Annotated in this window: 47 protein-coding genes and 1 pseudogene (1 of these 48 cut by a window edge); 37 read left to right on the plus strand and 11 right to left on the minus strand. The window is 64.1% G+C overall.

What is annotated here, in order from left to right; all coding sequences use genetic code 11:
* Nucleotides 1-53 precede the first annotated feature (53 nt).
* Together ACE04A_RS13820 and glnE are read right to left on the minus strand one after the other, a co-directional pair.
* Entirely contained in the window at nt 54-728 is a 675-nt protein-coding gene (locus tag ACE04A_RS13820) for an epoxyqueuosine reductase QueH (protein WP_006218530.1), read from the minus strand.
* A gap of 84 nt (nt 729-812) precedes the next feature.
* A pseudogene (gene glnE, locus ACE04A_RS13825) lies at nt 813-3,605 on the minus strand (bifunctional [glutamate--ammonia ligase]-adenylyl-L-tyrosine phosphorylase/[glutamate--ammonia-ligase] adenylyltransferase).
* 126 nt (nt 3,606-3,731) lie between these two features.
* On the opposite strand from glnE, the gene ACE04A_RS13830 reads away from it, so the two are divergent.
* Nucleotides 3,732-7,415, plus strand: coding sequence for a YhdP family protein (locus ACE04A_RS13830; protein ID WP_448717920.1), 3,684 nt, complete (start codon nt 3,732-3,734; stop codon nt 7,413-7,415).
* 83 nt (nt 7,416-7,498) lie between these two features.
* On the opposite strand, the gene rho is transcribed toward ACE04A_RS13830, so the two are convergent.
* Entirely contained in the window at nt 7,499-8,758 is a 1,260-nt protein-coding gene (gene rho, locus ACE04A_RS13835) for a transcription termination factor Rho (protein WP_006218533.1), read from the minus strand.
* A gap of 114 nt (nt 8,759-8,872) precedes the next feature.
* Complete coding sequence (trxA, locus tag ACE04A_RS13840; protein WP_006218534.1) at nt 8,873-9,199, minus strand: thioredoxin TrxA; 327 nt, start codon at nt 9,197-9,199, stop codon at nt 8,873-8,875.
* A gap of 327 nt (nt 9,200-9,526) precedes the next feature.
* On the opposite strand from trxA, the gene ACE04A_RS13845 reads away from it, so the two are divergent.
* From ACE04A_RS13845 to ACE04A_RS13860, 4 genes are read left to right on the plus strand one after another with little or no spacing between them, the layout of a single operon-like run.
* Nucleotides 9,527-11,488 (plus strand): DNA topoisomerase IV subunit B, encoded by a 1,962-nt coding sequence (locus tag ACE04A_RS13845; protein ID WP_485820221.1) that lies wholly within the window; start codon nt 9,527-9,529, stop codon nt 11,486-11,488.
* Nucleotides 11,488-12,096, plus strand: a complete 609-nt coding sequence (locus ACE04A_RS13850) for a YcxB family protein (protein WP_259253180.1) — start codon at nt 11,488-11,490, stop codon at nt 12,094-12,096. The genes ACE04A_RS13845 and ACE04A_RS13850 overlap by 1 nt, the downstream gene beginning before the upstream one ends.
* Before the next feature lie 46 nt (nt 12,097-12,142).
* A complete protein-coding gene (parC, locus tag ACE04A_RS13855) occupies nt 12,143-14,473 on the plus strand; it encodes a DNA topoisomerase IV subunit A (protein WP_279996841.1) in 2,331 nt (776 codons plus the stop codon).
* A 56-nt stretch (nt 14,474-14,529) separates the two neighbouring features.
* Nucleotides 14,530-15,783 (plus strand): DUF418 domain-containing protein, encoded by a 1,254-nt coding sequence (locus ACE04A_RS13860; RefSeq protein ID WP_448717921.1) that lies wholly within the window; start codon nt 14,530-14,532, stop codon nt 15,781-15,783.
* On the opposite strand, the gene ACE04A_RS13865 is transcribed toward ACE04A_RS13860, so the two are convergent.
* The 4 genes from ACE04A_RS13865 to ACE04A_RS13880 form a co-directional block, all read right to left on the minus strand.
* Nucleotides 15,672-18,302, minus strand: a complete 2,631-nt coding sequence (locus ACE04A_RS13865) for a TRAP transporter permease (RefSeq protein WP_448717922.1) — start codon at nt 18,300-18,302, stop codon at nt 15,672-15,674. The genes ACE04A_RS13860 and ACE04A_RS13865 overlap by 112 nt on opposite strands.
* 101 nt (nt 18,303-18,403) lie before the next feature.
* The gene (locus ACE04A_RS13870) at nt 18,404-19,408 is read right to left on the minus strand and encodes a TAXI family TRAP transporter solute-binding subunit (protein WP_485820222.1); all 1,005 of its coding nucleotides are present in this window, start codon (nt 19,406-19,408) and stop codon (nt 18,404-18,406) included.
* A gap of 51 nt (nt 19,409-19,459) precedes the next feature.
* Nucleotides 19,460-20,806, minus strand: coding sequence for an aspartate aminotransferase family protein (locus tag ACE04A_RS13875; protein ID WP_100855054.1), 1,347 nt, complete (start codon nt 20,804-20,806; stop codon nt 19,460-19,462).
* A 46-nt stretch (nt 20,807-20,852) separates the two neighbouring features.
* Entirely contained in the window at nt 20,853-21,788 is a 936-nt protein-coding gene (locus ACE04A_RS13880) for a MurR/RpiR family transcriptional regulator (protein ID WP_485820223.1), read from the minus strand.
* Nucleotides 21,789-22,059: 271 nt separating this feature from the next.
* On the opposite strand from ACE04A_RS13880, the gene ACE04A_RS13885 reads away from it, so the two are divergent.
* The 6 genes from ACE04A_RS13885 (at nt 22,060) to ACE04A_RS13910 (ending at nt 26,978) form a co-directional block, all read left to right on the plus strand.
* Entirely contained in the window at nt 22,060-22,599 is a 540-nt protein-coding gene (locus ACE04A_RS13885) for a MarR family winged helix-turn-helix transcriptional regulator (RefSeq protein WP_404976465.1), read from the plus strand.
* On the plus strand, nt 22,596-23,156 hold the full coding sequence (ectA, locus tag ACE04A_RS13890; RefSeq protein ID WP_448717926.1) for a diaminobutyrate acetyltransferase: 561 nt from the start codon (nt 22,596-22,598) through the stop codon (nt 23,154-23,156). Before ACE04A_RS13885 ends, ectA begins: the two co-directional genes overlap by 4 nt.
* A 123-nt stretch (nt 23,157-23,279) precedes the next feature.
* Complete coding sequence (ectB, locus tag ACE04A_RS13895; RefSeq protein ID WP_050449091.1) at nt 23,280-24,587, plus strand: diaminobutyrate--2-oxoglutarate transaminase; 1,308 nt, start codon at nt 23,280-23,282, stop codon at nt 24,585-24,587.
* On the plus strand, nt 24,584-24,988 hold the full coding sequence (locus tag ACE04A_RS13900) for an ectoine synthase (RefSeq protein WP_054427419.1): 405 nt from the start codon (nt 24,584-24,586) through the stop codon (nt 24,986-24,988). Before ectB ends, ACE04A_RS13900 begins: the two co-directional genes overlap by 4 nt.
* 15 nt (nt 24,989-25,003) lie before the next feature.
* Nucleotides 25,004-25,930: an ectoine hydroxylase gene (gene thpD, locus ACE04A_RS13905; protein ID WP_100855058.1), complete on the plus strand. Its 927-nt coding sequence runs from the start codon at nt 25,004-25,006 to the stop codon at nt 25,928-25,930.
* A 175-nt stretch (nt 25,931-26,105) separates the two neighbouring features.
* Nucleotides 26,106-26,978 carry an MOSC domain-containing protein gene (locus ACE04A_RS13910; RefSeq protein WP_448717927.1) on the plus strand — a complete coding sequence of 291 codons (873 nt, stop codon included), beginning with the start codon at nt 26,106-26,108 and terminating at the stop codon, nt 26,976-26,978.
* 34 nt (nt 26,979-27,012) lie between these two features.
* Here ACE04A_RS13910 and sugE read toward each other — a convergent pair whose 3' ends face one another.
* Entirely contained in the window at nt 27,013-27,330 is a 318-nt protein-coding gene (sugE, locus tag ACE04A_RS13915; RefSeq protein ID WP_046803706.1) for a quaternary ammonium compound efflux SMR transporter SugE, read from the minus strand.
* A gap of 212 nt (nt 27,331-27,542) precedes the next feature.
* Between sugE and panD the strand changes: the two genes are divergently transcribed.
* The 14 genes from panD (at nt 27,543) to ACE04A_RS13985 (ending at nt 44,008) form a co-directional block, all read left to right on the plus strand.
* Complete coding sequence (gene panD, locus ACE04A_RS13920) at nt 27,543-27,911, plus strand: aspartate 1-decarboxylase (RefSeq protein WP_006224022.1); 369 nt, start codon at nt 27,543-27,545, stop codon at nt 27,909-27,911.
* Between the two features lie 70 nt (nt 27,912-27,981).
* Nucleotides 27,982-29,028 carry a CDP-6-deoxy-delta-3,4-glucoseen reductase gene (locus ACE04A_RS13925; RefSeq protein ID WP_259253171.1) on the plus strand — a complete coding sequence of 349 codons (1,047 nt, stop codon included), beginning with the start codon at nt 27,982-27,984 and terminating at the stop codon, nt 29,026-29,028.
* A gap of 177 nt (nt 29,029-29,205) precedes the next feature.
* Nucleotides 29,206-30,462, plus strand: a complete 1,257-nt coding sequence (locus ACE04A_RS13930; protein WP_485820224.1) for a D-amino acid dehydrogenase — start codon at nt 29,206-29,208, stop codon at nt 30,460-30,462.
* A 4-nt stretch (nt 30,463-30,466) separates the two neighbouring features.
* On the plus strand, nt 30,467-31,807 hold the full coding sequence (locus ACE04A_RS13935; RefSeq protein ID WP_259253169.1) for an extracellular solute-binding protein: 1,341 nt from the start codon (nt 30,467-30,469) through the stop codon (nt 31,805-31,807).
* A 211-nt stretch (nt 31,808-32,018) separates the two neighbouring features.
* Complete coding sequence (locus ACE04A_RS13940; protein WP_448717929.1) at nt 32,019-32,975, plus strand: TrbG/VirB9 family P-type conjugative transfer protein; 957 nt, start codon at nt 32,019-32,021, stop codon at nt 32,973-32,975.
* A complete protein-coding gene (locus tag ACE04A_RS13945; RefSeq protein ID WP_448717930.1) occupies nt 32,972-34,561 on the plus strand; it encodes a hypothetical protein in 1,590 nt (529 codons plus the stop codon). Before ACE04A_RS13940 ends, ACE04A_RS13945 begins: the two co-directional genes overlap by 4 nt.
* Before the next feature lie 6 nt (nt 34,562-34,567).
* A complete protein-coding gene (locus ACE04A_RS13950) occupies nt 34,568-35,920 on the plus strand; it encodes a type IV pilus inner membrane component PilO (RefSeq protein WP_448717932.1) in 1,353 nt (450 codons plus the stop codon).
* A complete protein-coding gene (locus ACE04A_RS13955; RefSeq protein ID WP_448717934.1) occupies nt 35,907-36,392 on the plus strand; it encodes a hypothetical protein in 486 nt (161 codons plus the stop codon). The genes ACE04A_RS13950 and ACE04A_RS13955 overlap by 14 nt, the downstream gene beginning before the upstream one ends.
* An 11-nt stretch (nt 36,393-36,403) precedes the next feature.
* Entirely contained in the window at nt 36,404-38,128 is a 1,725-nt protein-coding gene (locus ACE04A_RS13960) for an ATPase, T2SS/T4P/T4SS family (protein WP_448717965.1), read from the plus strand.
* On the plus strand, nt 38,125-39,261 hold the full coding sequence (locus ACE04A_RS13965) for a hypothetical protein (RefSeq protein ID WP_485820225.1): 1,137 nt from the start codon (nt 38,125-38,127) through the stop codon (nt 39,259-39,261). The genes ACE04A_RS13960 and ACE04A_RS13965 overlap by 4 nt, the downstream gene beginning before the upstream one ends.
* A 70-nt stretch (nt 39,262-39,331) precedes the next feature.
* Nucleotides 39,332-39,949 (plus strand): type 4 pilus major pilin, encoded by a 618-nt coding sequence (locus ACE04A_RS13970; protein WP_485820232.1) that lies wholly within the window; start codon nt 39,332-39,334, stop codon nt 39,947-39,949.
* The gene (locus ACE04A_RS13975; protein ID WP_485820226.1) at nt 39,949-41,037 is read left to right on the plus strand and encodes a prepilin; all 1,089 of its coding nucleotides are present in this window, start codon (nt 39,949-39,951) and stop codon (nt 41,035-41,037) included. Before ACE04A_RS13970 ends, ACE04A_RS13975 begins: the two co-directional genes overlap by 1 nt.
* Before the next feature lie 77 nt (nt 41,038-41,114).
* The gene (gene alaS / locus ACE04A_RS13980; protein ID WP_279996852.1) at nt 41,115-43,739 is read left to right on the plus strand and encodes an alanine--tRNA ligase; all 2,625 of its coding nucleotides are present in this window, start codon (nt 41,115-41,117) and stop codon (nt 43,737-43,739) included.
* Nucleotides 43,739-44,008: a sulfurtransferase TusA family protein gene (locus tag ACE04A_RS13985; protein WP_447988370.1), complete on the plus strand. Its 270-nt coding sequence runs from the start codon at nt 43,739-43,741 to the stop codon at nt 44,006-44,008. Before alaS ends, ACE04A_RS13985 begins: the two co-directional genes overlap by 1 nt.
* A gap of 106 nt (nt 44,009-44,114) precedes the next feature.
* Here ACE04A_RS13985 and ACE04A_RS13990 read toward each other — a convergent pair whose 3' ends face one another.
* Nucleotides 44,115-44,696, minus strand: a complete 582-nt coding sequence (locus tag ACE04A_RS13990) for a hypothetical protein (protein WP_485820227.1) — start codon at nt 44,694-44,696, stop codon at nt 44,115-44,117.
* Nucleotides 44,697-45,124: 428 nt separating this feature from the next.
* On the opposite strand from ACE04A_RS13990, the gene rpsP reads away from it, so the two are divergent.
* The 8 genes from rpsP to ACE04A_RS14030 all read left to right on the plus strand — a co-directional run bounded on the left by rpsP (nt 45,125) and on the right by ACE04A_RS14030 (nt 51,407).
* Entirely contained in the window at nt 45,125-45,385 is a 261-nt protein-coding gene (rpsP, locus tag ACE04A_RS13995) for a 30S ribosomal protein S16 (RefSeq protein WP_006224007.1), read from the plus strand.
* Between the two features lie 84 nt (nt 45,386-45,469).
* Nucleotides 45,470-46,087, plus strand: coding sequence for a ribosome maturation factor RimM (gene rimM / locus ACE04A_RS14000; RefSeq protein WP_259253157.1), 618 nt, complete (start codon nt 45,470-45,472; stop codon nt 46,085-46,087).
* Nucleotides 46,087-46,938 carry a tRNA (guanosine(37)-N1)-methyltransferase TrmD gene (trmD, locus tag ACE04A_RS14005; protein ID WP_448717939.1) on the plus strand — a complete coding sequence of 284 codons (852 nt, stop codon included), beginning with the start codon at nt 46,087-46,089 and terminating at the stop codon, nt 46,936-46,938. Before rimM ends, trmD begins: the two co-directional genes overlap by 1 nt.
* A gap of 106 nt (nt 46,939-47,044) precedes the next feature.
* Nucleotides 47,045-47,749 carry a helix-turn-helix domain-containing protein gene (locus ACE04A_RS14010; protein WP_448717940.1) on the plus strand — a complete coding sequence of 235 codons (705 nt, stop codon included), beginning with the start codon at nt 47,045-47,047 and terminating at the stop codon, nt 47,747-47,749.
* Nucleotides 47,750-47,848: 99 nt separating this feature from the next.
* Nucleotides 47,849-48,604, plus strand: coding sequence for an ABC transporter substrate-binding protein (locus ACE04A_RS14015; RefSeq protein ID WP_100855075.1), 756 nt, complete (start codon nt 47,849-47,851; stop codon nt 48,602-48,604).
* Nucleotides 48,605-48,726: 122 nt separating this feature from the next.
* Nucleotides 48,727-49,380 (plus strand): amino acid ABC transporter permease, encoded by a 654-nt coding sequence (locus ACE04A_RS14020; RefSeq protein ID WP_448717941.1) that lies wholly within the window; start codon nt 48,727-48,729, stop codon nt 49,378-49,380.
* Nucleotides 49,377-50,108: an amino acid ABC transporter ATP-binding protein gene (locus ACE04A_RS14025; RefSeq protein ID WP_279996856.1), complete on the plus strand. Its 732-nt coding sequence runs from the start codon at nt 49,377-49,379 to the stop codon at nt 50,106-50,108. Before ACE04A_RS14020 ends, ACE04A_RS14025 begins: the two co-directional genes overlap by 4 nt.
* A 9-nt stretch (nt 50,109-50,117) precedes the next feature.
* On the plus strand, nt 50,118-51,407 hold the full coding sequence (locus ACE04A_RS14030) for an NAD(P)/FAD-dependent oxidoreductase (protein ID WP_259253154.1): 1,290 nt from the start codon (nt 50,118-50,120) through the stop codon (nt 51,405-51,407).
* Between the two features lie 86 nt (nt 51,408-51,493).
* Here ACE04A_RS14030 and ACE04A_RS14035 read toward each other — a convergent pair whose 3' ends face one another.
* Nucleotides 51,494-54,388: a valine--tRNA ligase gene (locus tag ACE04A_RS14035; RefSeq protein ID WP_485820228.1), complete on the minus strand. Its 2,895-nt coding sequence runs from the start codon at nt 54,386-54,388 to the stop codon at nt 51,494-51,496.
* A gap of 405 nt (nt 54,389-54,793) precedes the next feature.
* On the opposite strand from ACE04A_RS14035, the gene ndk reads away from it, so the two are divergent.
* The 4 genes in view from ndk to ispG are tightly spaced (at most 44 nt apart) and all read left to right on the plus strand, a layout consistent with a single transcriptional unit that may run on beyond the window.
* Nucleotides 54,794-55,219 carry a nucleoside-diphosphate kinase gene (ndk, locus tag ACE04A_RS14040; protein ID WP_006218576.1) on the plus strand — a complete coding sequence of 142 codons (426 nt, stop codon included), beginning with the start codon at nt 54,794-54,796 and terminating at the stop codon, nt 55,217-55,219.
* Nucleotides 55,220-55,263: 44 nt separating this feature from the next.
* Nucleotides 55,264-56,418, plus strand: a complete 1,155-nt coding sequence (gene rlmN, locus ACE04A_RS14045; RefSeq protein ID WP_050446283.1) for a dual-specificity RNA methyltransferase RlmN — start codon at nt 55,264-55,266, stop codon at nt 56,416-56,418.
* The gene (locus ACE04A_RS14050; protein ID WP_259253152.1) at nt 56,415-56,909 is read left to right on the plus strand and encodes a helix-turn-helix domain-containing protein; all 495 of its coding nucleotides are present in this window, start codon (nt 56,415-56,417) and stop codon (nt 56,907-56,909) included. Before rlmN ends, ACE04A_RS14050 begins: the two co-directional genes overlap by 4 nt.
* A 13-nt stretch (nt 56,910-56,922) precedes the next feature.
* Nucleotides 56,923-57,671: the 5' portion of a flavodoxin-dependent (E)-4-hydroxy-3-methylbut-2-enyl-diphosphate synthase gene (gene ispG, locus ACE04A_RS14055; protein WP_259253151.1), read on the plus strand. It continues 538 nt past the right edge of the window; 749 of the gene's 1,287 nt are visible here — the first part of the coding sequence; it begins with the start codon at nt 56,923-56,925; its stop codon lies beyond the right edge, outside the window.

The raw sequence follows: 57,671 nt of genomic DNA on the forward strand, positions 1-57,671 counted from the left end.
CCCCCCCCCCCCCCCCGGTCCCGCCTGAAAAGAACGCAAACGCAGCGCTGTGATCAGAGCTGCTCTTCGTTGATCAGGTCTTCCTTGCCGTAGAACTTCACGCCGATGTGGATGCGGTCGCGCCCTTGCGCGCGGCGGTGGCGGTTGGTGTCGCGCAGCGAATACACGCAGCCGCAATATTCCTGCTGGTAGAAGTTCTCGCGCTTGCTGATCTCGATCATGCGGGCCGAACCGCCGCCTTTGCGCCAGTTGTAGGTCCAGTAGATCAGGTCATCGTAGCGGGCCGCCGCGCGTTCGCCGCAGCCGTTGATCTGGTTCATGTCTTTCCAGCGCGAGATGCCTAGGGAGCTGGTGATGGTGTCAAAACCGTGTTCGTGCGCGTACAGCGCGGTGCGCTCAAAGCGCATGTCAAAGCAGGCGGTGCAGCGCTCGCCGCGTTCGGGGGCGTCTTCCATGCCCTTGACGCGGTCGAACCAGTTGTCCATGTCGTAGTCGGCGTCGATGAACTCGATGCCGTGCTGTTCGGCGAAGCGGATGTTTTCCTGCTTGCGGATCTCGTACTCTTTGACCGGATGGATGTTCGGGTTGTAGAAGTAGATCGCGTAGTCGATGCCGGAAGCCGTCATGGCTTCCATGACCTCGCCGGAACAGGGCGCGCAGCACGAGTGCATCAGCACTTTGCTGCGGCCGGCGGGAAGATCAAGCTTGGGGCGGACGAGTTCGGACATGGCTGGCGTGCGGGCAAAAAGGCGGAAAACTCCTTATTTTACCGCGAGTTGGGGGCCGCCGGGCCGGGGGGCCAAGCGCTGCCCCTAGCTCTGCTCCGTAGCGCCGCTTCCCAGCACCGCTTCCCAGAGTTCACGCACCGCCGCGCGTTCGGTCACCAGTTGTTCCGGTCCCACCCGTGCTTTTTCCACGCCCTGCATGCGCATCTCGTGCTGCACGCGGCGCAAGGTGCGGTAGGCGTCGGCGGCGCGCGCGGCCAGCTCAGGGGCGATCAGGCCGGCTTCGCCCGCCAGCCGCAGCAAGGTGATGTTGCCCAGGTTTTTCACGAACACGGGGTGCGTCGCCGCGTAGCACAGCACCAGGTACTGCGTCACGAATTCCACGTCGACCATGCCGCCACGGTCATGCTTCAGATCAAACTGCTGACTGGTGTTGGGATGGCCGGCGTTGATTTTTTAGCGCATCGCCAGCACCTCGTTCCGCAACGCGGCGGGGTCGCGGGGCTGCACCAGAATCGCTTCGCGGATCTGCTCGAAGCGGGCTCCCACCTGGGCATCGCCCGCGGCGTGGCGGGCGCGTGTCAGCGCCTGATGCTCCCAGGCCCAGGCGTGCTTGTGCTGATATTGCTCGAAGGCCTCGACGGAAACGGCCAGCAGGCCGGCGTCGCCGTCCGGCCGCAGGCGCAGATCCACTTCGTACAGCCGGCCCGACGAAGTCATCGTGGACAGCCAGGACGTCATGCGTCGACCGAGCTTGGCGTAGACCTCGGCGGCATCTTCACGCGGATCGTCGAACAGGAACACCAGGTCCAGATCGGACGCATAGCCCAGTTCCTTGCCGCCCAGCTTGCCGTAGGCGATGACGGCGAAGCGCGGCGGGGCGCCCTCCACCTTGTTCACCAGCGGCCAGGCGCGGTGAATGGTCTCGGTCAGCAGCAGGTCTGCAAGCGCCGACAACTGGTCCGCCAGCTTTTCCACCGTGAGCTCGCCTTCCAGATCCTGCGCCAGCAGTTGGAAGCTGGCCTGCCGCTGCACGTCGCGCATCAGGTTCATCTGCCGCTCGACGTCGGGGGCGCCATCAGGCAGGCGGCAAGCGTCCAGGTCGGCGCTGAGTTGGCGCGCGATCTGGGCGAAGTCCAGCGGTTCGAACAGCGTGCGCCAGTCGATCAGGCTGTCCAGCAGCAGCGGATGCTGCGTCAGGTACTGGGCGGCCCAGGGGCTGGCCGCCACCATCCGCGCCACGCGCGCCAGCGTGTCCGGATACTCGGCCAGCAGCGCCAGATAGGCGCTGCGCTGGACAATTTTTTCGATCAGATCAAACAGGCGCACGGCGGCATTCAGCGGTGCCGATGTCTGCCGAGCCGCGCGCAAGGCGGCCGGCAGCAGGGCTTCCATGCGGCGGCGGCTGCTCTCGGGCAGGCTGCGTACCCGATGGCTGCCCAGCAGCGTTTCGGTACGTCGCAGCAGGTCCTGGGCCTCGTCGCCAAAGGCCTGCCGGATCTGCTCGGCAAGTTCGCACTCGCTGCCCGACTCATCGGTGTCGTTGGCCGCCTCGGCGGACGTGCCGGTGTCTTCCGCGTCGCCCATGCCGACCATGCGGAAGACGTTGCGGAAGGTCTGCGACACGAACTTGCGGTGCGCGGCCAGCGTACTTTCAAAGTCGTCCGGGCTCATGCCCAGCGCGGCGGCCAGTGCGGCGCGCTGCACTGGCTCGCCCGGCAGCAGGTGGGTTTGCTCGTCTTCGCGATACTGCAAGGCATGTTCGGTGCGGCGCAGGTAGCGGTAGGCCTCTTCGAGACGGCGCGCGTCTTCCTCGGGCACCAGCCCCGCCAGGCGCTCGGCATGCAAGGCTTCCAGCAGGCCACGCTTTTGCAGGGCGGGCATGCGGCCGCCTCGGATCAGTTGGGCAAGCTGCACCACGAATTCGATTTCGCGGATGCCGCCGTCGCCCAGCTTGATGTTGTTTGCGCTGTCGATGCCGTTGCGCGCCATGGCACGGCGCTGCCAGTCCTGACGGATGCGTTCGCGCAGCGCGCGCAAGGCGGCCAGCGCATCGAAGTCGAAATATTTTCGATAGACGAACGGTACGCGCAGGCTTTCCAGTTGGCGGGCTTGCGCGCTGCTGTCGCTGCCTTCAAACGCTTGCGCGGGCATCAGGCGGGCCTTCAGCCAGGCATAGCGTTCCCATTCGCGGCCCTGGCCGATCAGGTAGTGTTCAAGCGCGTCCAGGCTCCAGGCGAGCGGGCCGGCGTCACCGTCGGGGCGCAGCCGCAGGTCGGTGCGGAATACCTGGCCATTGGCGTCCACTTCCGAAATCACCGGCATCATGCGCCGCGTCAGCCGGCCGTAGAACTCGTGATGGCTGATGCGGCGCGGGCCATCCGTTTCGCCTTCTTCGCCATACAGCATGATGAGGTCAATGTCGGAAGACACGTTCAGCTCGCAGCCGCCCAGCTTGCCCATGCCGACGATCAGCATTTCCTGCGGCTTGCCGGTGGCGGGGTCGCGCGGCACGCCGTGTACCGCGGCCAGTTCGGCGGCCACGCTGCGGTAGGCTTGCGCCACCGCGATGTCGGCCAACGTGGTCATTGCGCCGACCACTTCTTCAAGGTCGGCCTGGCCGGACAGGTCGCGCACGATCAGTACGCTGAACACGCGTTCGCGCAATTTGCGCAGCACCATCCGGCAGGTGTCCAGCGGCAGGGTGGACGGCGCGTCGGGCCCGGCCAGTTCAGATTGCCATTGGGCCATCCTGGCGGCGGTGACGGGCTGCTGCACGGCATCCGCCAGCCACGCGGCCAGATCGGGATGGGCGTCCAGGCGGCGGCGCAAGTGACCGGACCAGGCAAGAGCGGGGGCAAGCAAAGAGGGTGTTGACATGGCGTTGGGGCGGCAGACGGATGGGCGCGTTTCAGGTATAAGTGGGGACGATACCGCAAGACATATTCTCCTGCCCACCGATCCGTGTCTGTTTCAAAAAAAGCCCCCACGCCGCGCGCGCGACGCGTGTTCCGCTGCCTATTCTGGGCCGTGTTGATCGTTTATTGCGTGGCGGCCGCGGGGTTTTTGGGCGTGCGCTACTGGGTGCTGCCTCGTGTGGGCGAATGGCGTCCTCAAATTGAAGCGTACGCCAGCGAGGCCATGGGCGCCCGGGTCACCATCGGTGGCATCCAGGCAAACTGGCAAGGCCTGAACCCCCGCCTGGATCTCACCGCTGTCCAGGTCGTCGGCCACGACGATGCAACGCCCGTGCTTTCCCTGCCTTCCGTTTCCGCCGTGCTGGCCTGGCGCAGCGTGCTGACGCTATCGCCAAGGCTGGTGCGCTTGCAGGTCGAAAAGCCTGAGCTGACCCTGCGTCGCGATGCCGCGAACCACCTGTGGGTCGCGGGGCAGAATATTGACCTGAACGCCAGCGACCATCAATCCGATCTTGATCACCCGGCCTTGCGATGGTTGGTGCGGCAGCGCGAACTGCTGATCAAAGACGCAACGATCATCTGGCAAGACGACCTGCGCCGTGCCCCCCCGCTGCCGCTGACCGGTGTTGATTTTCTGATGCGCAACGGCAGCTTGTCGCACCGCTTTGTGTTGCGGGCCTCGGCCGGCGAGGCGCTGGCTCGCAATGTGGAATTGCGCGGGGAATTCAACCGCAGCCTGTTCGCCGCCAATGCCGCCAACCCCGCAAACTGGAGCGGCCAGCTCTATACGGAACTGGACGATGTCGAGCCCCAGTCCTGGGCGCCTTGGGTCCAGGCGCCTGTGATTGCGGGACGGATGGCCGGCCGGGCGTGGCTGCAACTGGATCGCGGCAAGTTCACCGTGCTGACGGCTGATGTTGCCGTGCGAGGCGTGGACTGGGCGGCGTCCAAGGACGGCCCGGCGGTGCAAGGTGCGTCGGCGCAATTTCGCGTGCAGGGTTTGCCGGGTGACTTTGTTCAGATAGCTGGGGTGCCGCTGGCGCGCAGCCCTGGCGCTGCCGACTTGTCGATCAAGGGGGCGGTGCAGCACCTGCGTGTATCGCTGCCTGGCGTGTTCCAGGAACCAACCCTGGCAGCGCGCGAACTGTCCCTGGATGCGCAGGTGAAGGGGCCGGACGCGGATCATTGGTTTGTAGACGTTGCGCAAGCGCATGTTGTGAACGATGACCTGGACGTGCGCGTGCAGGGCCAATGGAAGCCGGAAGGCAAGACCTCGGCGGGTAGCGTCGACATGCGCGGCACGATGGTGCGCGGCGCGATGTCGGCCATCCATCGTTATCTGCCGCTTGAGGTGAATGCGGATGCGCGCGAATGGCTGGCGGTGGGGTTGCCGGCGGGCGAAATGCGTTCGGCCGCTGTCACGCTCAAGGGCGACCTGGATGATTTCCCTTATGCCGCGCCGGATGCGGCCGGTGAATTCGTCATTGCCGGCGACTATGCGGGCGCCAAGGTCGACTACGCCCCGGCAGGGCCGAATCACAAAGGGTGGCCCGTACTGGAGAACCTGTCGGGCAATTTCCGCATCGACAAGGTCAGCCTGACGCTGGACAGCGCCGGTGGGGCGACCGTGCGTACCGGGCCGGGGCAGACGGTCAATCTAGGCGCGGTGAAGGCCACGATTCCGAACATGGATGATGGCTCTGAACTGCTGCTGGACGGCGAAACGTCCGGCCCCGTTTCGGCCTATCTTGCCTTGGCGGCCAATTCGCCGTTGGGCGGGCTGTTGGACGGCGCCCTGGATGAGGCGCATGGCACGGGCGATTGGCGCGTGCCGCTAAAGCTGAAAGTGCCGCTGTTGAACACTGACGATACCGAAGTACAGGGTCACATCCTGTTTACGGACAACAGCTTCACGTTCATGCCTGAAATGCCGGTGCTCAAGGGCCTGCATGGCGACCTTGAGTTCTCGGAAAAAGGCGTGCGCACCAAGGAGATCCGTGGGCAGTTCCTGGGCGGGCCGGTCAAGATCTTCGGCACCTTGGCGCAAAATTCGGATGTCCTGCAGTTCGAAGGCGCGCTGACGGGCGCGGGCCTGTCGCAACTGAGCAATGCGCCGTCCCTGTCGCGGTTTTCCGGCAAGACGGACTACAAGGGCCGGTTGGGTTACCAGAAGGGCGGGTCGGTCGATATTTCGATGGAATCCAACTTGGCGGGCATGGCGATCGACATGCCGGCACCGGTGGGCAAGCCCGCCTCATCCTCGCGGCTGTTGAAGCTGCAATGGGGCGCAGCCGAGGATCGCGGCGTGAAAGGCCGGCGCTGGCTGACGGCCAGTCTGGGCGAAGACGTAAACGCCCTGTTCGAGCGGGACGCCAGCGGTGGCGCCACCTACTTTGCGCGTGGGGCGTTGGGCATCGGCCGTCCGGCCAGCCTGCCGGATCGGGGGCTTAGCCTGAACGCCAGCCTGCCTGAGCTGGACATGGACGCCTGGGAAACGGTGGTGGACGGCTTCGATGCGCCACCGGGCAAGGGCGGGGCCAGGAAGGCCGCGACCAAGCCGGTTTTCCCGCAGCCCGAGCGCATCAGCCTGGCCACCGGCTCCTTGCGTGCAAGCGGCTACACCCTGAACGACCTGACGCTGTATGCGATGCGGCCGGGTCCGTCGCAATGGCGTGTGGACATCCAATCGCGTCAGGCTACGGGGTCACTGGAATGGCAGGAGGCGTCGGGCGCGATCGCGGGCCAGATTACTGCCCGGATGAAGCACCTGTCGTTTGGGGGCGAGGGCGACACCAACGAGGCGGACAAGGCCCTGGCCTCTGGCAATGATCTATCGGACATTCCCGCCATCGACCTGCAGGCCAAGGAATTTCTTCTGTACGGCAAGAATGTGGGCGAGCTTCAGGTGGTGGGAACGAACCAGGAGCGCGGCCGGCAATGGCGGCTGGATAAGCTGACCATCACCAACGACGCGGCCACCCTGAACGCCACGGGCAACTGGCGCCTGGAAGGGCCGGATCGCGGCCTGAGCGTGGACGCGAACGCCAACTTCGTCGACATTGGCAAGTTCATGACGCGAATCGGCTTCGAAGGGGTGGTGTCCGGGGGCTCGGGTACGGCCCAGGGCAAGGCCACTTGGCGCAACCTGCCATGGACCCACAATATTGCGGACGTCGGTGGTGAGGTCACCGTCAGTCTCGACAAGGGCCGCTTCATGCACGTGAATTCCCGTACGGCGCGCCTGCTGGAGCTGCTGTCCTTGCAATCACTGCAACGGCTGGCGCGGCTGGACGTCAACCCGACCAACCTGCTGCGCGACGGCTTTCCGTTCGACACCATTCGCGGCCACGTGAAGATGGCGGATGGAAATGTGTCCACCGAGGGCTACAAGATCAACGGGCCGGTGGCGACTATCGTCCTGGCGGGCGGGGTCAACCTGATCCGCGAACGCTGGGATTTGAAGGCTGTGGTGATCCCGAACCTGGACGCCAGCGGCGCGGCCATGGTGACGGCGCTGGCGGTGAATCCGCTGATCGGCCTGGGCGCATTCGTCACGCAATGGTTGTTGAAGCAGCCGTTGGCGCGTGCCATGACCATGGAATATTCGGTGACGGGCAACTGGGACGATCCGCAGATCGAGCCGATCGAGGCTTCGGGCAAGGAAGTGGGCGCTGGCCCGGGCACCGACGCAGGCAAAGAGCCACCCAAACATACGCCGCGCCCCGCCAACGCGCCGGCTCGCAGCCGCATACCGGAATTCATCGAGCACTGATGCCCTGTTCTGGGCCGCCAACTATCGGCCTCAACCCAAGAAAAAACCGCCCGAGGGCGGTTTATTTTTGACGCGTAGCCAGCTTACTTCTTCTTCATCATGTCGAAGAATTCGGCATTGGTCTTGGTGGCGCGCATCTTGTCCAGGATGAACTCCATGGATTGCACTTCGTCCATGTCGTGGATGAACTTGCGCAGCACCCAGACCTTTTGCAGCAGGTCCGGCGCAATCAGCAGTTCTTCGCGACGGGTGCCCGACTTGTTCAGGTTGATGGACGGGTAGACGCGTTTTTCAGCCAGGCGACGTTCAAGGTGGACTTCGGAGTTGCCCGTGCCCTTGAATTCTTCGTAGATGACTTCATCCATGCGGCTGCCGGTTTCGATCAGCGCCGTACCCAGGATGGTCAGCGAACCACCTTCTTCCAGGTTACGGGCCGCGCCGAAGAAGCGCTTGGGGCGTTGCAGGGCGTTGGCGTCCACACCGCCGGTCAGCACCTTGCCGGAAGCCGGCACCACGGTGTTGTAGGCGCGGGCCAGACGGGTGATCGAGTCCAGCAGGATCACGACGTCTTTCTTCATTTCGACCAGGCGCTTGGCCTTTTCGATGACCATTTCAGCCACTTGCACGTGGCGGGTGGCGGGTTCGTCGAAGGTCGACGCCACCACTTCACCGCGCACCGTGCGCTGCATTTCGGTCACTTCTTCCGGGCGCTCGTCCACCAGCAGGACAATCATGACGGCGTCGGGGTAGTTAGTGGTGATGGCATGCGCAATGTGCTGCATCATCACCGTCTTGCCGGACTTGGGGCTGGCGACGATCAAGCCGCGCTGGCCCATGCCGATGGGGGCGAACACATCCAGGATGCGGCCCGTCAGGTTCTCTTCGCTCTTGATGTCGCGTTCCAGACGCATCGTCCGGTTCGGGTGCAGCGGCGTCAGGTTTTCGAACATGATGCGATGCTTGATCGCTTCGGGCGCCACGCCGTTGACCTTGTCCACCTTGACCAGCGCAAAGTAGCGTTCGCCATCTTTCGGCGTGCGCACTTCACCTTCGATGGAATCGCCGGTGTGCAGGTTGAAACGGCGGATCTGCGAGGGCGAGATATAGATGTCGTCCGTGCTGGCCAGATACGAGGTCTCGGGCGAGCGCAGGAAACCGAAGCCGTCCGGCAGGACTTCCAGTACGCCGTCGCCAAAGATCTGCTCGCCTTGCTTGGCGCGCCGTTTCATGATGGCGAACATCAGCTCCTGCTTGCGCAGGCGGTTGGCGTTCTCGATTTCCAGGCCAGCGGCCATTTCGAGCAGCTGCGAGACATGCAGCGCCTTCAGTTCATTGAGGTGCATCGCGGTGAATGTGGGGGAAAAGTAAAGGAGGGTTCTGGCGGCGCGCCACGGACGGGCTCGCGCGGTATTGAAATGAGCGCCGCCTCCGGGGCGGCGCCTTTCACAGCACGCAGTTTACAACGCGCCGTCCAGGAATGCGGTGAGTTGCGACTTCGACAGCGCGCCAACTTTGGTGGCGGCGGCTTGGCCGTCTTTAAAGAGCATAAGGGTGGGAATGCCGCGGATGCCGTACTTGGTGGCGGTGCCCTGGTTTTCGTCCACGTTCAGCTTCGCGATCGTCAGGCGACCTGCGTACTCGGTGGCGACTTCTTCCAGGATCGGGGCAATCATCTTGCAGGGGCCACACCAGGCAGCCCAGTAGTCCACCAGCACCGGCTGGCCGGATTTCAACACATCGGCATCGAAGCTTGCGTCACTGACGTTCTTGATTTGGTCGCTCATGATGGTGATTCTCGGTTCGGCAGCAAAAGGCGCGTAAAAAGGGACGCGCCTTGCCGTTGTTCTTGTATGTGGAATGGATTAAAGCATACCACTGTCGATAACAACAGGCACACCACTGTTAATAACAACAGGGTTTGCTGGTTTTGTGTAGGATGTTGCGGCGCAGTCGTTGTGATCCGGGCCGTGAAGCCCTGACGCGCTGGCTGTGACTGTCATCATCCTACCGAATCCGGAGCTGGTCAGGTCGTGCGCAACCCACCGGGAGCCGCGCGGAATCTAGGCTTATCCGTAAAATGTCGGTTTTTTTCCACAGATGTTGGGGATAACTTGGCCACTCCACGTTACACCGAGGCGTCCATTCGCGTCCTGAAGGGGCTGGAGCCCGTGCGGCAACGCCCGGGCATGTACACCCGCACCGAAAACCCCCTGCACGTTGTGCAGGAGGTCATTGATAACGCCGCAGACGAGGCCTTGGCCGGCTACGGCAAACAGATCCAGGTCACGCTGCACATTGATGGCAGCGTGTCCGTCGAGGATGACGGCCGGGGTATTCCCGTCGGCCTGCATCCGGAAGAAGGCGCGCCCGTCGTCGAACTGGTCTTCACCCGCCTGCACGCGGGCGGCAAGTTCGACAAGGCGGGCGGCGGCGCCTATGCGTTCTCGGGCGGCCTGCACGGGGTGGGCGTTTCCGTCACCAATGCGCTGGCGACCCGGCTTGAAGTCGTGGTCTGGCGCGACGGCGCGGTCAACCGCCTGGTGTTCAAGGGCGGCGACGTTGCCGAACCCTTGGCCCCGTACGACCAGGGCGGCCGCAAGAAGTCCGGCACCCGCGTGCGCGTCTGGCCCGACGCCAAATACTTCGACAGCCCCAACATTCCGTTGGGCGAACTGACGCACCTCTTGCGCAGCAAGGCCGTGCTGCTGCCTGGCGTGAAGGTCACGCTGGTCAATGAAAAAAGCGGCGATACCAAGACCTGGCAATACGAGGACGGCCTGCGCGGTTACCTGGCCGAGGCGCTGACCGGCGCTGAACTCATGGTGCCGTTCTTCGAAGGCCAGCAGTACGCCGGGGCCGACCACGAGAACTTCGCCGAAGGCGAGGGGGCTCAGTGGGTGGTGGCCTGGACCGAAGACGGCAACGCCGTGCGCGAGTCCTACGTAAACCTGATCCCCACGCCGGCCGGCGGCACGCATGAATCTGGCCTGCGCGAAGGCCTGTTCGGCGCCGTGAAGGGCTTTGCCGAACTGCACAGCCTGTTGCCCAAGGGCGTGAAGCTGCTGCCCGAAGACGTGTTCGCCCGCGCCAGTTTCGTCTTGTCCGCCAAAGTGCTGGACCCGCAGTTCCAGGGCCAGATCAAGGAACGCTTGAACAGCCGCGACGCCGTGCGCCTGGTGGGCGGTTTTTCCAAGAGCGCGCTGGATCTCTGGCTGCACAGCAACGTTGAATACGGCAAGAAGCTGGCTGAGCTGGCCATCCGCCAGGCGCAGGCGCGCCAGCGCTCGGCCCAGAAGGTTGAAAAGCGCAAGAGTTCCGGCGTGGCGGTCTTGCCGGGCAAGCTGACTGACTGCGAATCCAGCGACGCCAGCCGCACCGAAGTGTTCCTGGGCGAGGGCGACTCTGCCGGCGGCTCCGCCAAGATGGGGCGCGACAAGGAATTCCAGGCCATCCTGCCGCTGCGCGGCAAGGTGCTGAATTCCTGGGAAGTGGATCGTGACCGGCTCTTTGCCAACAACGAAATCCACGACATCTCGGTGGCCATCGGCGTGGACCCCCACGGCCCGAACGACACACCCGACCTGTCCGGCCTGCGCTACGGCCGCATCTGCATCCTTTCTGACGCTGACGTCGACGGCTCGCACATCCAGGTCTTGCTGCTGACCCTGTTCTACAAGCACTTTCCCAAGTTGGTCGAAGCCGGCAACGTGTATGTGGCCAAGCCGCCGCTGTTCCGTCTGGATGTGCCCGCACAGGGCAAGCGTCCGGCCAGGAAGATCTATTGCCTGGATGACGGCGAACTTGAAGCCGCGCAGGACAAGCTGCGCAAGGAAGGCGTGCGCGAAGGCGCCTGGGCGGTCAGCCGCTTCAAGGGCCTGGGCGAAATGAATCCGGAACAGCTCTGGGAAACCACCATGAATCCGGACACGCGCCGCCTGCTGCCCGTGGGCTACGGGGATCAGACCCCGGAAGACACCACCCGCATGTTCGACATGCTGATGGGCAAGGGTGAGTCTTCACAGCGCCGCGCCTGGATCGAGGAAAAAGGCAACCTGGCCGAGCTGGATATCTGATGACGTCCACTGTGCCCGACCCCGCCTCCGACTCCGCCCGCATGACCGTCGACATGACGGCCGACGACTACGCCGAATTCGCCGCCTATGTGTACCGGCGCCCCGAACTGCGGAGCCGTCGGTACCGGTCGCACCTGCGCTTTGGTGTCCTGATGATCGTGGCGCTCTTCGCCTACCTGGTCTGGCAGACCTGGGACGGCAAGGGGCCCAATTGGTCACAGATGCTGCCCGTGTATTTCGAGGGGCTGGCGGTGGGCCTGGGCATTCTGGTGCTGTTGGCGCTGGCCTATGAGTTCGCGCTGCCGCCGCTGGTCCGGATGAACACGCGCCGCATGCTGAACAAGCAGCCCGACGACTTGTTCCTGGGCCGGCATCAGCTCGACTTCGGACCCGAGGGCATTCTGGATACCACCGCCCGCGCCTCCGGGCGCATGGAATGGTCGGATATCCGGCGTGTCGAGGAAACCCCGCAGCACCTGTACGTCATTCTGGGCACCTTGCAGGGCGTGATCATTCCCAAGCGCGGCCAGGACGCCGCCACGCTGGCCGCGGTGCGCGCGCAATTGCGCACGCATGTCGCCGACACCCAGCTTGCTCCGTCCGCGTGAAGGCGCATTGACGCCGTTTCGATGAAATTGTCTACCTGAATACAACATGACCGACAGCAATCAACCCGGCCTGTTCGACCCCACCCCGCCCGATGGCGATGGCGATGCCAATGCCGCCATCACGCTGGCGCGCTACGCGGAACAGGCCTATCTGGACTACGCGGTCTCCGTCGTGCGCGGCCGCGCCTTGCCCGACGTGGGCGACGGGCAAAAGCCCGTGCAACGCCGCATCCTGTTCGCCATGCAGGCGATGGGGCTGGCCGCCGGCGCCAAGCCGGTGAAGTCCGCGCGCGTCGTGGGCGACGTGCTGGGCAAGTACCACCCGCACGGCGACCAGGCCGCCTATGACGCCATGGTCCGCATGGCGCAGGACTTTTCGCTGCGCTATCCGCTGATCGATGGCCAGGGAAACTTCGGTTCGCGCGACGGCGATAACGCCGCCGCCATGCGATACACCGAAGCGCGCCTGACGCCCATCGCCAAGCTGCTGCTGGATGAGCTGGACGAAGGCACGGTCGATTTCGTGCCCAACTACGACGGCAGCCAGGAAGAGCCGCAGATGCTGCCCGCGCGCTTGCCGGTGATGCTGCTGAACGGCGCGTCCGGCATCGCGGTCGGCATGGCCACCGAGATTCCGTCGCACAACCTGCGTGAAGTGGCGCAGGCCTGCGTGGCGCTGATCAAGCAGCCGCAACTGCCGGACGCCGAGCTGCACGCCATGATTCCCGGGCCGGACTTTGCCGGCGGTGGTCAGATCATCACGCCCGCGGCCGACATCGCGCAAATCTATGGCGGTGGCCGTGGCTCGCTGAAGGTGCGCGCGCGCTGGACGTTCGAAGAAATGGCGCGCGGCCAATGGCAACTGGTGATCACCGAGCTGCCGCCGGGCACGTCGGGCCAGAAGGTGCTGGAAGAGATCGAGGAAATCACCAATCCGAAGATCAAGTCGGGCAAGAAGAGCCTGACGCCCGAGCAGACCCAGGCCAAGGCGGTAATGCTGAACCTGCTGGACGCCGTGCGCGACGAATCCGGCAAGGATGCGGCCGTGCGCCTGGTGTTTGAACCGAAGACTTCGCGCGTGGACCGTGACGAATTCGTCAACACGCTGCTGGCCCAGACCAGCATGGAAAGCAGCGCGTCGATCAACCTGGTGTGCATCGGCACCGATGGCCGTCCGCGCCAGAAGGGCCTGCGCGACATCCTGGTTGAATGGGTGGCGTTCCGCACCAACACGGTCGTGCGCCGCACGCGCTTCCGCCTGGACAAGGTCACTGACCGCATCCACGTGCTGGAAGGCCGTATGCTGGTCTACCTGAACGTGGACGAAGTCATCCAGACCATCCGCGAATCCGACGAGCCGCGCGCTGCGCTGATGGAACGCTTCAAGCTGTCCGAGCGCCAGGCGGAAGACATCCTGGAAATGCGCTTGCGCCAGTTGGCCCGTCTTGAAGGCTTCAAGATCGAGCAGGAACTGGCCGACAAGCGCAAGGATCAGATTTCGCTGCAAGAACTGCTGGACAATCCGACGACGCTCAAGCGCCTGTTGATCAAGGAAATCGAGGCCGACGCCAAGCAATACGGCGACGACCGCCGCACCCTGATCGAAACGGCCGAACGCGCCGTGCTGGAAACCAAGGTGCTGGACGAACCGGTCACCGTGATCGTCTCGCAAAAGGGCTGGCTGCGCGCCCGCCAGGGCCATGGCCACGACGCCGCGCAATTCACCTTCAAGCAGGGCGATGACCTGTACGGCGCCTTCGAATGCCGCACCACCGACACGCTGATCGCCATGGGCGACAACGGCCGGGTGTATTCGGTGCCGGTCGGCGGGCTGCCGTCCGCGCGGGGAGACGGCCAGCCGGTCACGACCATGATCGATCTGGAATCGGGCACGCGCATCGTGCATACCATCGCTGCATCGCCGGATTCCCGCTGGCTGCTGGCCACGCGGGGCGGCTACGGCTTTGCGGCCAAGCTGTCCGACATGGTCAGCCGCCAACGGGCGGGCAAACAGTTCATCACGCTGGAAGCCGGCGATGAAATGCTGCGCCCGGTGCCGCTGTTCGTGGGCGCCACGCAACTGGCCTTGCTGTCGGCCAAGGGCAAGTTCCTGGTGTTCGGCCTGGATGAATGCAAGTCCTTGTCCGGGGGCGGCCGCGGCACCATCCTGATGGGCCTGGATGCGTCCGACAAGCTGGATCAAACGGTGCCGATCGGCGCACGCGGCCTGCGCGCAACAGGCATCTATCGCAACAAGCTCACCGAGGACATCCTGGCGGGCGACGCCTTGGCGCCCTATGTGGGCAAGCGCGCGCGCAAGGGCCGTCAACTGGATGTGCGCCCCAAGCAGCCGGTGCTGTCGCCGGTACTGGGGTAGGGCAGGCGCGGGGGCGCGGCGATGCCTCGCCCCTCTAGCCAACGGGCTTCCACGTCATGCACACATTCACTTACCCAGGGCTCGCGCAAACCTCATCCGGGCGCCTGGCGCATGTGGACGCGCTGCGCGGCTTTGCGCTCTTTGGCATCCTGATCGTGAACATCGGCGTTTTCTCGTCGCCGTTCTATGGCGCGGGCGTTGCCGATCCCGTCTATTCGCGTCCGGTGGATCTGGGCGTGCGCTGGCTTATCGCGTGGCTCTTCGAGACCAAGTTCTACCTGCTGTTCTCGTTCCTGTTCGGCTACAGCTTCACCTTGCAGATGGCGGCGGCCGAGCGCGGCCAAGCCGCCTTTGCGCCGCGATTCCTGCGTCGCCTGGCCGGGCTGGCTGTGTTGGGGGCCGCACACGCCGTGTTGTTCTACCAGGGTGACATTCTGGTGACCTATGCGCTGCTGGGGCTGGGCTTGCTGGGATGCCGGTCCATGGCGCCGCAGCGCGCATTGTGCGTGGCGTTGTGGCTGATCGTGCTGACGGCGTCGGTGTGGGCGCTGCTGGGTTGGCTCAGCTTCCTGGACCCCGTGCAACCGGGCTATCTGGCGCAATACAAGGCGCAGGCGCTGGCGGCCATCGAGGCCTATCGCGGCGACATCGGCTCCACCGTCGCGCAGCACATCCATGAATTGACCACCAGCGTCTGGTTCATGGTCTTGTTCGTGCAAGGCCCGTTTGTCTTTGCGATGTTCCTGGTCGGCTACGCACTGGGTCGGCGCAATGCGTTGGCGGACCCCTGGGCGCGGCCGGGCGTGTTGTGGCTGCTGTGTGCGCTGGGCTTGCTACCCGGCCTGGCCGGATCGGCGGCGTACGCCACGTCGTCTCTGCCATTTGCCGGCGCGGCCTGGGAATTGCCCGGGCTGGCCGCCGACCTCTTGACGGCGCCGTTGCTCAGCATGTCGTATGCGGCTCTCTTCTTGCTGGCGTGGCGCACGCGAGTGATTGGGCGCGCGTTGCGGTGGCTGGCGCCCGCCGGGCGGATGGCGCTAAGCAACTACCTGATGCAATCCGTCGTCTGCGCCTTTCTGTTTACCGGCTGGGGCCTGCGTCTCTTCGCATCGGTCTCGCCCCTGGCGACCGTCGGCATCGCGGTGGCGATTTTCGCGGCGCAGTTGCCATGGTCCGCATGGTGGTTGCGGCACCATGCCTACGGCCCGGTGGAATGGTTGCTGCGCGCGCTCACCATCGGGGCCTTGCCGCCCTGGCGCCGACGCTGCCGCATCCACAGGCCCGCCAGCAACAGCAAGGCCGGCAGGTAGACCCAGTAATCCGACCAGCGCCGTGGGTTCGGCGCTTTCACTTCGACGACGTCCCAGCCTTGCTCCCAGCCGGAACGTTGCGCGCGGCTGCCAAACCGCACCCCGCCAATTTGGGTTTGGTCACCCAGGCTCATCAGCGTTACTCCGGCTTCCGCCAGACGGCGGCGGCCGGCGTCGGGGGCGTCAGCGCCTGTCTGCAGGGAAGGCAAGGCCACGGCAACGGTTTTGGTCAGTTCATCGCCTTCCAGATTGATGCCGCGTAGTACCACGGTCAGGCGGCCGTTGTCGGGCATGGCGGCGGCAATCGTCTGCATGTCGGCGGCTGGGCGGCTTTCGTACTGCGGCGCGAAGTGGTCCATGAACCAGTCGGGGCGAAACAGCATGAAGGTGGCCAGCAACAGCACGCCCACCTCGGCCCAGGTGCAGCGCGTGCGGAACCACCGCATGGTGGCCGCCGCGAACGTCAGCGACGCCAAGGTGGCGCCCGCCACCACCAGCGCCAGTTCCCACCCGTAGTTGACGTCGATCAGCAGTAGGGCGGGATTGAACACGAACATGAACGGCAGGATGGCGGTGCGCGCGGCATAGGTCACGCCCTGGATGCCGGTCTTGATGGGGTCTTCGCCGGAGATCGCCGCGGCGGCGAAGGTCGCCAAGCCCACGGGCGGGGTGATGTCGGCCATGATGCCGTAATAGAACACGAACATATGCACGGCAATCAGCGGGATCACCAGGCCGCTTTGCGCGCCCAATTCCACCACGACGGGCGCCATCAGCGTCGCCATCAGGATGTAGTTGGCCGTGGTGGGCATGCCCAACCCCAGCACCAGGCAGACCAGCGCGGTGAAGATCAGCATCAACAGCACGTTGCCCATCGACACCAGTTCCACGAAGGCGGTCATGCGCAGGCCCAGGCCGGTCAAGGTGATGGCGCCGACAATCAGGCCGGCCGTGCCGCAGGCGATGGCGATGCCGATCATGTTGCGCGCGCCGTCTTGCAGGCCGCCGATGGCGTCGTGCCAGCCATGCCGCCAAGCCGGGGCGGCATCCTGTTTGCGGAACCAGGCAATCAGCGGCCGTTGCGTGACCATCTGGAACAGCATGGCCATGGCTGCCCAAAAGGCCGATAGCCCGGCGGATAGTTCTTCCACGCTCAGGCACCACACAAGAATGCCGATAGGAATCAGGAAATACAGCCCGGCGCGCACCGTCGGCCAGGGCTGCGGGCGCACAGGGTGGTTGACGTCAATGTCTTGCGGCAGGTCGGGGTGGGCGGCGGCGATGCGCAGCAGCCACACGTACAGGGCCGCCAGCAAGGTCAGCAGCACCCAGATGGCGGCCGCGCCCGCCACGGCCTGTACGCCGGTGCCGATCCAATAGGCCGCGCCCATCACCAGCAGCGTGCCGCTGATGCCCATGCCCCATCCCGCCAGCTTTTGCAGCGGCGTGCGCGACGGGCCTGCCGCCATCATGGGTTGGATGCCCAGCTTCAGCGCTTCCAGATGGACGATGTAGAACAGCGCAATGTACGAAATCGACGCCGGCAGAAGGGCGTGGCGGATGATGTCGGTGTAGGGAATGCCCACGTATTCGATCATCAGGAACGCCGCCGCGCCCATCACGGGCGGCATGATCTGGCCGTTGACCGAAGACGCCGTTTCAATCGCGCCCGCCCGCACGCCGCCGTAGCCCGCCTTCTTCATGAGGGGAATGGTGAAGATGCCACCCGTGACCACATTGGCCACCGACGACGCGGACACCAGCCCGTTGACGGCCGAGGACACCACGGCCACTTTGGCCGGCCCGCCGCGCAGGTGGCCCAGCAGCGCGAACGAAACCTGCATCATGTAGTTGCCCGCGCCGCACTTGTCCAGCAACGAGCCCAGCAGCACGAAGATGAAGATGTAGGACACGGATACGCCCAGCGCCACGCCATACACGCCTTCAGTGGTCAGCCACATGTGCGACATCAGGCGTTCCAGCGAGGCGCCTCGGTGCGCCAGCACGTCGGGCAGCCAGGGGCCGGCCAGCGCGTAGGCCACGAATACCAGGCCCAGCACGGTCATGGGCAGGCCAAGTGCGCGGCGCGTCACTTCCAGCAGCAGCGCCAGGCCCACGACGGCGGTGCCCACGTCCATGGGCGTGGGTTGACCGGGGCGGCCCGCCAGTTCGTTATAGAAAACATAGAGATAGCTGCCGCAAAAACCGGCCGCCAATGCCAGCAACCAGTCAAACCAGGGCATGCGGTCGCGCGGCGAGCGCTTGCTGGCCGGGTAGGCCAGATACCCCAGGAACATGGCGACGCCCAGGTGCAGGGCGCGCGCCTCGGTGTCGTTGAAGATGCCCCAGTTGAACGAGAAAGGCAGCGGCGATGCGTACCAGAGCTGGAAGAACGACCAGGCCAGCGCGCCCGCGGCCAGCGTGGCGCCGGCGATGCCGCCCGCGTTGCGGCCGCCTCGATCGACATCAGCGACAAGCTGTTCCAGGTCCGGGGCCGACGTATGCGGCGCTTTTGTCATGAATTTCCCCTACGTGTCATGGCGCGCGCCGTCTGGGCGGCGCGCGCTGATTCCTGGCGTGCGGCAACCGCGCGCCGGCAAGGCTTTGAAGCAGGCGCTTTTTAAAGCAGGCCTTTTTCCTTGAAGTACTTTTCAGCGCCCGGATGCAAGGGCGCCGACAAGCCGTTCTTCACCATGTCGGCGGGCTTCAGGTTGGCGAATGCCGGATGCAGTTTCTTGAAGTCGTCGAAGTTGTCGAACACCGCCTTGACCACGGTGTAGACGGTGGCATCCGGCACGTCGGCCGACGTGACGAACGTGGCGGTCACGCCGTACGTCTTGGTCTCGTTGGGGTTGTTCGGATACAGGCCGGCCGGAATGGTGGCGTAGGCGTAGTAGGGGTACTTTTTGACCAGCGCGGCCACGGCCGGGCCGGTCAGCGACACCAGCTTGGCGCCGCAACTGGTGGTGGGGTCCTGGATGTTGGCCGACGGGTGGCCCACGCCGTAGAAGAAGCCGTCGATCTTGCCGTCGCAGACCGCTGAGCCGTGCTCGTCCGGGCGCAATTCCGACGCCAGCGCAAAGTCCTTCATTGTCCAGCCCATCGTGGCCAGCAGTTCTTCCATCGACGAGCGCGTGCCCGAACCCGGGTTGCCGACGTTGAAGCGCTTGCCCTTCAGGTCTTCAAAGGTCTTGATATTCGCGTCCTTGCGCGTCACGACCGTGAACGGTTCGGGGTGGATCGAAAATACCGAGCGCAGCTTGGTGAACGGGCCCGCTTGCTTGAATTGCCCTTCGCCGTTGTAGGCGTTGAAGCCGACGTCGGACTGCACAACGCCCAGGTCAAGTTCGCCGGCCTTGATGGTGTTGGCGTTGAAGACCGATCCCCCAGTGGATTCAACCGAACAACGGATGCCATGCGTCGCCCGGTCCTTGTTCACCAGGCGGCAGATGGCGCCGCCCGCGGCGTAGTAGACGCCCGTGACGCCTCCCGTGCCGATACTGACGAACTTCTGTTGGGCGGCGGCGGGTGCCGGCGCCGTGGACAGCAAAGCCGTGGCCAGGCCCGCCGCGGCGAGCGTCCAGGCGTTGCGATGGCCCAATGGGTGTTTGACGGACGTGGTCATGCAAACTCCTTATGGGGTTTTTCCCCGTGAATTACCGGTCTTGGCCGGCGGTTAATGTGCCCCGCGTGCTTGTCCAATGGCGGCGTCAATGGCGCCAGCCAGGCGTTGCGTCAATTGGTCCAGTTCGTCGTCGGAAATAATGAAGGGCGGCGCAAGCAGCACGTGATCGCCGTGGCGGCCATCAATGGTGCCGCCCATCGGGTAGACCATCAGCCCCTGCGCCATGGCTTCGCGCTTGATGCGCGCATGCAGCGTCAAGGCCGGGTCGAACGTCTGCTTGGTGGCCCGGTCCTGCACCAGCTCGATGCCCATGAACAGCCCGCGTCCGCGGATATCGCCCACATGCGGGTGCGCGCCAAATGTCTGCTCCAACCGCTGCCGCAAGCCCGCGCCTTGCTCGCGCACGCGCTCCAGCAGCTTGTCGCGGCGGATCACGTCCTGCACGGCAAGCGAGGCGGCGCAGGCAATGGCGTGGCCCAGGTAGGTGTGGCCGTGCTGAAAAAAGCCGCTGCCTTGCTGCATGGCGTCCACGATGCGCCGCTGCGCCATCACCGCGCCGATGGGCTGATAGCCGCCGCCCAAGCCTTTGGCGATGGTGATCAGGTCGGGCACGATGCCTTCCTGCTCTACCGCGTAGAGCGTGCCGGTGCGCCCCATGCCGCACATCACTTCGTCGGCGATCAGCAGCACCCCATGGCGGTCGCAGACTTCGCGGATACGCCGGAAGTAACCCGGAACCGCCGTGACGGCGCCGGACGTCGCACCCACCACCGGCTCGGCCACGAAGGCCATCACGGTGTCCGGCCCCAGCCTTTCAAAGGTCTGCTCCAGTTCAAGCGCCAGGCGCTCGCCATATTGTTCAGCGCTTTCACCAGCTTGCTGATCGCGATAGGCATAGCAAGGCGAAACGTGTTCGACGTCGATCAGCAGAGGCGCGAATTGCGCGCGACGCCAGGCGTTGCCGCCCACCGCCAGCGCGCCCAGCGTGTTGCCGTGGTAGCTCTGGCGGCGCGCCACGATATGACGGCGCTGCGGTTGGCCGATTTCAACAAAGTACTGGCGGGCCATTTTCAAGGCGGCCTCGACGGCTTCGGATCCGCCCGACACAAAGTACGCATGCGAGATGCCTTCCGGCGCATCGGCCACCAGGCGCTCGGCCAGGCGTTCGGCAACCTCGGTCGTGAAGAAGCTGGTGTGGGCATAGGCCAGCGCGTCGATCTGGGCGTGCATGGCGGCCTGGACGTCCGGGTGGTTATGCCCCAGGCAGGACACGGCCGCGCCGCCCGAGCCGTCAAGATAGGCGCGGCCGGCGCTGTCGTGGACCCATACGCCCTGGCCGCGTACGGCCACGGGCGGGGTCTGGCGTAGGGAACGATGCATGACGTGTGTCTGGCTCATGGGTATTCCGTGATGCGTAAGAGGGCGTTAGGGGAAAACAGCAGGGTCAGCCCGGCCGCCGCGAGGCGGGGGCGGTCCAGTAAACGTTGTCGGCGCGCAGGCGCTCTTCGACTTCCGTCAGGCGGTTCAGCACGTCGGCGCCGCCACGGGCGGTCAGGCGGGCAATCAGATGTTCGGCCAGGCCCAACAGGCCGGCGGTGGTATGGAAGAACGAGCCGGGGCCCTGGCGCGCGGGCTGGGCTCGGACGCCGTCGCGATCGGGAGGCGCGAATCGCAGTGTGTGGCGGGCGTCAACCGCCAACGGCGACAGCGGGTCGTCGGTTAGCGCAATCAGCGCGACGCCGCGCTGCGCCGCCTGGCGTGCCAAGTGCACGGTGGCGGTCGGGTAGGGGGCTTGGGAAATGACAATCAGCGCGTCGCCGGCGTCCAGGTTGTCAGCCTGCTCGGCGGGGGCTCCGCCCAGGCCGTCTATCAGCACACTGTTGCGGCGCACCAGTTGGTAGGCGTAGCGCATCTGGAACGCAATGCCAAACGCCGAGCGGGTCCCCAGAAAGCCGACCTGGCGTGCGTTCAGCAAGGTCTGTACTGCTGCATCAAATTCCGCTGCTGGGTTCAGCGCGCACACCGAGCGCATGGCTTGGATCTGGTAGTCGGTCAGCACGTCGTGGCCGGGGGCGGCGGGGTCGCCGGCGGCGGCCTGCAAGGCGGCAGCGCGGTCGCGCAGCCCGGGCTCGCCTGGATGACCGGCAAGAGCCTGTTGAAAAGGCTGACGAAATGCTTCATAGCTGGCATAGCCCAGCGCCCGCGCCAGCCGCAACATGGGGGCGGGCGCCACGCCCAGCGCTTGCGCCTGCCGGCGCATGGACCACAGCCCAACCTCTGCGGGATGCGCCACCACCCAATGTGCCGCGCGTTGCAGCTCCGGGGGCAGGTCGTCCAGCTTTTCTTGCAGGGTCGGTATCAGGTGGGAAGGCAGGGGCATGGGGGCATCGCCAAACAAAAAACAAATGATATATCTGAATATTTCTATAAAACATATGTTTTTTATTGGGACTTTCCACTAGGGTCGGGATGCGGCGCCAAGCCCTTGATGCGACGGCATTAAGTCCAGTAATTCTGCTGCCATCTTCTGCAATTTCGTGTTCATTTATTTACATCGTGCGGGGGGTTTTTGTTTGACGCGAATAGATCGGGCGCATATCATTCGTGTAGAAATGAATTTGACCGAACCCTTTTCTTCCATGACCCACCCCGTGAACACTGATTCCACCCAGCAGTACGATCTGCGCATTTTGCGAGCCCTGCGCCGTATTACGCGATCGATCGCACTGCACTCGCGTCAGTTGTCCGCGGTCAGCCATATCACTGCGCCGCAGTTGATGTGCTTGCGTACGGTGATGGCCAATGGCCCGATGACGGCCACGGCCATCAGCCGCGAAATGCATGTCAGCCCCAGCACGGTGGTCGGCATCCTGGACCGCCTGGAAGACAAGGGTTTGATCCGCCGTGAACGCGGCCGCGAAGATCGCCGCATCGTTTTCGTTACTGCCACGGACGCCGGGCGCGAGCTGGCCCAAGGCGCGCCGTCGCCGCTGCAAAAGCACCTGGCCGACGCGCTCAATGCGTTGCCCGAGCTTGAACAGGCCACCATCACGCTATCGCTGGAACGCATCGTGGCGCTGATGGAGCAGGAAGGCCAGGCAGTCGCAGCGGAACCGCACGGCGATGTATCGTCGCCCATCCTTGAAGTGCCCACGGGCGGGGCACCCCCAGAATCGGGAATCGTTGCATGAAGAAAAACGAACTGGATACCCCCCATCTCTCAAGTGCCGTGGCGCCGGCGGTTCGCGCGCAGACCCATACGATGCGTCTGCCCAACCGCAAAGACGGCGCCGCCATTCACCACCTCATTTCCGAGTGCCCGCCGCTCGACCTGAATTCCCTCTACGCCTACTTGCTCCTTGGTGAGCATTTCAGCGACACCTGCGTCCTTGCCGAAAGTGCCGGCGGACGTATCGACGGTTTTATCTCCGCTTACGCGATCCCGACCCGACCCGACGTGTTGTTCGTCTGGCAGGTTGCGGTGCACGCCCGCGCACGCGGCCATCGCTTGGGCCGCGCCATGCTTCGCGAACTCCTGCAACGCAAGGGGCTCGAGCATGTTCGATATCTTGAAACCACGGTGGGGCCTGACAACCAGGCATCGCGCCGCAGCTTTACCGGCCTGGCCGGCGAGCTTGGCGCCCACGTTTCCGAACAGCCGTTCTTCGACCGGCAATTGTTTGGCGGCGCGGACCATGACGACGAGATGTTGTTGAGGATAGGCCCGTTCGCATTGCCCGCCCCGTAGGGCGAGCAACCCCAGCGGACTTATCGAAATACCGGGATGGCAGTGCCTATCCGAATGCGTTCAACGCATCCGGAGGGATCGTGCCGTCTATTCAACTTATTAGATGAAAAGGGAGGATTACTCATGGACTTGAAGATCTTTGACCGGATGGAATCAGAGGTGCGGGGCTACATTCGGTCGTTCCCCGTGATATTCAGCCAGGCCAGAGGCTCGACGCTGATCGATGAGGAAGGCACCGAGTACATCGACTTTTTCAGCGGCGCCGGCACGCTGAACTATGGCCACAACAATCCTGTTCTCAAGGAAAAGCTGCTGGAATATGTGCAGGCGGACGGCGTCGTCCACGGCCTGGACATGGCGACCAGCGCGAAGAAGCGTTTCCTTGAGACGGTGGATCGCGTGCTGCTCAAGCCGCGCAACTGGCAATACACGCTGCAATTCACCGGCCCCACCGGCACCAATGCCGTGGAAGCCGCGCTGAAGATCGCGCGCCAGGTCAAGGGCCGTTCCAATGTGATTTCGTTCACGCACGGTTTTCATGGCGTCAGCGGCGGTTCGCTGGCCGTGACCGCCAACATGAAGTTCCGCGAAGCCTCGGGCTATGCGCTGGGCAACACCACGTTCATGCCCTATGACGGCTACTTCGGTCCGGATGTGGACACGATGGCCTACCTGGAGCGCATGCTGGAAGATCCCAGCAGCGGCATGGACAAGCCGGCCGCCGTCATCGTGGAAACGGTGCAGGGCGAAGGTGGCGTCAACGTCGCGACCCTGCGCTGGTTGAAAGAGCTGGAAAAGCTGTGCAAGCGTCATGACATGCTGCTGATCGTGGACGACATCCAGGTCGGCTGCGGCCGCACCGGCACGTTCTTCAGCTTCGAGGCCGCCGGCATCCGTCCGGACATCATCACGCTGTCGAAGTCGCTGTCCGGCTTTGGCCTGCCGATGTCGCTGGTGCTGATGAAGCCCGAGCTGGATATCTGGAAGCCGGGCGCCCACAGCGGTACGTTCCGGGGCAACAACCTGGCGTTCGTCACGGCCACGCAGGCGCTGGAAACCTATTGGGCCAACACCGCCTTCACCGCCGACATCCAGCGCAAAGAGCGCCTGGTGCGCGACTGGCTGGAAAACCTGGTCCACAGCTATCCCAACGCCGGCCTGTCGGTGCGTGGTCGCGGCCTGATCCAGGGCCTGGTGTGCAACACCACGCCCGCGCTGGCCAATCGCATTGCGCAGCAGGCATTCAAGAAGGGCGTCGTCATCGAGACCTCGGGCGCGCATGACGAAGTGCTCAAGCTGCTGCCGGCGCTGACGATCGAGGAAGAACTGTTGAGCAAGGGCCTGGACGTCATCGAGGCCAGCGTGGCTGAAGCGCTGAGCGAAGAAGGGCAGTCTGCCCGCATTCTGAAATTTGGAGGAAAACGTCAATGATCGTACGCAATGTCAAAGATGTCATCGGCACCGCCGACGAAGTCCGCACCGATACCTGGGTCAGCCGCCGCGTGCTGCTGAAGAAGGACGGCATGGGCTTTTCCTTCCACGAGACCACCATTTTTCCGGGCGGCCGCACGCACATCCACTACAAGAACCATCTTGAAGCGGTGTGGTGCATTGAAGGCGACGGCTCCATCGAAACCATTGCCGACGGCAAGAAGTACGACCTGGGCCCCGGCGTGGTCTACGCCCTGAACGAGAACGACGAGCACTGGCTGTGCGGCGGCAAGGAGCCGCTGCGCGTCATCTGCGTCTTCAACCCGCCGCTGACCGGCCAGGAAGTGCACGATAAAGAAGGCGTCTACGCCTTGCCTGAAGCCGAAGCCAAAGCGGCTTGATACAAGGAGGTTCGCATGATCTCACCTGCACAGGATCCGTACGCCTCCCGTACGGACCGAGGTTCCGCCATCATCGCCCGCCAGGATCCGGTGGTTTACGAAGACGGCAAATACGCTAACGCCTTGTCCGGCGAGCAAGTCGGGCAATACGAGCGCGACGGCTTTCTCTTGATGGAAAACCTCTTCTCGGAAGAGGAGATCCGCGCGTTGTCCGCCGAGGTCGAGCGCATGACGCGCGACCCGTCGATCATCCGGCGCGAAGAATCCATTACCGAGCCGGGCAGCAATGCCGTGCGTTCCATTTTCATGGTCCACGTGTTGAACCCCGTGCTGTCTCGCCTGGTGCGTGACCCCCGGCTGGTCAATGTGGCGCGCCAGATTCTCGGGTCCGAGGTCTACATCCACCAGTCGCGCGCCAACATGAAGCCTGGCTTCAAGGGCAAGGAGTTCTACTGGCACTCGGACTTCGAGACGTGGCACGTGGAAGACGGCATGCCGTCCATGCGCGCGCTCAGTTGCTCGGTGCTGCTGACCGACAACAACGAGTGCAACGGCCCCTTGATGCTGGTGCCGGGCTCGCATCGCCAGTTCATCTCGTGCGTGGGCGAAACCCCGAACGAGCACTACAAGCAATCGTTGAAGAAGCAGGAATACGGGGTTCCCGACCCGGTCAGCCTGCAATTGCTGGTAGAGCAGGGCGGCATCCGCTCGATGACGGCCAAGGCGGGTTCCGTGGTGTTTTTTGACTGCAACACCATGCACGGCTCGAACAGCAATATCTCGCCGTGGCCGCGCGCCAATGTCTTCATGGTCTACAACAGCATGGAGAACACCTTGAACCCGCCCAAGTACGGCTTGACGCCGCGTCCCGAGCATATCGCGACGCGCAAGGGTTTCAAGGCGGTGACGCCGCTGGATACGCTGAAGCTGGTGGGCGGTTAATTCGCCGCTCGCGACGAGCCCGCCGCAGCACATCAGCGGGCGGGACTCGCCACACCGAAACCCGGGCCTTGCCCGGGTTTTTTCATGGCCGTCCGGCAGGTGAAAAATCAGCCTATGAAGGCCGGGCTCTCTGCTATTCTTTCGCGGATTCCTCCCACGCCTAACCGATGCCGCCATGTCCGCCCGTATCCTGAGCCTGCATATCTACCCGATCAAATCCTGCGCCGGCATCGACCTGGCGGAGTCTTCCATCGACCGGGCCGGCCTGGCCCACGATCGCCGCTGGATGTTGATCGGCGCCGATGGCCAGTTCATGACGCAGCGCCAGTGGCCGGCGATGGCCCTGATCCGCACGGCGCTGACCGCCAACTCGCTTCGCCTCAGTGCGCCCGGCATGCCCGACCTGGACGTAGCCTTGGATGGATCGGGTTTGGAACCCGGCTCCCAAACCGTTGCGGTCTGGAGCGACACCATTTCAGCCCAGCAGGAAAGTGTGGCGGTCGGGAAATGGTTCTCCGAATTCCTGAAAACGCCGTGCCGGCTGCTGAAGGTGGATAGCGCCGCCGCACGCAACGCCAAGCCCGACTGGGTGTCGCGCTGGGTTGACGCGCATCCGGACCTGGCCGATGCCTTCGTGGGCGAACACCATTTTGGCTTTGCCGACGGCTTTCCCTTGCTGATCGCCAATCAGGCGTCGCTGGATGACCTGAACGCGCGCCTGCAAGCCAAGGGCGTGGCGCCGGTGCCCATGGACCGTTTCCGCCCCAACATCGTCGTCGAAGGCGAATGGGAGCCCTTCGAGGAAGACCATACCGCCATGATCACGGCGGCAGGCGTCCGGATGGCCTTCGTCAAGCCGTGCACCCGTTGCTCGATTCCCGACATCGACCAACGCACCGCGCAGCAGCACGACGAGCCCGGCCGTACGTTGGCGGGCTATCGCAATCTTGATATCGGAGTGGTGTTCGGCCAGAACGCCATTCTGGATGCGCCGGCCGGCGCACGGTTGAAAGTGGGCGACGCGGTCGAGATCGAACTGGATTTCTGACCGGTCGCCGGGCTGGGGGTGGGTCTGAAGCCGGTTACGCCGAAGACAGTTTCAGGCCGATCAAGCCCAGCACGATCAACGCCACGCTGACGATGCGCATCCAGCTTGTGGATTCGCCGAACAGCACGATGCCGGCCACAAAGGCGCCCACGGTGCCGATGCCTACCCAGACGGCGTAGGCGGTGCCCAGCGGCAGGGTTTTCATGGCCACGGCCAGCAGCCACACGCTGATGGCCATGCCGCCCGCCGTAATCAGGGACGGCCACAGGCGAGTAAAGCCATGGGTGTATTTCAGGCCCACGGCCCAGACGATTTCAAACAGGCCCGCGAGCACCAGGATGATCCAGGTCATTGACGACTCCTCTTGTTGCGTTGCCGGCGTTGCACCGGCAATAAGGGGTCGTCCCCGGATAAAAAAACACCGGTCGTTTGACCGCGCGCAGCAACGGGCCGTCCCGCTGCGGCAAAAATTATAGAATACCGGCTTCCAACGGCAAAACCGGATGCCGGGTATCACCTTAGCTACACGTCGCGGACCGGACCGCGAACCAGGACATTTTCATCATGCAACGCATCATGCTGCGGGCAAAGCTACACCGCGTCACGGTCACCGAAGCCGACCTTCACTACGAAGGCTCTTGCGGCATCGACGAAGACCTGCTGGACGCTGCCGGCATGCGCGAGTTCGAACGCATCGAGCTCTACAACGTCACCAATGGTGAACGTTTCGACACCTACATCATCAAGGCGGCCCGCGGCAGCGGCGCCATCTCGTTGAACGGCGCGGCGGCGCGCCGGGCGCAGGTTGGCGATCTGTTGATCATCTGCACCTACGGCCCGATGTCCGAAGCAGACTCCGCCACCCACAAGCCGCAAGTGGTGTTGGTGGACGACGCAAACCGCGTCAAGGAAATCCGCAAGTTCCCGGCCTGACGCCGGCCCGAGCGCAGCGCCATCCTGGCCTAGCCGGCTGGCGCTCCCGTCAACCCTGAACCGTTTCATCATGAGCTTCCAGGTCATCATCCAACCCAGCAAGCATCAATTCCCGGTCGAGCCCGGCCAGACCGTGCTCGACGGCGCCTTGGCCGCAGGCATCGTGCTGCCCTATAGCTGTCGCAACGGCGCGTGCTCCACCTGCAAGGGCAAAGTGGTCTCCGGGGAGTTCGACGCCGGGCAGTATCCGGCCCAGATCCTGTCGCCGGAAGAACTGGCCGACGGCTACACGCTGTTCTGCCAGGCACGTCCGGAATCGGACATGGTGGTGGAATCCACCGAAGTCCGCCTGGCCAGCGATATCCAGATCCGCAAGCTGCCTTCGCGCGTGCAGACGTTGGAGCGCGTGGCGCCGGACGTAACGGTGATCAAGCTGCAACTGCCGGCCTCCGAACAGTTTCGCTACTACGCGGGTCAGTACATCGAAGTCATCCTCAAGGATGGCCGCCGCCGCAGCTACTCGATGGCCGGCGCGCCGCACACCGGCAGCCCGTTGGAACTGCATATCCGGCACATGCCGGGTGGCCTGTTCACCGACCACGTCTTCGGCGCGGGCGACACGCAGATGAAAGAACGCGAGATCCTGCGGCTGGAAGGGCCGTTCGGCTCCTTCTTCCTGCGCGAAGACAGCGACAAGCCGATCGTCCTGCTGGCCAGCGGCACGGGTTTCGCGCCGGTGAAGGCCATCGTCGAGCACATGATCCACAAGAACATCAGCCGTCCGGTCACGCTGTATTGGGGCGGCCGCCGCCCGCAAGACCTGTACATGGACGCGCTGGCGCAATCCTGGTCAGGTCTGCTGCCGAACTTCAGCTATGTGCCGGTCGTGTCCAACGCCGTGCCGGAAGACGGCTGGACCGGTCGCACCGGATTCGTCCACGAAGCCGTCATGCACGACATCGCCGACCTGTCCGGCCATCAGGTCTATGCCTGCGGCACGCCGTTGATGGTGGATGCCGCCCGCCGCGAATTCAGCGTCCAGAATGGCCTGCCGCCGGAAGAGTTCTACGCGGATGCGTTCACGTCCGAGGCCGACCTGGCGAAAGCCGCGTCGTAACCAGACGGCACGAGCCACTGGGGGGGAATTCACAGGCTGAAAAGCTTGGTGACTTCCGCCCCTTTTTTATACGTAGGCGTAGGCAAATCGGCGGGGTAAACTGCCTTGGCAGCGGCTTGCCAAGGGGGGCGGACATCGGGTCCGTGGCCGATTTGGCACGCAAGGAGCAATGCGGGCATGAAAGTAGCGGTATTGGGTAGCGGCATTATCGGAATCTCCAGCGCCTGGTGGCTGAACCAGGCCGGCCACGACGTCGTGGTCATTGATCGCTGCACCGGTCCCGCCCAGGAAACCAGCCTGGCCAACGGCGCGCAAATCTCGGTGTCCTATGCCGAACCCTGGGCCAATCCCCAGGCACCGCTCAAGCTGCTCAAATGGATGTTCCAGGACAACGCGCCGCTCTTGTTCCGACCGCAGCTTGATTGGCGCCAATGGATGTGGGGCCTTGCCTTCCTGCGCGAATGCCTGCCCGGCCGCCTGGCGCCGAACATCCGCGCCATGGTCCGCATGGCCGAGTACAGCCGCGCTACCTTGCGCAGCATGCGCGCCGAAATGGGCATCGAATACGATCACCTTGAACGCGGCATCCTGAACTTCTATCGCGATCCCCATGAATTCGAGAACTCGCAACGGGCCGCTGGCCTGATGCGCGATTTCGGCGTTGAACGCCGCGTCGTCACCGCGGACGAAGTCATTGCCATTGAACCGGCGCTCGCGCCGCACAGGCAGACCATCGGCGGTGGCGACTACACGCCCGAGGACGAAAGCGGCGACGTGCATTTGTTCACGGTCGCGCTGGCCGAGCGTTGCGCGCAAGCGGGCGTTGAGTTCCGCTACAGCACGCGGGCCACCCGCTTGCTGACTCAGGGCGGCGCCGTGCAAGGCATTGAAATCATTGAACCCGATGGGCGTTTCGGCACGGTTTCGGCCGACGCCTATGTCGTGGCGATGGGCAGCTTCAGCCCCAATCTGCTGCGCCCCTTGGGCATCCCCTGCAACGTTTATCCGGCCAAGGGCTATTCGGCGACGTTCCCGGTTGTACGGCCGGACGCCGCGCCCACGGTCAGCTTGACGGACAGCAGCCATAAAATCGTGTTCTCACGCTTGGGCGACCGCCTGCGCATGGCGGGTACCGCAGAGTTGTCGGGATATTCCCGCAGCCTGAACACCGGTCGCTGTGAAGCCTTGACCCATCTGGCGCAAGAACTCTTTCCCGACGCGCTCGATTTCGAGCGCGTCAGTTATTGGTCGGGCCTGCGCCCGTCCACCCCCTCGAATGTGCCCATCATCGGCCGCAGCCGTATCCCGAATTTGTATGTCAATACGGGGCACGGTACGCTCGGCTGGACGATGGGTGTTGGCTCAGGCCGGGCTTTGGCTGATCTGCTCAGCGGACGGCAGCCAGAACCGGAATTCCCTTTTCTTGGTCTGTGAACCTATGAAGAATCTGCAATTGGCGGGTGTTGCCCGCGCGATGTTCGCCAGCCGGCGTGCATGGGTATTCGGCGCCGCCATGGCGCTGGCGGGCGTGGCGAATGCCGCTCCGGTAGAAATTCAGGTCTGGCACGCGCTGTCGGACGCAAACAAGGCCGAGTTCGAAAAACTGGCCAAGAAGTACAACAAAGAGCAGGACCAAGTCAGCGTCAAGCTGCGTGGTTTCAGTTCGCAAGACGCGTTGGAACAAGAAGCCGTCTCGGCCGTCAAGGCCAAGAAGGCGCCGAACCTGGTGCAACTGACCGACAACCATTCACCGGAAGTCGTGGCGCAGCACAAGGCCATCCTGCCGATGTACGAGCTGCTGGCCAAGTACCCCATCAAGGACTTGAACTGGTTCGTGCCGGGCACCAGCAGCTTCACGCGTGACGGCAAGGGCCGCCTCTTGGCATTCCCCTGGATGGCCGAAGTGCCGGTGATGTTCTACAACACCGCCTCGTACAAAAAGGCCGGGCTGGACCCGAACAAGCCCGCCCGCACCTGGAACGAGCTGCAAGCCGAACTGCTCAAGCTGCGCGACGTGGCCGACATCGACTGCCCCTACGCATCGAGCGACCAGGTCACCGTGCACCTGGAGAACCTGGCCCCCATCAACGGCCAGCAGTTCACCACCAACAACAATGGCCTGGACGCCGTCAGCAAGAAAAGCGCCGCGCCCGCCATGCAGTTCGACACGCTCTACATGCGCCACATTTCGTTGATGGTCAGCTGGAAGCGTTCGCTGCTGTTCATGGCACACACCGGCGACGCCTCGGCCGACAAGCTCTTTGCCAAGGGCGAGTGCGCCGTGTTGACCGCGAATTCCGGTGCGTTCGGCACCTTCGTCAACACCAAGTCGCTGTCGTTCGGCGTGGCGCCGCTGCCTTACTACGACCAGGCCACCAAGTCGGCCGGCCAACCGTTTGTCAGCGGCTCGGCGCTGTGGGCGCTTGAAGGCCGCCCGCAAGCCGAGGAAAAGGCCACCGCCCAGTTCCTCGCCTGGCTGTCCAAGCCGGTCGTCGCCGCCGAATGGCATCAGCGTACGGGCTTCCTGCCGCTGACCGAAGCCGCGTTCCGCGCGTCCGACGTGTCGTTCTACAAGAGCATCCCGGGCGCACAGTCCGTGATCGCCTCGATGAGCAACCGTCCGGCCAGCAACAGCCGCGGCTTCCGCATGGCGAACTACACGCGCATCGAGCCGGTGTTGAATCAACAACTGAACGACGCTTTCGAAGGCAAGGTTCCGCCCGTGGCCGCCTTGAACAACGCCGCCTCGCAAGCACGCAGCATCGCCGCGCAGCGCTGATCTACCGCAGTGCCCGGCCGCGGATACGCTGCCGGCCGCGCCCCTCGAAACCCGGTCCGGAAGGATCGGGTTTTTTTTCGTCCGTGCCCGGCTTGTCGAGGGGGGATCAATTCATCCATGCGTACATGCCAGTCTGGCGGCACCCCCAGCCGTCGTCCACCATGCCGTTCATGCGTACCGCTTCCGGTGCGCCTTTCGCTTGCGGTGAGGCATGGTTCGAATCTTCTTCCTGGCGGCAGGCCTGTCCTGCCTGGGGGCTTGCACTAGCTGGCCCGCCAATGGCGGCGCCGCGTCGGCTTGGCAAACCACCGGATCCGCCGCGCGCGGTTTCCGTTTTGACTGGCGCTTGTCGGGCGACCCGGCGGTGGCGCCCATGCAGGTCTTTGACGATGGCAAAGAGGTTTGGCTGCACTTCGCCCCCGGGCAGGCCTTGCCGGCGATCTTCGGCATGCGCGATGCGCTTGAACATCCGTTGCCGTATACGCGGCGCGAGCCCTACGCAGTGGTCGCGGGCTCGTGGAGCGCGTTGCGGTTTCGCGGGGGCAGGCTGTCGGCTCGGGCTGAGCGTGATGTTGACGCGTCGGCGGTGCCGCCGGCACCTGTGTCTGCCTCTGCCTCTACATCCGCACCTGCATCCGCATCGACATCAGCCTCCGCTTCCCCGCTGCCCGATGCCACGCGTTCGGTAGCCATCCCGCCGTCGGGTGTCGGTGAATTGGCTGCACGTGGGCCAATGGGCAGCGCTGGTGACGCCCCGGCAAAGGCGGCAACCACGGCGCTTGATGCGGCTGTTGACGTGGCCCCGACGGAATCGCCGCCCGCCATGGCCGCTTCCGTGCCGTCCATATCCGGTGATGCCAGCGCACCGGCCCAGTTCTATCGGGCCGCGCCTCCCGACACCACCCTGCGTGCCGTGTTGGCGCGCTGGGCGGGCGATTCCGGCTGGACCTTTCATCCGCGGCATTGGGCGGTGGACGTTGATATTCCCTTGTCCGCCTCGGCCGAATTTTCCGGGGACTTCAAATCTGCTGTCCGTGAGTTGCTCAGCGCCACTGAACTGGCCGATAAGCCCTTGCAGCCGTGCTTCTACAGCAACCAGGTGCTGCGCGTGGTGCCCTTGGCCCAATCATGTTCTCGCGCGGCCGTCACGCAAGGAGCTGGGGTATGAGCATTTTTCGAATGATCTGCGTCGTCGCCACCGGGGCGCTGGCGGGCTGCGCGGCGTCTCAACACGCTGCGGATCTGAACCGCGCGGCGAAGGATCGGCTGGCGGCCGTCTCGGGCCGTCATCAAGCATTTGCCCAGGGCCTGTCCGACCGGCAAGCCCGTATCGCCGCGCAGGACGTGGCCGCGCCCTGGGTCGCCGGTACGCCGCAACCTTTGGCGCGCGAGGTCACGTTGCCTCCGGCCTTGCGAGAGAACGTGCCCACCACGCTGATGCTCGCCGACGACACTGACTTGTTTGCGCTTGCGCAGCGCTTGGGCGCCGCCACCGGCATTCCGGTTCGCGTGCAACCGGAAGCCTTGCTTCCCATTGAACAGTTCTTGCCGCGCCTGGCCGTCACCGGAGGCGTGTCCCTGCCCGCGCCCGTTCGTATGGAAGTCCGCGATGGCCCCTTGCCGCTTGCCGACTTGCTGGATGCGCTGGCCGCGCGTTTCTCGGTGCATTGGCGGTACGTGCGCAACGCGCTGGAATTCTATCGAACCGACACTCGGGTTTTTGACGTGCGCGCGCTATCGCTTGCCAGCGCGGTCGATGTGCGGTTGGGGCGGTCGGGCAGCGACGACGGCGAGGGCTTTGAAAGTACGTCCAGCACCACCTTGTCGGCCAAGGAACACCACGCCCTGGCCGTCCTGCGCGCAAGCATCGTGCCCTTCCTGACCCGCTCGGGCCTGGTTGCCGACGCCGTGGACGGCGCATCTTCCATCGTTGTCACCGATACGCCCGAAGCGCTGGAGCGCGTGGCGCACTACCTTGAGCGCGAGAACAAGGCCATGACCCGCCGCGTGCGTCTGGTCTTCGAAGAAATAACCGTCATCGTCAAGCAGTCGGCATCGGGCGGGCTGGACTGGAATGCGCTATACGCCGCGGCGGGTTCATCGGCACGCTATATCGTGCCCGCGGCGGCGGCTTTGGGGGCCAGCACGCTGGAAGGCTCGGTGGGCAGGGGGCCGCTGCAAGGGTCGCAAGCCATTGTTTCCGCGCTCAGCACCATGGGCGCGATCGTGCGGCACAGCAAGGTCCCTGTGCTGACGCTGAACCGGCGGCCGGTCACGCACGCGGTCCGCACCACGTTCTCGTACATCGATCGTGTGCAAAGCACCGCCGTCCCAGGTACCACGTCGGGCGGCGCCAACGGATCGCTGCCCGCCGTGTCCATCACCCAGAAAGAAGAAACCGTGGGCTCGTTCCTGACGCTCGTGCCCGACATCCAGCAAGACGGCCAGATCTTGCTGTCTGTTGCCTACGACAACGCGGTCGCGCAACCCTTGAAGACCATCACCTTCGGTGAGCGCGGCAACCAGGTCCAGGTGCAACAGATCACGATCGACGGCAATGGCACGGTGCAGCAGATTGAATTGCGCCCGGGCCAGCCCGTCATCCTGTCCGGCTTTGACCGCAGCACGGATCAACACAACCGCCAGCGCCTGGCGCCCGGCATGCCCCTGATTGCGGGCGGGCAGGACAGCGCGGCGCAAGAGCGCGAGACCACGCTGATGCTGGTCACGGCGCAGGTTGAAGAAGGGTATTAAGGCGCCATGAAACGAGCCCCGGTTCCCATCCTGCTTGATTGCCCCGGCGCCAGCCATCAATTGGCGTTCGGCCTGCGATGGCTGGCGCTGATTGGGTCCGATGTTCCGGCGTTGGCGCGCGTTCGCGGGCGCAGGCTTCGTGCCACGCATTTCGTCGTGGGCGGATCACCCGCCACCATGGCCGGCTTTGGCCGCTTGCGCTCGTCGTGGCGCATCAGGGGGCAGGGCGAGCGCGCGCGGCATGACGGCAGCCCTCGGATCCAGGCCGCCGCGCAGCTTTACGCGTTGTTGTATCCGCTGGGCGGGCATTGCCTGATCGACCTTCCTGGCGGCCGCTATTGGCTGGCCGCCGCGCAAGACGGCGTGGTGCTGTCGCAGGCAGACCGGCTGTTCAATTCGCGAAACGATGCGGTGCAGGCCCAGGAGCGCTTGCGGGAACAGCGCCCCGGCCTGGTCGAACACGATGCCGATGCGGTCTGGGCTGCGCTATTGCAAGCCGTGAACCCTGTTGCCCGCATGGCGCGCCTGCCTTCACGCTGGGCTGGGGTGCCGTTCGCCCTGCGCCTGTTCCTGGCGTGCGTGGCCGTGTCTGCGCTTGCGCCACCGCTATGGCGCGCCGTGACGTCCTATGTTTTTTCCGAGCCACGGGGCTCGCGTGCCGAAGAGGCCCTGTCGGCGGGTCAGCAAAACCCCTATCAGTCGATGATCAGCGCAATGGCTGCGCATGGGCCTCTTGAGGTGTCGCGGCTACTGCGCAGTGTGGGAGAACTGCCGGTTCAGGTGCAAGGCTGGGCGCTGCGCCGCGCGCAGTGTGATGCCCAAGCCAGCGGCTGGAACTGTGCGGCGGTCTATGTGCGCGCGCACCCCCAGGCCACGAACCGTCGGCTTCACGCCCGGCTGCCGGCAGGATGGCGGGTGTCATTCAAGCCCTTGGATGAAGCCACCTTGGCATGGCATATCGCGTCACCTCCTGTTCCCTTGGCGCGCTTGATGTTGCCCAGCGCATTGCACGTCGACACCGAGCTTGTCGCCATCTTGCAGCGCTTGCGGCCCGCCTTTTCGTCCATGACCTTGGCGCCCGCCATCGTATTGCCGTTGCCTGAACCAATGTCCGCACCCATGCCCGATGCGGTTGGCGCGGACACCGCCAATGTTGCGCTGACGGACCCCTTGCCCGTATTGCGGCGGCGCGCATTGCGCCTGCAAGGGCCTTTGCGATCGCTTGCGTTGTTGCCCGCCGCCATCGCGCCCGCGCGTTGGTCGCGCCTGGTGGTCGATGTGCAGCCTCAACACCGGCCCACCTTGGTCGCCAGCACGCTGGTCGCCGAGCTTCAAGGAGATTTGTATGAACAGGATTAGGCACACCATTGCCCGTGGCCCGCGCATGGTGGTTCGTGTGGTCGTGGCGTTGTGCGCGTGCGCGGGTGCGCCTGTGCAGGCTTCATCACCGGTTGAAGAGGCGCAGGCCTGGCCGGAAGTGGAAACCGTGCGCACCTTGCTGCGGGCGGATGCGGCCGCCGCGCTGGCGGATTGCAATGTGCCGGGGATCTGCCGGCCCGGAACGGAACGCGCGGACCCGGGCGAGCACGTGTCTGCGCAGCAGGACGACATTCGCGTTGCGGCCATCTTCGGGTCCACCCGGCGGCTCACCATCGACGTGCTTGTCAATGGCGCCTTGCTGCGCTATCGGGCGGGCCATGGCGCACCCGTGGCGGGTGCGGTGTCGACTGGCGGGTACCGCTTGCTTGCCGTGGAAGGCGCTTGCGTGCATCTGCGCCGCGATGAACTCAACCGTACCGCTTGTCTTGATGTTGGCAGGGCCTACCCATGAATTCGTCGACCATGCCGCTGCAAGCCCGCGTGCCGCTCGCCTTGCAAACCGCTGATGACATCGCCCGTCTGAACCCACCCTTTGCGCGTGCGCTGGCACGTGAATTCGATTTGGCCTCGTTGGCCGGCAGGCTCTGTCCGGTGATGCTGGACAACGGCGACGCGGCTATTTTCGCCGTCAAGGAATACGTCCAGGGCGATGCCGTCGACGAACTGCAACGCATGGTGATTGCGGCGGGATACCGCTTGGCTGAGCCGGCGCGCTATACGCTGCCCGCGCCCTTGCTGCTGATGATCGCCCGTGGGCAACTGACGGCGGCGGGATTGGGGCGGCGCGGCACGGGGCCGCAAGCCGAACGCACCTCGGGCTTGGCCGCCTTGTTTCTGGATATCGTCCGCTGGGGTGTCGCGCAAGGCGCCAGCGACGTGCATATCAATGTGAATCGGCGGCAAGAGGCCTGCGACATCCGCTACACCATCAACGGCGACTACGTCGGCACGCAGCGGTTTGCCGGGCTGTCCAACGACACCTTGCTGGAGGTGCTGGCGGTGGCATGGATGGATGTGCGCGGCGGTAACGGCGCCGTGTTTGATCCCACGGTTGAACAGCAAGGACGTATCGCCTTTACCGTCGACGGTATACCCGTCGTCTTGCGGTGGGCGTCGCTGGCCACCGATGCCGGGCCTTCGGTCTGCCTGCGCATCCTGCGCCTGGATGCCACTGCCGACGGCGATCTGCAAGCGCTGGGATATCCACCTCAGCAAATTTCAACCCTGCTGCGCGCCCGAGACCGTGATGGGGGAGCCATCGTGCTGGCTGGGGTGGTGGGGTCGGGAAAATCCACCACCATCGCAAGCCTGATGCGTGGCATTGCGCCCACGCGCAAGGTCATCACGCTGGAAGATCCGGTGGAATACCTCATCGCCAATGCCTTGCAGAACACCTTGGGCAGCGCGCTGTCGGAATCCGCCTGGCCCGCGTTCGACGCCAAGCTCAAGACGATCAAGCGATCCGCAATGAACGACCTGCTGATCGGCGAGATCCGTGATGTCAACACCGGCCGCGCATTCATGGACCTTGCGAGTTCGGGTGTCAGCTTGTACGCCACCACGCACGCGGGCACGGCCGCCATGATTCCCGAACGTCTTGCGTCCGACGCCATCGGCGTCTCGCGGGACGTACTGGCAACGCCGGGCATTCTTAAGCTGCTGATCTATCAAACCCTGTTGCCACGCCTGTGTTCGGGCTGCGCGTTGCCGATAGACAGCCTGTGGCGGGGGCGTGAAGCGGCTGGCCTTTCCGAGGCCGGGCCGGATTGGCGGGCGTGGATAGCAGGCATCGTGAACGCCTATCAACTGGATGGGGCAGCGCTCAGGGCCAGGAACACGGCGGGGTGCCCGCAATGCCGGCGCGCGCAGCTACCGGAATTGAATGGCACGGCAGGCCGTTGCGTTGCCGCCGAAATGATCGAGCCGGAACGCACGGAAGGCTTTCTGGAGCGCGTGCGCGTGCGTGACAACCTGGGCTTGAGCCAACTGGCCGGCAAGGCAGCAACCGCCGGCGACTGGCGCGAATCTGCGCTGCGCGGCACGCGAGCGCTGGACTGCGCATTGCACAAGGTCAGCATCGGGGACGTGGACCCGCGTGCGCTGTTACGCCGCTTCGATCTACCGCTGACGCCCGGTGTGCTCCAAGCGCGCGACTCGCTCAGTGACATCGCCCGGAGGCGCTCATGAACGGGCCGATGCTACCGACGCGCTTGTGGCCAAGCATGGCGTTCGAGGCCATGTCGACACGGCTCGACGCATTGCGCTTTCGCCCGCTGCGTGCGGACTATTTCGCGTATCTGGCGGACCTTATTGAAGGCACGCAAGGGCGAAAGAGCCTGCGCGACATCTTCGAGGACGACGCGCGACGCTACGGGCCGGGAACGGTGCGGGGCCGCCTGTCGCGGCATTGGGCGGCGGCGTACCAGGAAGAGGGGGGCGACTTGGGGGTGGCGTGGTGGGGCACGCTGCCGCCGGCCGAATGCCAACTGCTCAGTTGCGTGCAAGAGGAAGGCGGTGGCCTTGCCGCCGCGCTGCGAGACCTGGCGGGCGCTGCCCGGTTGGCGGGGCAGGCGTGGCTGGCGGTGGCGGCCGCCGCCGCGGCGGGGCTGGTGGCGGCAGCCGTTGCGTTCGCCTTGCTATGCGCGATTCCGTACTTCAGTGTGCCGCGCTTGCAGGCGGTCTTTCAGATGGTGCCGCCCGAAGACTATGGGCGCCTGACGCGCAATCTCTTTCGCCTGGCCCAGGCATTGGATCAATGGTTATTGCTGTGGTTTGTGCTTAGCCTGGGCGTAGCCGTCTTGAGCCTGTGGTCGCTGCCTAACCTAACGGGGGGCTTGCGGTCCGTGTTGGATCGTTGGCTTCTGTGGCGCTTGTATCGCGATTTCCAGGCGATACGCTTTCTGTGCCTGCTGTCGGTGCTGGTGCGGCAACGCGGCGCGGCCGACACCCGGCTACGCCGCGCGCTGTCTGTGCAGGCCCGAGGGGCTCCGCCGTGGATGCATGCCCATCTGCAGGCCATGTTGGAGCACGTTGACGCCGGGGAACGCGGCCCGGAGATATTCGCCACCGGCCTGCTGGATCAGGAAACGTGGTGGTACATGGCCGACATGATGGACGTGCTGGGCCTGGAGTCCGGCCTGGCGCGGGTGCGCGAGCGGGTCGAACTGCGTCTGCTCGCGCGGGTGCGCCGACAGGCGGCCGCGTTGCGCTGGTCGCTTCTGATCCTGTCGCTGGCGACGGTCTTGGGCATCACCCTTTGGCATTACGGCGTCATCGACGAATTGCGTCACGCGCTGACCAATTTCTATGCAAGTCAGTAGCACTTCACGCGCGGGGTTGCGGGCTGTGCTCGCACGCGCGCTCATACCTTATCAACCCACGGAGGCAGCGATGCAGCAGGTAAAGAATATTCATCCGGGCGCCGGGCGCCAGCAGGGCTTTTCCTTGATGGAGGTGTCTATCGTGACCGCCATTGTCTTGTTGATCGCAATCGTCGGTATTCCGGCAATCGGTTCGTATGTCATTGAAAACAAGGTGCCGAAGGTCGGAGAAGAGATCCAGCGGTTCGTCGCCAGCATGAAGATCAACGCCCAAGGGGGCGGCGTCACCCCCTACCTGGGGTTGGACACGGGCGCGTTGGCGAATGCGTTGCGCGATTCAAGCGTGCTGGCTGTTCAGGGCAGCGGCGCGTCGGCGCGGGGCGTGCACGGCCTGGGGGGCAGCGGCACGGGGCGCAATGGTGTCGTGGAAGTGGCCGCGGCCGCAGCGGGTGGCGGAGGTCTTGGGTCCGCGTTCGTCGTTACGTTGACGAACGTCAGCCATGCGGCTTGTCCGGCGCTGGCCTCTGTGTTGCAGCGGGTCTCGGATGTCATTTCCATTGGCGGCGGCGCGGGAGCGACAGTCGTGAAAGACGCGCTGGCGACGCCCGCTGTCCCCTACCGCGCCGCGTCGGCGCAGGTGCAATGCAGCCAGGGCGAGGTCAACACTTTCGCGTTCACGGCAAGATGATGTCGCCCACCGTTGCGGGAAATTCGGCAAGGTGCGCGGCGGCGTGTCTGGGTCAGCGAGGCTTTTCGTTGTTGGGCCTGGCGTTGACGCTGGCGCTGACCTCCATGATTGCCATCTGGGCGTCCAGCCAGCTTGTCCAGCGCATTGAGGACGCGGCTGCGCGTTCAACGGGGGTTTGGCTGACGCAGGTCAGGCAAGCAGCGGCGGACGTGCTGAAGCAACATTTTTCCGCGCTGGCCAAGGGCGAATCTTTGCAGGGCGAAGCGGGCGTGCCGCTGTTTGCAGACCCCTATGCGCCCACGGTTGCCGAATTGCGCGCCTCCGCGCATCTGCCTGCCGACTTTCCGGAGCGGGCGGCCATGGGATTTGCCGCACGAATCAATATTGCCAAAAGCGAAGCCTGCCCGGGCGAGCGATGCCGGATAGATGCATTGGTCTACAGCGCCAAACCGGTGCTGAAAGCCGGAACGCATGCTCCCGACCTGGTCAGCATTGCCGCCGTCATTGACGCCGCCCAGGGGTATGGCGGAGCGGTGTGGCCAGAAGCGCCGGGCCAAGTGCGAGGCGCCGCCTTCAGCTTTCCGAATCCCTGGGCGGCGGGCGCGGCCGCGCTGTCGGCGGGCACCGTGGCGCTTTGGGCTGGGGTGGGGGCGCAAGCCGAGGCAGACCGCCCGCCGGCCATGCCGGACCTGAGTGCCTACGTCAAAATCGGCGACGTGCGTGACCCGATGCTGGGCGGAGCGCTGACGGTCGCTTCCTCCATCAACGCGGGGGCGTACCTTTCCGTGGGCGCGGGCGCCGGGGCGCGCGAGTCTTGCCACGTAGCCACCGGCACGATTGCGTCTACGCACGACGGCGAACTGCTGAGCTGCCAATTTGGCGTCTGGCAACGCGCCAGCAGCAGCTTCGGCGGCGCCTACAGCATCAACCATCCGCGGGGGTGCAGGCATTACACCGGCGTTTCCACCGCAAACCCCCTTACCGGACAGTGCTCCTGCCCCCCGGGCTTTGCGGGCGTGATTGTTTCCGCAGGCGGGAAATGGTCCGAAACCGAGGGGTGGACCACGGGGTACGTTTGCGTCCGGTAGTGCCTTCCGGGACCTTTTCCGCGCTTTCGCGCTAACCCTCTATAATCAAAGATTCGCCTAAATCTGCGTCATCCACGATGAAATCCTCCGAGATTCGCCGCCAGTTTCTGCAATTCTTCAAGTCGAAGGGACACACCATTGTTCCGTCGTCCTCGCTCGTTCCCGGCAACGATCCGACCCTGCTTTTTACCAATTCGGGCATGGTCCAGTTCAAGGACGTGTTCACAGGCAAGGAATCGCGGTCGTACACGCGCGCCACGTCGTCGCAGCGCAGCGTGCGCGCGGGCGGCAAGCACAACGACCTGGAGAACGTGGGCTACACCGCCCGCCACCATACGTTTTTCGAAATGCTGGGTAACTTCAGCTTTGGCGACTACTTCAAGCGCGACGCCATCCAGTACGCCTGGGAACTGCTGACGCAGGTCTACAAGCTGCCGGCCGAGAAGCTCTGGGTCACCGTGTACCAGGAAGACGACGAAGCCTACGATATCTGGGCCAAGGAAGTGGGCGTGCCCACCGAGCGCATCATCCGCATCGGCGACAACAAGGGCGCGCGCTACGCTTCCGACAACTTCTGGCAGATGGCCGACACCGGCCCCTGCGGCCCGTGCTCGGAAATCTTCTTCGATCACGGTCCCGAGATCTGGGGCGGCCCGCCCGGGTCGCCCGAAGAAGACGGCGATCGCTTCATCGAAATCTGGAACCTGGTCTTCATGCAGTTCGAGCGCGACGCCGAAGGCAACATGCCGCGTCTGCCGCGCCCCTGTGTCGATACCGGCATGGGTCTGGAACGTATCGCCGCTGTGCTGCAAGGCGTGCATTCCAACTACGAAATCGATCTGTTCCAGAAGCTGATCCATGCCGCCGCGCGTGAAACGGGCGTCAAGGACCTGGAAAACAATTCGCTCAAGGTCATCGCGGACCACATCCGCGCCTGCTCCTTCCTGATTGTCGACGGCGTCATTCCCAGCAACGAAGGCCGGGGCTACGTGCTGCGTCGCATCGTGCGTCGCGCGCTGCGCCATGGCTACAAGCTGGGCCAGACCAAGCCGTTCTTCCACCGCCTGGTGCCGGACCTGGTTGCCGAAATGGGCGAAGCCTATCCGGAATTGGCGTCCATGGCCGACCGCGTTGGCCAGGTGCTCAAGCAGGAAGAAGAGCGTTTCGGTGAAACGCTTGAACACGGCATGCGCATCCTGGACACGGCCTTGGCCAATGTGCCCAAGGGCGGCGTGCTGGACGGCACGACCCTCTTCACCCTGTATGACACCTACGGTTTCCCGGTCGACCTGACCGCCGACATCTGCCGCGAACGCGAAGTGGAAGTCGATATGGCGGGTTTCGAGGTGTCGATGGAGCGGCAGCGTGATCAAGCCCGCGCCGCCGGCAAGTTCAAGATGGCCGAAGGCTTGAGCTACGAAGGCGCCGATACGCGCTTTGAAGGCTACGAAAAGCTGGAGCTCGACAACGTCAAGGTCACGGCCCTGTACGTGGACGGCACGCAGGTTCAGGAAGTGAAAGCCGGCCAAAGCGCCGTCGTCGTGCTGGATGCCACCCCGTTCTACGCAGAGTCGGGCGGTCAGGTCGGTGACACGGGTCTGTTGGAAGCGGACGGCGTGCGATTCGCCGTCGCCGACACCCTCAAGATCCAGGGCGGCGTTTTTGGCCACCATGGCGTGCTGGAATCGGGCTCGCTGTCGGTCGGCACCACGCTGCTGGCGCGTGTGGATGCGGTGCGCCGCGCGCGTACGGTGCGCAACCACTCGGCTACCCACCTGATGCACAAGGCCTTGCGCCAAGTGTTGGGCGCGCACGTGCAGCAGCGCGGCTCGCTGGTCGATGCCGACAAGACGCGCTTCGACTTCGCTCAGGATTCACCGCTGACCGCCGAGCAGATCGCGCGCGTCGAGGCGATCGTCAACGCCGAAGTGCTGGCCAATCAGCCCACCGTGGCCCAGGTCATGGCTTACGACGACGCCGTCAAGGGCGGCGCCATGGCGCTGTTTGGCGAAAAGTACGGCGACACGGTGCGGGTGCTGGACATCGGCTTTTCGCGCGAACTCTGCGGCGGCACGCACGTGAGCCGCACGGGTGACATCGGCCTGTTCAAGATCGTGTCCGAAGGCGGCGTTGCCGCGGGCGTGCGCCGTATTGAAGCCATCACCGGCGACAACGCGCTGGCCTGGGTGCAGAGCCAGAACGCCTTGCTGACCCAGATTGCCGGCATGCTGCGCAGCACGCCCGCCGATGTGCCGGCTCGTATCGCGCAGGCGCAGGACCAGATCAAGGCGCTTGAAAAAGAGCTGGAACAGTCCCGCAACAAGCTGGCCGCCAGCGCGGGCAACGATCTGGCCACCAGTGCCGCTGTCGACGTCAAGGGCATCAAGGTCCTGGCCGCAAGCATCGGCGACGTGGATCCCAAGGCGCTGCGCGGTATGGTCGACAACCTGAAAGACCGCTTGAAGCCGGCCGTCGTGCTGCTGGCCACCGGCTCGGCCGATGGCAAGATCAGTGTGGTGGGCGGCGTCACCGCCGACCTGACCGACCGCATCAAGGCGGGCGACCTGGTCGGCTTTGTGGCTAGCCAGGTGGGCGGTAAGGGCGGCGGCCGTCCGGACATGGCCATGGGCGGCGGCACGGACCTGGCTGCCTTGCCGGCGGCCATTGCCGGCGTGCAGAAATGGGTCGACGAGCGTCTCTGATGAGCAGCGTGGAAACCGGTGTCGATGTCGGCGCGCAAGCGCCGGCTTTCGAGCATGAGATCGATGCCAGCGGCTTGACCTGCCCGCTGCCGATCTTGCGCGCGAAGAAGGCGTTGGCGCAGATGGCAAGCGGCGAAGTCTTGCGCGTGGTCACCACCGACCGCAATGCGATCCGCGACTTTCAGGCTTTTGCCCGTCAAACCGGGAATGTGTTGGTGGCGCAGGAAGAGGCCGAAGGCCGCGGCGTGCACTACCTGCGCCGGCGCTAGCATCAGTTCCCGGATCGCAAGCCGTCAGTCGGTCTGTTATCCGGTACGGATTATCAAAAAGGCCCGCTTGATATCAAGCGGGCCTTTTTTTGTCCTGGCGGTGTGCTTACTTGTGAATGGCCGCGGCCACTGCCTGGGTAATCGTGAAATCCACCAGATCGCCTTCCTTGAGTTGCTGCAGGCGCGCCTGCAAGGCCGGGTCCTTGACCTGGATCGTGCGCTTGCCGCCCTGTGGGCCCTTCAGGGTGACAAGGTTGGCGCTCTTGTTGATGTGCCAGATCTCGGCGGTAATCGTGGTTTGGCGGCCCACCGCGCCGCCTGGCTTGGCGCCCGGTGCACTGCGCGTCGCCGCCGTTTCTGTCTTGACCTCCGGGGCGCCCGAACCGGCGGGGCGCACATCGACCCCTACGGACTCGTAGTAATCCAAGGTCAGCATGTCGCCCGGCTTGATCTGCTGAAAATTGCGGACGTCGGGGCCGGCCACGACTTCGACCGTGTTGCCGTTGTCGCCTTGCAAGGTGATGGCGCGCGGGGCCGGGTCCACGGCGGTGACCTTGCCGGTAGCAGTGGTCATGGCCGCGCCGATGATGCGAGCGGAGGCTGCGATGGGCATCGCCAGCGTGCCCAGCAATAGGCCCGTCAAGGCCAGGCGTGCGACGGGTTTGAAGACGGATGTCGGGTTCTTCATGGTGTGGCGCCCTCCAAGAGAGGAAGTGTTGGGGAAAAAACACGAACGAACAGGCGTAGCGGGGCCGGAGGGATGGAATCCGTCGTCAGGGTAAAGGCGGGAAAGCAGGGGAGGCGCCGTGCCGAAAAGGCGCAGCGCAAGGCAGGCAAGCAAGGGGTCTGGCGTAGGACGACATATATCCGATCTCTCCAACCGGGCTATTTCTTCAAACGCACTAAGGGGGTATCGCAGGAAATGCAGGCGCAAGCGCGGCCAGGCGGCTACACTTCGGTCTGCGGCGGGCTTCGGCCCGTTTTGTAGAATACCCGGATGCGGTGTTTTACGATACAAATTGCGCCGCCCCGACTGATTCAGCACCTGCATTTGCCAGCCGGCTTGTTTAAGTGCTAGAATTTCCCGTTTTTCACAACTAATTCAAGGGATTACCTATGGTGGTGATTCGCCTGGCCCGCGGTGGGTCCAAGAAGCGTCCGTTTTACAACCTGGTGGCCACCGATTCGCGTAACCGTCGCGACGGCCGCTTTATCGAGCGCGTGGGTTTCTACAACCCCGTCGCTAGCGAAGGCACGGAAAACCTGCGCATTGCGCTGGATCGCGTGCAGTACTGGACTGGCACCGGCGCCCAACTGTCGCCCGCCGTCGAACGTCTGGTCAAGGACTACTCGGCCAAGGTTTCCGCCGCGGCTTAATTGCCTGCGTCGTATAGCCAAGCCGTTAGTTCAGCTGTAAAGCTACCATTCTTAGCTGTTTCATAACTATCAAGAGCGCGATACATGTCTGATGCCGCAACCTCTAACGCGGCGCCTACGGATTTGATCGAGCTGGGCCGCATCACTGCAGCCTACGGTGTGAAAGGCTGGGTTAAGGTGCAGCCTCATTCGGCCAATGCCGAAGTGCTGCTCTCAGCATCTCAATGGTGGTTGACTCGCCCTGTGCCTGAATTGGCGCGGGGCGCTGTCGCGTCTGCGCCTGTCGCAATCAAGGTGTTGCAAGCTCGCTCGCAGGGCGCCACGGTGGTGGCCCAACTGGCGGGTATTGTGGACCGCGACCAGGCCGAAGCCATGCGCGGATATTCCGTGCAGGCACCGCGCGGCTCTTTTCCCGCGCCGGAAGAAGACGAATACTACTGGGTCGACCTCATCGGTTGCGCGCTATATACCAGCGCCAATGGTGAACCCGCGCTTATTGGCGTAGTGGACGAAGTCCTTGATAACGGCGCTCATGCCGTCTTGAAGGTCTTGTGCCAGAAAGTTGGGGCCGAAGGGCCCGAACCCATTCTGAACGCCAAGGGCCGACCCGCCGAACTGCTTGTTCCGTTCGTACGCGCGCATATTCACGCCGTCGATCTGGCCGCTCGCCGCATTGACAGCGACTGGCCGGCGGATCTTTGATGCGATTTGACGTCATTACGCTCTTTCCCGAAATGTTCGGGGTAGTGCGCGATCTGGGTGTTACCGGCCGGGCGCATACCCAGGGCCGGTGGTCCCTGCATGCGTGGAATCCCCGTGATTTCACGCAGGACGTCCATCGCACGGTAGACGACCGCCCTTACGGTGGTGGTCCGGGAATGGTGATGATGGCCGCGCCGCTGGAAGCCGCCGTCAATGCCGCCCAGCAAGCGCGTGCCGCGCAAGGTCTGGGGCCTGCCCCCGTGGCTTTGCTGGCGCCGGTTGGTCAACGTTACGACCAGGCGGGCGCAGAAACTCTGGCCGCGGGCGATGGAATCATCCTGATCTGCGGCCGCTACGAAGGCGTGGACCAACGGTTCATTGAACGTTGCGTTACGCATGAAATCTCGCTGGGCGACTTTGTCTTATCCGGCGGGGAAATCGCCGCGCTTGCGGTGATCGATGCCGCCGTGCGCCTATTGCCGGGCGTGCTGAACGACGGTGACTCAGCCTTGCAGGACTCGTTTAACGACACCTTGTCCGGCCTGCTGGACAGCCCGCACTACACGCGCCCGGAAGTCTATGAAGGCGAGTCCGTACCCGCGCCGCTCCTGAGCGGCCATCATGCCAATATCGCCCGCTGGCGGCGTGAACGTTCGCTGGCCCTGACGGCGGCGCGTCGCCCCGAGTTGATTGAATCGGCTCGTGCCAAGGGGTGGTTGAACAAGGCGGATGAACGCTATCTGGCAGAACTGGCCGGCACCTATGACCCTGCTTCCGATGCGCCCAAGCGCCGTCGCAAGCCTGCGTCAAGGGCCTCCGCGCAATCCTCCAAGACGCCCGACGCGTCCTGAGCTTTTCCCCTTTTCAAACTTTTCATGACCGCTAGGGATGTTCCTAGGTTGTGAGCTTGTCGTGTGCTCCTTAGTATTGAAAATTACACATAAATGAAATTTTCACATGAGCAGATCCAACTCGGCCGCCTCGCGGGTGGCCCGTCCCGTCCCTGAGCATCACGCCTCGCCTTCGCCGGCAAGGGCGGCTTCGTTTGCGGGCAGGCCGGAATCGGCCGTGGACTTGTGGTTGGGTCAGCAACTGCGGCAATTACGCAAACAGCAAGGCCGATCCCTTGCCGATGTGGCGCGCGCCTGCGGGATGTCCCTGGGCTTGCTGAGCCAGATCGAGCGCGGCCTGAGTTCCGCCTCGGTCAAGGTGCTGCATCTGCTGGCGCGCGAATTCCAGGTTTCGGTCAATTCACTGCTGCGCAACGCCGAGCACACGCAGGGCGAAGACGGCGGCCGCGTTGCGCGCGCGGGCACGCACCGCTTCATCGATCTAAGCGAAAAAGGCATCAGCAAAGAGATGTACACGCCGCCAGCCTGCAGCAGCATGGACCTGTGCCGCGCCACCATTGAGCCCGGAGGTTCCACCGGCAACGAGCTTTTCGTGACGGGGCAGGGCGAGCAGATCGGGGTGGTGCTCAAGGGGTCGCTTGAATTATGGGTGGGCGACCGCGTGATGCTGCTGAATGAGGGCGACAGCTTTTGCTATGCCAGCAGCACCCCGCGGCGCTGGCGAAATCCTGGTTCGCAGACGACCGAGGTCATCTGGGCCATTTCCAACATCACTCAAGCCGCGGGGGACGACACGCAACAAGCGCCATAAGCGCGCAGCATCCACATCGGCGCGATGACACTGGGGATTGTCGCGCCACCGGACACGCAAGGCGTTGCCCGGACTTCTTTGCCACGATGAGGAAATGTCATGAAAATCAAGACTCTGGTTGTCTCTGTATTTGCAGCATTGTCCATGGCCGCGGGCGCGCAAGCCCAGACGGTGTTGAAAGTGGGGTCCACACCCACCGGCAGTCCCTTCACTTTCCTGGACACTAAAGCCAATAGCATCGAAGGCGTGATGGTCGACATCGTCAAGGCCGTTGGCAAAGAGGCGGGTTTCGAAGTGCAGATCGAGCCCATGGCGTTTTCCGCACTGATCGGATCGCTGACCTCAAAGCGTATCGACATCGTGTCGGCCGCCATGTTCATCACGCCGCAGCGCCAGCAGATCGTGAGCTTTTCCGAGCCCGTCTATCGCTACGGAGAGGGCTTGATGGTGTTGAAGAGCGACAACAAGGAATACAAGTCGTTCGCCGACATGAAAGGCATGACGGTCGGTGTGCAGGTGGGCACGGCTTTTGTCGAACCCGTGCAGAAGAGCGGCGTGTTCAAGGAAGTGAAGCTGTATGACAACCCGCCCGACATGATGCGCGACGCCAATGCGGGCCGCATCCAGGGTGGTTTCATGGACTACCCGATTGCCGCGTACATCCTGACGCAAGGCAACTATCCCAACCTGAAGATGGCGCAGTCTTACCAGCCGACCGTGATGGGCAGCCTGGGGCTGGCCACGCGCAAGGAAGACACGGCGCTGCTGGACCGTATCAATAAAGCGCTGGCCAAGCTCAAGGCGGACGGCGCCATCGACGCCATCCTGAAGAAGTGGGGCCTTTCCGGCTCGTAATGCGGCGTTAGTTCCAAGCAAGCAAGTGTTTTTGCAACAGCCTTGCCGGCGCGTATCCGCGCGCCGGCTGGCGGGGCGCATCCCGCGTTCCCGCAGGCGGTCTTGTCGGGGTGGGGTAGTTCATGACGGAATTCTTCAACGACGCGGCAGAGTACATGCCGATACTGCTGGAAGGCGCGAAGCTGACGATCCTGGTCACGCTGGGTTCGCTCGCGCTGTCGACGGTGCTGGGTCTGGTGTGGGCGCTGATGCGCGTCTCGGGAAACAACTTCCTGTCCAAGTTCAGCGCCGGCGTGATCAATCTGCTGCGCGGCATTCCCATCATCGTGCTGCTGTTCTATATCTATTTCGTCATGCCCGACATGGGGGTGTCGCTGACCGCGGTGCAGGCCGCCATCATCGGGCTGGGCGTCGCGTATTCCGCCTATCAGGCCGAGAACTTCCGCGCCGGCATCCAGGCGATTGACCGTGGCCAGATCGAAGCCGCCATGGCCATGGGCATGAGCTGGAGCATGACGATGCGGCGCGTGGTCCTGCCGCAAGCGGTCAAGATCGTGCTGCCGCCTTACGGCAACATCATGATCATGATGCTCAAGGACTCGTCGCAGGCGTCCACCATCACGGTGGCCGAGCTGGCCCTGCAAGGCAAGCTGATCGCGGTGTCTACCTTCAAGAACGCCACAGTGTTCTCTCTGGTGGCGTTGATGTACCTGGTGATGTGCGTGCCCTTGATTCTGCTGGTGCGCCATCTGGAAAAAAGGAGCACCACCAAATGATCGAACTTCGCGGAGTCCGCAAGAGCTTTGGTTCGCTGGAGGTGCTGAAAGGCATTGATGCCGACGTCAGCAAGGGCGAGGTGGTTTGCGTGATCGGCCCTTCCGGTTCGGGAAAATCCACGATCCTGCGCTGCATCAACGGGCTTGAGCGCTACAACGCAGGGCGCATCACCGTGGACGGAGAGCTGGTCGATGCCGACGCACCGTCCATCGTGTCCATTCGCACGCAAGTGGCCATGGTGTTTCAGCGCTTCAATTTGTTCCCGCATCGCACCGCATTGGAAAACGTCATTGAAGGGCCGATCTTCGTAAAGAAAGAGCCGCGTGCGCAAGTGCTTGAGCGCGGCCTCGAACTGCTGGCCAGCGTGGGCTTGGCGGACAAGGCCGATGCGCATCCGAACCAGTTGTCTGGCGGGCAGCAGCAGCGGGTAGCCATTGCGCGTGCACTGGCCATGCAGCCCAAGGCCATCTTGTTCGACGAGCCCACGTCCGCGCTGGACCCTGAACTGGTCGGCGATGTGCTGGGCGTCATGCGCAAGCTGGCGGAAGCCGGCATGACGATGGTCGTCGTGACGCACGAAATGAGCTTTGCCCGCGAGGTTGCCGACCGCGTCATGTTCTTTGACGGCGGGGTCATGGTAGAGCAGGGCGCCGCCCGCGAAGTGCTGAATCATCCGCAGCATCCCCGGACGCAGGATTTCCTGCACCGTGTGCTGCATCCCATGTAAGGAACCGTCATGCAGCAAGCGCCGTTTCCCCTTTCCCCGTCATTGTGGGCAGCGACCGCGGCGCCACCGCCGTCGACCGAGCCGCTGGCCGCTTCCACGCACGCCGATGTGTTGGTCATTGGTGGCGGCTATGCCGGTCTGAGCACTGCCTTGCATCTGGCCGAGCGGGGCGTGAAGACCGTCGTGCTGGAGGCGCGCGAAATTGGTTTTGGCGGCTCGGGCCGCAATGGTGGCCAGGTGATCCCAGGCTTGAAATACGACCCGGACGACTTGATCGCCATGTTCGGGCCTGAAAAGGGCGAACGGTTATTGCGGTTTGCGGGCAGCACGGCCGACTCGGTGTTCAACCTGATCGACCGCCACGCCATGGATGTGCCGCATGTGCGCAAAGGCTGGATCCAGGGCGCGCATACCGCCGAAGCCTTGCGCATTGCGCATAAACGCGCGGCGCAATGGGCGCGCCATGGCGTGGACGCGCAACCGTTGGATCGGGATCAGGTCGCGCGCTTGTTGGGCACGGATCGCTATCTGGGCGGTTGGGTCGACAAGCGCGCGGGGGCCGTGCAGCCCTTGAGCTACGTGCGCGGCCTGGCACGCGCCGCTTTGAATGCGGGTGCCTTGATCCACACGGAAACACCGGTCACCGGCCTGAAGCGTGACGGCGGCAAGTGGACGGCGTCCACCGCGCGCGGCGCCACCGTTACCGCGGACCGCGTCGTGATGTGTACGAACGCCTATGGTGGCGATCTGCTGCCCGGGCTCAAGACGTCCATCATTGACGCCAACACCTTCCAGGTGGCCACGGCGCCGCTGCCGGAGTCGGTGCGCGCGGGCATCTTTCCCGAAGGTCATGTCACGTCAGACACCCGCAATCTGTTGCTGTACTTCCGGCTTGACCACCAGGGCCGCCTGTTGATGGGCGGTCGGGGTCCGTTCCGTGAGCCCAAGGGGCCGCAAGATTGGGCGCACCTTGAGCGCGTCATGTTGAAGATGTTTCCGCAAGTGGCGGGTACACCCTTCGAATATCGCTGGTGCGGCCGCGTTGCCATTACGCGCGATTACCTGCCGCATTTGCACGAGCCACAGCCCGGCTTGCTGGTCGACATTGGTTGCCAGGGGCGCGGCGTGGGGCTGCAGACGAGCATGGGGCGCGCCATGGCGGAATATGTGGCCACGGGTGATGCCGCCGCGTTGCCGGTGCCCTTGTCGCCGGTGGTGCCGTTTCCGCTTTATGGCTTGCGCCGGCTGTATGTGAATGCCGTTGTCACCTGGTATCGCATGACGGACGGCGGCGTGTAGGTGCTGGGCCGTTAATGGTGGCCAGATAAAAAAACACCCCGGAGCATCGCTCCGGGGTGTTTGGCTTCAGCGCGATCCGCAGTCGCTTATTCGCCGAGCTTGGCGCGCTGTTCGCGCACCTTTTGCAGGGTTTCACCAAACTGCGCCATGCGCGCCTTTTCCTGTTCGACCACCGCTGCCGGGGCGCGCTCGACGAAGCTGGCGTTCGACAGCTTGCCGTTGGCCTTGGCGATTTCGCCTTCCAGGCGGGCAATTTCCTTGTCCAGGCGGATGCGTTCGGCGGCCACGTCGATCTCGACGTGCAGCATCAGGCGGCTGGCTCCCACCACTTGAACCGGCGCGCCGGCATCCGGCAAGACGTCCAGCACATCGACCTGGCTCAGCTTGGCCAGCGCGGCAAGGTAGGGCGCGTTGCGCTTGAGGGTGGGGGCGTCGCCTTGGGCGCACAACGGCACCTTCTGGGCGGGCGACAGGTTCATTTCGCCGCGCAATGCGCGCACGGCTTCAACTTGCGCCTTCAGCTCGGCTACGTCCGCTTCGGCGGCGGCATCCACGGCTGCCGGATTGGCCTGCGGATACGGCTGCACGCTGACGCTGTCGGTCACGCCTTCCTTGCGCTTGCCCGCCACCACCGACACCTTCTGCCACAGCTCTTCGGTGATGAACGGAATGATGGGGTGGGCCAGGCGCAGCACGCATTCCAGCACGCGGATCAGCGTGCGGCGCGTACCCAGTTGCTGGGCCGGCGTGCCGGTCTGGATCTGGACCTTGGCCAGTTCCAGGTACCAATCGCAGTATTCGTCCCAGACGTAGCGGTACAGCGCGTTGGCGATGTTGTCGAAGCGGTAGTCGGCAAAGCCGCGCGCCACGTCGGCTTCCAGCGTTTGCATCTGGCTGATGATCCAGCGGTCCACGAACGAGGTTTCGCCTGCGTCCGAACCGGTCAGGTCATGGCCTTCGGTGTTCATCAGCACGAAGCGCGTGGCGTTCCACAGCTTGTTGCAGAAGTTGCGATAGCCCTCGCAGCGCTTCAGGTCGAAGTTGATGTTGCGGCCCAGCGTGGCGTAGGCCGCCATCGTGAAGCGCAGCGCATCGGTGCCGAACGCCGGGATGCCGTCGGGGTACTGGCGGCGCGTGGCCTTTTCGATGTTGCCGGCCTGCTTGGGGTTCATCAGGCCGTAGGTGCGCTTGGCGACCAGGCCGTCCAGGTCGATACCGTCGATGAGGTCGACCGGGTCCAGCGTATTGCCCTTGGACTTGCTCATCTTCTGGCCGTCGGCATCGCGGATCAGGCCGTGCACGTAGACGTGCTTGAACGGGATCTGGCCGGTCATGTGCGTGGTCAGCATGACCATGCGCGCGACCCAGAAGAAGATGATGTCAAAGCCCGTCACCAGCACGCTGGAAGGCAGGTAGCGTTGCAGGTCCGGCGTGTTGTCCGGCCAGCCCAGCGTGGTGAAGGGCACGAGACCCGACGAGAACCAGGTGTCCAGCACGTCCGGATCCCGCGTGAGATCGCCCGTGACGCCGGCGGCGCGCGCCTGCTCGATGGCGCCCGCTTCGTCGTGCGCCACAAAGACCTGGCCGTCTTCCGAATACCAGGCCGGGATCTGATGGCCCCACCACAGTTGGCGCGAAATGCACCAGTCCTGGATGTTGTTCAGCCACTGGTTGTAGATGGTGGTCCAGTTGTCCGGGTAGAACTGGATGCGGCCGTCGGCCACCACTTCCAGCGCCACTTCGGTAATGCTCTTGCCCGGGTTCAGCGTGCCTTCCGGCGCGGGCTTGCTCATGGCCACGAACCATTGGTCGGTCAGCATGGGCTCCAGGACGACGCCGGTGCGGTCGCCCTTGGGCTGCATCATCTTGTGCGATTCAACCTTGACCAGATAGCCTTCGGCATCCAGCTGCGCAACGACGGCCTTGCGCGCTTCGTAGCGCTCCAGGCCCTGGAACTGCTTGGGGCCGTTTTCGTTGATGTGCGCGTCCAGCGTGAAGATCACGATCAGGGGCAGATCGTGGCGCATCGCGCAGGCGTAGTCGTTGAAGTCGTGCGCGCCGGTGATCTTCACGCAGCCCGTACCGAATTCCGGGTCAACGAAATCGTCAGCGATGATCGGGATGTTGCGGTCGCACAGCGGCAGTTCGACTTCCTTGCCAACCAGGTGCTGATAGCGGGGGTCATCGGGGTGCACGCACAGCGCGCCGTCGGCCAGCATCGTTTCCGGGCGGGTCGTGGCGATGGTGAGGCCACGCAAGGTGACGGTCTGGCCGTCTTTGTCGACGATGGTCTGCGGGCCGTCCACGAAGGGGTAGAGGATGTGCCACATGTGGCCCTCGGTCTCTTCCGACTGCACTTCCAGGTCGGACACGGCGGTCAGCAGTTTCGGGTCCCAGTTGACCAGGCGCTTGCCGCGGTAGATCAGGCCCTGTTTATGCAGGCGCACGAAAGTCTCGACCACGCCGCGCGACATGCGGTCGTCCATCGTGAAGTATTCGCGCGGCCAGTCGGCCGAGGCGCCCAGGCGGCGCACCTGTTCGGTGATGGCATTGCCCGACTTTTCCTTCCATTCCCAGACCTTTTCCACGAATTTTTCGCGGCCGAGGTCATGACGGGAAACCTTCTGGGCATCCAGCTGTCTTTCAACAACGATCTGCGTGGCGATGCCGGCGTGGGCGGTGCCGGGAATGAAGACGGTGTCGTCGCCGGCCATGCGGCGGTAGCGCACCAGGCCGTCCATGATGGTCTGGTTGAAGGCGTGGCCCATGTGCAGGGTGCCCGTCACGTTGGGCGGCGGGAACTGAATAACGTAGGGCTGGCTTTCCGTCCCCGTTTTTACGTGCTGGCCCGCCGTGAAGTATCCGCGCTTGTCCCATTCGGCATACCAGCGCGATTCCAATTCGGAGGGTTCGAAGCTCTTGGAGAGTTCCGGGGTGTCGCTCGCGGGATTCGCGGCGTTCGGGGGAGCAGCTTGAGTCATTACAGGGTTCCGGCAGACAGGGCGCCCGGCGTAGGGATACGGGCAGCAAACCGCTCATTTTAAGATGTAATGCGGTCTTCTCAGCGTGTTAGAATACCGGGTTACTGTAAACCTTTTAGAAGTCCCTGAATTCATTGAGGATTCCTTCAGAAATGTGCGCTTAAAAGCCCACGTTTCGGTATCCTCGACAAGAATCATGGGCACGTCCGATCGGTGGCCAGTGTCGAATCCCTGCCTTGGCAAGCGGTTCAGGCCGGCCCGGAATGTTCAACGGAATCGTTCAAACACGCCGGACCGCCTGCGCGCGCATCGCGCGATGACACTTCAAGGGTGACACCGACAAGTGCAGAGCCACGCCAGGCAATTCATCAGAAACCAGTCAGAAATCAGTTTTCGGAGTTCCTAATGTCCATTCAACGCACCCTCTCGATCATCAAGCCCGACGCCGTCGCCAAGAACGTCATCGGCCAGATCGTCGGCCGCTTCGAACAAGCCGGCCTGAAGGTCATCGCTGCCCGCCTGGCGCAACTGTCGCGCGCCGATGCCGAGCGTTTCTACGCCGTGCACAAGGAACGCCCCTTCTTCAAGGACCTGGTCGATTTCATGATCTCGGGCCCCGTGTTCGTGCAAGTGCTGGAAGGTGAAGACGCCATCCAGAAGAACCGCGACCTGATGGGCGCCACGGACCCGAAGAAGGCCGAAGCCGGCACCATCCGCGCCGACTTCGCCGACAGCATCGACGCCAACGCCGTGCACGGCTCGGACGCTCCGGAAACGGCTGCTGTCGAAGTCGCTTTCTTCTTCCCCGAAATCAACATCCACAGCCGTTGATTTTCGCGTAAGCACTGAATTAGTTTTTTAGCGTTACCCAGGTCATGGAATCCGTCGAACGAATCAATCTGCTGGGGCTGGATGGCTCCGCCCTGTCCGAACTTGTCGGGCAGTGGGGCGGCAAGCCGTTTCGCGCTCGCCAGCTGCAGCGCTGGATGCACCAGCGCGGCGCCGATTCGTTCGACGCCATGACTGATCTGGCCCGCGAATTTCGCAGCCAGCTCGCGTCCAACTGCCGCATCGAGGCCTTGCCCGTCAATATCGAGCAACGCTCGACCGACGGCACGCGCAAGTGGCTGTTCGACGTGGGGCAGGGCAATGCCATCGAAACCGTCTTCATCCCCGAAGACGATCGCGGCACCCTTTGCATTTCCAGCCAAGCCGGCTGCGTGGTCAATTGCCGCTTTTGCTCGACCGGGCATCAGGGCTTCAACCGCAACCTGAAAACCAGCGAAATCATCGGCCAGTTGTGGTGGGCCAAGCGCGTGCTGGAAGCCGATATCGGCACCGCCCGCCTGGCGAACGCCAAGGCCACCGAAGATACGCGCGTCGTCAGCAACGTGGTGATGATGGGCATGGGTGAGCCCCTGCTCAATTACGACCAGGTGCTGCCGGCCCTGCGCCTGATGCTCGACGACAACGCCTACGGCCTGTCGCGCCGCCGTGTCACGGTGTCCACGTCGGGCGTGGTCCCCATGATGGACCGCCTGTCGCAAGACTGTCCGGTGGCGCTGGCGGTGTCGCTGCACGCGCCCAACGATGCGCTGCGCGACGAGCTCGTGCCGCTGAACAAGAAATACCCGCTGAAAGAGTTGCTGGCGGCCTGCGAGCGCTATCTGGCGTTTGCCCCGCGCGACTTCATCACTTTTGAATACTGCATGCTGGACGGCATCAACGATACCGACCAGCACGCCAAGGAACTGATCCAAATTGCACGCCAGTTGCGCTGCAAGCTCAATCTGATTCCGTTCAACCCCTTCCCTGAGTCGGGCCTGAAGCGTTCCAACTCCGCGCGCGTGAAAGTGTTTGCGCAGCGGCTGATGGACGCCGGCATCATCACGACCGTGCGCAAGACCCGGGGTGACGACATCGATGCGGCTTGTGGTCAACTGGCCGGAGAAGTGCGCGACCGCACTCGGATTACCGAGCGCAACGCTGCACAGCGCCAGACCATACCAATTAAACAGGTGCATGCATGACGCAGGATGTCGCTTCTGCAGTTTCTGAAACGCCCGCCGGTGCTGCGGGCAATATCGGCTCGGCATTGCGCGCGCTGCGCCAGTCCAAGGGCTGGTCGCTTGATGAGGTTTCCAGCCGCATCAAGTTTTCCACCAAGCAGATCGACGCCCTTGAAAACGAAGCGTGGGCGGACTTGCCCACCGGCGTTTCGCTGCGGGGCCTGGTCCGCAACTATGCGCGCCTGCTGGGCGCTGATTCCCAAGCCATCGTCGATTCGCTGGACCCGAAGGCCCGCGTCACCGGTCCGGTGAAGCTAAGCCCGGGCGCCTTGCATTCGGCGCATTCCATTCCCCAGTCCAGCGCTGACGACGAACGTTCGTCGTCCACCTCCTGGGGCTGGCTGATTGCCATCGTGCTGGTGCTGGCCGCCGGCGTGGCGTACGCCTTCTGGCAAGGCTGGTTGCCGCAGCAATGGCTGCCGTTCGACTGGCTGCCCAAGCCCACCAAGTAAACCGGTTCCACCGATGCAAGATTCCTCTCTGCCTTGCCACGATGCGCCGCCTCCCTCTGTCGGGGCCGCCATGCGCCGCGCCACCCGTTCCGTGGCGGTGAAGTGGGGCGATCGCGTTGTCATGGTTGGGGGCGACGCCCCGGTCGTGGTGCAGTCCATGACCAATACCGACACGGCTGACCCCATCGCCACGGCGATCCAGGTCAAGGAACTGGCGCTGGCCGGCTCCGAGCTGGTACGGATCACGGTGAATACGCCCGAGGCGGCCCGCGAAGTGGTCGCCATCCGCGAACAGCTTGATCGCATGGGCGTGAATGTGCCACTGGTTGGAGACTTCCACTACAACGGCCACAAGCTGCTGACGCAGTTTCCGGAGTGCGCGCAGGCGCTGTCCAAGTACCGGATCAATCCGGGCAACATGGGCGGCGGCAAGCGGCGCGACGACAACTTCGCTCAGATGATCGAAGTGGCTTGCCGTTACGACAAGCCCGTGCGCATTGGCGTGAACTGGGGCAGCCTGGACCACGAACTGATGGCGCGCAAGATGGACGAAAACAGCCGCCGCGCGCAGCCCTGGGAGGCCCAGGCCGTGATGCGTGACGCGCTGGTCGTGTCGGCCATCACCAATGCGCAGCGCGCCGAAGAACTTGGCTTGCGCCGTGACGCCATCATCCTGTCGTGCAAGGTCAGCCATGTGCAGGACCTGATCGCGGTCTACCGCGACCTGTCCGCCCGTTGTGATTACCCCCTGCATCTGGGCCT

Source organism: Achromobacter colocynthidis (genome assembly GCF_057334535.1).

What these genes read in the sequence shown, in the direction of transcription:
- ACE04A_RS13820 (WP_006218530.1), bottom strand. Translation starts at nt 728, where the DNA reads ATGTCCGAACTCGTCCGCCCCAAGCTTGATCTTCCCGCCGGCCGCAGC.
- rho (WP_006218533.1), bottom strand. Translation starts at nt 8,758, where the DNA reads ATGCACCTCAATGAACTGAAGGCGCTGCATGTCTCGCAGCTGCTCGAA.
- trxA (WP_006218534.1), bottom strand. Translation starts at nt 9,199, where the DNA reads ATGAGCGACCAAATCAAGAACGTCAGTGACGCAAGCTTCGATGCCGAT.
- ACE04A_RS13850 (WP_259253180.1), top strand. Translation starts at nt 11,488, where the DNA reads ATGACGTCCACTGTGCCCGACCCCGCCTCCGACTCCGCCCGCATGACC.
- parC (WP_279996841.1), top strand. Translation starts at nt 12,143, where the DNA reads ATGACCGACAGCAATCAACCCGGCCTGTTCGACCCCACCCCGCCCGAT.
- ACE04A_RS13860 (WP_448717921.1), top strand. Translation starts at nt 14,530, where the DNA reads ATGCACACATTCACTTACCCAGGGCTCGCGCAAACCTCATCCGGGCGC.
- ACE04A_RS13865 (WP_448717922.1), bottom strand. Translation starts at nt 18,302, where the DNA reads ATGACAAAAGCGCCGCATACGTCGGCCCCGGACCTGGAACAGCTTGTC.
- ACE04A_RS13870 (WP_485820222.1), bottom strand. Translation starts at nt 19,408, where the DNA reads ATGACCACGTCCGTCAAACACCCATTGGGCCATCGCAACGCCTGGACG.
- ACE04A_RS13875 (WP_100855054.1), bottom strand. Translation starts at nt 20,806, where the DNA reads ATGAGCCAGACACACGTCATGCATCGTTCCCTACGCCAGACCCCGCCC.
- ACE04A_RS13880 (WP_485820223.1), bottom strand. Translation starts at nt 21,788, where the DNA reads ATGCCCCTGCCTTCCCACCTGATACCGACCCTGCAAGAAAAGCTGGAC.
- ectA (WP_448717926.1), top strand. Translation starts at nt 22,596, where the DNA reads ATGAAGAAAAACGAACTGGATACCCCCCATCTCTCAAGTGCCGTGGCG.
- ectB (WP_050449091.1), top strand. Translation starts at nt 23,280, where the DNA reads ATGGACTTGAAGATCTTTGACCGGATGGAATCAGAGGTGCGGGGCTAC.
- ACE04A_RS13900 (WP_054427419.1), top strand. Translation starts at nt 24,584, where the DNA reads ATGATCGTACGCAATGTCAAAGATGTCATCGGCACCGCCGACGAAGTC.
- thpD (WP_100855058.1), top strand. Translation starts at nt 25,004, where the DNA reads ATGATCTCACCTGCACAGGATCCGTACGCCTCCCGTACGGACCGAGGT.
- ACE04A_RS13910 (WP_448717927.1), top strand. Translation starts at nt 26,106, where the DNA reads ATGTCCGCCCGTATCCTGAGCCTGCATATCTACCCGATCAAATCCTGC.
- sugE (WP_046803706.1), bottom strand. Translation starts at nt 27,330, where the DNA reads ATGACCTGGATCATCCTGGTGCTCGCGGGCCTGTTTGAAATCGTCTGG.
- panD (WP_006224022.1), top strand. Translation starts at nt 27,543, where the DNA reads ATGCAACGCATCATGCTGCGGGCAAAGCTACACCGCGTCACGGTCACC.
- ACE04A_RS13925 (WP_259253171.1), top strand. Translation starts at nt 27,982, where the DNA reads ATGAGCTTCCAGGTCATCATCCAACCCAGCAAGCATCAATTCCCGGTC.
- ACE04A_RS13930 (WP_485820224.1), top strand. Translation starts at nt 29,206, where the DNA reads ATGAAAGTAGCGGTATTGGGTAGCGGCATTATCGGAATCTCCAGCGCC.
- ACE04A_RS13935 (WP_259253169.1), top strand. Translation starts at nt 30,467, where the DNA reads ATGAAGAATCTGCAATTGGCGGGTGTTGCCCGCGCGATGTTCGCCAGC.
- ACE04A_RS13940 (WP_448717929.1), top strand. Translation starts at nt 32,019, where the DNA reads ATGGTTCGAATCTTCTTCCTGGCGGCAGGCCTGTCCTGCCTGGGGGCT.
- ACE04A_RS13945 (WP_448717930.1), top strand. Translation starts at nt 32,972, where the DNA reads ATGAGCATTTTTCGAATGATCTGCGTCGTCGCCACCGGGGCGCTGGCG.
- ACE04A_RS13950 (WP_448717932.1), top strand. Translation starts at nt 34,568, where the DNA reads ATGAAACGAGCCCCGGTTCCCATCCTGCTTGATTGCCCCGGCGCCAGC.
- ACE04A_RS13955 (WP_448717934.1), top strand. Translation starts at nt 35,907, where the DNA reads ATGAACAGGATTAGGCACACCATTGCCCGTGGCCCGCGCATGGTGGTT.
- ACE04A_RS13960 (WP_448717965.1), top strand. Translation starts at nt 36,404, where the DNA reads ATGCCGCTGCAAGCCCGCGTGCCGCTCGCCTTGCAAACCGCTGATGAC.
- ACE04A_RS13965 (WP_485820225.1), top strand. Translation starts at nt 38,125, where the DNA reads ATGAACGGGCCGATGCTACCGACGCGCTTGTGGCCAAGCATGGCGTTC.
- ACE04A_RS13970 (WP_485820232.1), top strand. Translation starts at nt 39,332, where the DNA reads ATGCAGCAGGTAAAGAATATTCATCCGGGCGCCGGGCGCCAGCAGGGC.
- ACE04A_RS13975 (WP_485820226.1), top strand. Translation starts at nt 39,949, where the DNA reads ATGTCGCCCACCGTTGCGGGAAATTCGGCAAGGTGCGCGGCGGCGTGT.
- alaS (WP_279996852.1), top strand. Translation starts at nt 41,115, where the DNA reads ATGAAATCCTCCGAGATTCGCCGCCAGTTTCTGCAATTCTTCAAGTCG.
- ACE04A_RS13985 (WP_447988370.1), top strand. Translation starts at nt 43,739, where the DNA reads ATGAGCAGCGTGGAAACCGGTGTCGATGTCGGCGCGCAAGCGCCGGCT.
- ACE04A_RS13990 (WP_485820227.1), bottom strand. Translation starts at nt 44,696, where the DNA reads ATGAAGAACCCGACATCCGTCTTCAAACCCGTCGCACGCCTGGCCTTG.
- rpsP (WP_006224007.1), top strand. Translation starts at nt 45,125, where the DNA reads ATGGTGGTGATTCGCCTGGCCCGCGGTGGGTCCAAGAAGCGTCCGTTT.
- rimM (WP_259253157.1), top strand. Translation starts at nt 45,470, where the DNA reads ATGTCTGATGCCGCAACCTCTAACGCGGCGCCTACGGATTTGATCGAG.
- trmD (WP_448717939.1), top strand. Translation starts at nt 46,087, where the DNA reads ATGCGATTTGACGTCATTACGCTCTTTCCCGAAATGTTCGGGGTAGTG.
- ACE04A_RS14010 (WP_448717940.1), top strand. Translation starts at nt 47,045, where the DNA reads ATGAGCAGATCCAACTCGGCCGCCTCGCGGGTGGCCCGTCCCGTCCCT.
- ACE04A_RS14015 (WP_100855075.1), top strand. Translation starts at nt 47,849, where the DNA reads ATGAAAATCAAGACTCTGGTTGTCTCTGTATTTGCAGCATTGTCCATG.
- ACE04A_RS14020 (WP_448717941.1), top strand. Translation starts at nt 48,727, where the DNA reads ATGACGGAATTCTTCAACGACGCGGCAGAGTACATGCCGATACTGCTG.
- ACE04A_RS14025 (WP_279996856.1), top strand. Translation starts at nt 49,377, where the DNA reads ATGATCGAACTTCGCGGAGTCCGCAAGAGCTTTGGTTCGCTGGAGGTG.
- ACE04A_RS14030 (WP_259253154.1), top strand. Translation starts at nt 50,118, where the DNA reads ATGCAGCAAGCGCCGTTTCCCCTTTCCCCGTCATTGTGGGCAGCGACC.
- ACE04A_RS14035 (WP_485820228.1), bottom strand. Translation starts at nt 54,388, where the DNA reads ATGACTCAAGCTGCTCCCCCGAACGCCGCGAATCCCGCGAGCGACACC.
- ndk (WP_006218576.1), top strand. Translation starts at nt 54,794, where the DNA reads ATGTCCATTCAACGCACCCTCTCGATCATCAAGCCCGACGCCGTCGCC.
- rlmN (WP_050446283.1), top strand. Translation starts at nt 55,264, where the DNA reads ATGGAATCCGTCGAACGAATCAATCTGCTGGGGCTGGATGGCTCCGCC.
- ACE04A_RS14050 (WP_259253152.1), top strand. Translation starts at nt 56,415, where the DNA reads ATGACGCAGGATGTCGCTTCTGCAGTTTCTGAAACGCCCGCCGGTGCT.